The following is a 57671-nucleotide window of genomic DNA, read 5'->3' on the forward strand; positions in this document are numbered from 1 at the left end:
CCTCTCCATTGCAGCTAGTTTCATAAGGAACGAACCGCGTTTATTTTTTAATATCCGCTTGTGTCATGACATCGTACTCACTGCCTAAATACTGCTGCAGAGCCTTTAACGCCGCGGTGCCGACCGCTGTATCCTGCTCCCCGTTACCTCCGCTGACCCCTACGCCTCCAATGACTTCGCCATTCACGACAATCGGGAATCCGCCGACGAAGATCGCAAATTTACCGGGCATCATCACATGTATGCCGAATGCCTCTCCGGTTGTTGTCGCAGGTCCTCCCGGTTGGTTAAACAGATGCGTCGAGCGTTTATGGCCGCTTGCCGTAAAAGCTTTGGACGTTGCAATCTCAGGGCCGGTAATCCGTCCGCCGTTCATACGTTCCAGAGCAACGATATATCCGCCATCATCCACGATACAGATAGATTCCAAAGCGTTCACTTCTGCTGCCGCCTTCTTCGCAGCTTCTATCATCACTTTAGCTTCTTCCAGCTCAAGCTTTAATACCGATTTCATATGAGATCCTCCATTATGAATCTATCGTTTATACGCCGTGGTATACCGTTTTGATTTGCGTGTAGAATTCAAGTGCCGCACGACCGGATTCGCGGTAAGTCGCTGTACTCGACATTTTCACTCCGCCGAATGGTGCATTATAAGCATTGCCGGTAGTCGGACGGTTAATTTTCACCATGCCTGTCTCGATATTCTGGATAAAATGTTGAATCTTGCTTGCATCTAGCGTGCAGATTGCTGCGGATAGGCCGAATTCCACGTCATTCGCGATATCCATCGCTTCTTGGAAGCTGGCAACACGGATCACCGAGATGACCGGTCCGAAAATCTCTTCCTGCGCGATGCGCATGTCAGGTGCAACCCCTACGAACACGGCAGGCGTTACGTAGTAACCATTCGCGTACTCGCCCTCTGTGATTTGCTCGCCGCCTACGACCAGCTCAGCGCCCTCTGCTCTGCCTATGGCGACGTAATCCAACACATTGCGAAGTTGGCTTTCATTCGCCAGCGGACCGACTTCAACGCCTTTGCTAAGACCGTTACCCACCGTAAGCTGCTTGGTCTTCTCTACAAGCTTCCGAACAAACTCATCATGAACCGCGTCCATGATAATTACTCGGCTCGTACCGGTGCAAGCTTGACCCGTTAGCTCAAATCCACCCTTCACTGCGAGTTCTACCGCATGATCCAAGTTCGCATCGTCCATGACGATCAGCGGGTTCTTACCGCCTAGTTCCAACTGCACGCGTGTAGACAATCGCACCTGACGATTAATCTTCTCTCCTGCACCCGTTGATCCCGTGAAAGTAACCGCTTTGACGGCCGGATGAGTGACCAGCGGTACGCCTGTCTTCGAAGCGGAGCCTGTCACGAAGTTGATCACACCTGCCGGAAGTCCGGCTTTATGAAGCGCCTCCACTAAACGGTAAGCAATTAGCGGTGTGTTGGATGCCGGCTTGAATACGACCGTATTGCCTGTAACTAAGGCTGGTGCAATTTTGCGGACCGGAATCGAAATCGGGAAGTTCCATGGTGTAATAATCGAAATGACGCCTAATGGTTCTTTGCGTGTGTATACGAAAGTCGTTGCATCATCCGACGGGAGTGTTTCGCCGGAAACGTTCAGTCCTTCCGAAGCGTAGTATCTTAACGTTTGTGCGGAGCGTTTCACTTCCATCCGGCTGCTCGCAATTGTCTTTCCTTCTTCGCGTGTCAGCTCTTCGGCGTATTGCTCCAGACCTGCCTCTAGCAAATCCGCTGCTTTATACATAATTTCCGCTCTCTTCGTGGGAGAAACGTGGCGCCAAGTTTTGAATGCCTGTTCGGCAGCCTCCATGGCCTGGATAACATCCTCTTCCGTCGAAGCTTGAAATCTTCCTACGATATCTTTCACATTAGCAGGGTTGGTTGTGGTGAAGGTTTCGCCGCCTACTGCCTCTACCCATTCCCCGTTAATTAAGTTTTTGAACGTTTGCACTGCCGTCTCCGTTGCTGCCATGTCAATCCCCTTTCTCTTTAAATACCAATGTCGGCTCAAAAGCAGGGTCTAGTATGCTAGTTAGACCAATTCCCGAGAAATGCTGCTTCCCGGGAACCGTTTAACCTTCTATTTTCTATGAACGTTTATATGAGATAAGCAATGATAAGGACTACTCTAGGCAAAATTCGCGAGAGATCGCTGCGATGTACATTCTGCGCATTTTCGTAGCTTCTTCTACAATTTTGATGCAGCGTTGTTGATCTTCAGGCGTCCTAGCATACTCGAGTACGATTTGGTAGCCACGCTCACCGTGGATCTCATCGGATACGATATGTAAATCGAAGAATTCCACTTCTTCATCTGTGAAGCCGTAGTGATTGCGAAGTGTTGGTGTTTGTCTGCGGTAAATGGCAGGCACTTGAGATTCAAGTCCAACAACCAGCGCTGCTGTAGCGAATAAGAAATTTTCTTTGAAGGCCATCCGGTAGCACCAGGATTGTAAACCGATGGTTTCAGGAAGCAGATGCTGCATTGATTCAACGCGTTCGCGAGTCGTCCCGCAAGCTTCACCGAAACGGATGAGTAAATCCGTGTGGCGGTCGCCGCCGAGTTCCTCTTCCCACATGTTCTGCAGGATGAAGTCTCTTGCATCCTCATGCGGACAGTTGGCATAAATGTAAGCCAGGTATTCTGCAAATGGACCTACATAAGCGTAATGCTGTTCTACCCATCTAGCGAAATGTTCTTTTTTCAATTCACCATTTGCCCACATTGTTGTAAAAGGAGCTTTAGCAACGGCGTTACCTTCAATGGCTTGCTCGAGTGCATAGCGGAATTCCTCTTTGTTCATCAAATGGGATTCAGTTGCTGCTGTTGTCATATTAAACTCTCCTCTCAAAATGTAAAGTGTAGTAGATAAGCTCGTCGATTATTTGGTATATGGTATTTGGTATACCAAATTTATTTCATGGACTTATTATTGCTTAGATTGGGTTAACCTGTCAACCCACTTTTTTTAAGACGATTAGAAGCAACATCGCCATGAATAAATAAGCAATTGTAAACGGCGCATTCCAGTTAGATACCTTGTACGAGCTCTTGCCTATCAAGTTTGACATCATCCCTGCTGTAGCATTGTAAGGCCCCATCAAAAATGCCGTGGCTGCCCCTGTAAGCATGGCAATCGCCATGAGCTGAGCGGATATCCCCAACGCTTGCGGATTTAAAGATTCTGCGGCCAGAGCCAATCCTACTGCCGGATGCAGCCCGATAAAAGCCAGAGCCAAAGGAATTAGCGGTATCATGAGCAAGAACAGATCAGACCCGATAACATGCTGAATCGCCATAATTCCCTCATTGATCGCATGGTTGCTTCCTGTCGTCTTGATGGCTGAGATCATAAACCCGGCGCTCAAGAAGACAAAGAATTGATCCTTCATTTTCAGCACATGGGAAGGCAGCAAAATTCGGCTTTTCGCTATAAAAGCCTTGCCTTTCCCCAGCATCAGGGACCATATATAAGCAAATGGAATAACAATAATGGAAACTAACAGTAAAAAGCCCATATGTGTAAACCGTTCCAAAATAAAGACCAGAACGTTAAGCACAACGATAGCGATAAGAATTTGCCCAGGGTGACTCCCCTTGCCCTCAGCGGAACCATTAGCCTGTTGCCCGACGGCATTTTCCCTGGCAGCCGAAATTTCTTCAAGCGCGTTCAAACTGATCTTCTTAAGCCTGCGGTTAGCGACCCATGTCCCCATCAACCAGTCCAAAGCTAGACCAAACAAGCTGAACGGAATGACAATGGGTAGAATAGAGCTCCAGCTTACGCCCGTCATCTCCACAATAATCCCTACGATCGGAGCTACCGGCGTCCATAGAATTGGCATGCTGTAGCCATGAGTAATCGCCCGGCTAATAAATCTGTCTTTTTGCTTAATAGGATAATATTGTAAAGATGGATGAATGCTATGATACATCATGGGAAGTGTGGCTAAATTCATAAACGAGCTCAATATATAGGACAATAATGAAGTAATACAATAAAGCATGCCGGAGTGCTTAACTTTGCTGTACAGTATCGCTTGTACTCTCACCGCGTATTGTCCCAGCTCAATAGGCAGAGCGATCATCGGGATTAAAACAAATAGGCTTAGAATGTTCAGCATGCTGCCGAAACCAAGCACGTAAACCGTCAATGACGCTCCGTTTGCCGCTAGAAGAAGGGCACCCGTAATTAAGAAGGAAGTACCTAATAGTCGGACGAACGGCTTGATTGAGCGAAAGGCAACAGCAATAATGACCAGACTAAGTACAGACTGGACCCAAGTAAGCCACTCACTTGGGTAGATCTCCGAGACAAGGTAGGCCGCGATAGCTGCAATAAACAGTGCATGCTTCATAAGTTTATAACATGTCTCTGACGGCTTGAGTCAACCGCTCAAGGGCCGTCTCAACAATCTCCTCTCCGATGTCCCGGCTGGCTTTCGTGGCATCACCGATACAGCCGTTGCGTGTCATTTCTTCATAGTAATAGAAACCTTGAATAGGACTGCCGGGGCGAAGCTTTTTCCAGCGTCCCTCTTGAATGTCGCCTTTCTCCAGTTGATCCGGACGAACCAAATGAGGCGCCAAATACATCGCTTCGGAAACTTCGCGATCGCAACTGTGACCATATAGCTTAGATTCAATACGCTTGTCCATCACATCTTTGGCTGAAGCCGTCGTTTTAGCGTAGAAGAAAGACACTCCCAGTTCAGCTGTTAACGTATCTGCTGCCACACCGAGCGTCGCTTGATTACCGCCATGAGAGTTGATGACCAAGAACTTCTCAATCCCCTGACTTTTTAATGATTTAATTATATCGCGCAATATCGCAATTACGGTGGAAGGCTCTAATGAAATCGTACCTGGGAAATGAAGATGATGCGGTGACACCCCCATATTAATCGTAGGTGTTAATAACGCCTCAGGATATAACCTGGCCGTTAGCCTTTTCCCCATTTCTTCTGCAAGAACAGCATCGCAGCTTTCTACCATATGCGGGCCATGCTGCTCATGCGCGCCCAAGGGGATGATCGCAATTTTGACCGTTTTGAGCGCAGCTTCTACCTCTGGCCATGTCATTTGTGTTAAAATATAAGCATTCGACATCATTCCACTCTCCTTTTTATCTTGTGTATATTGTATACCAAAGATTATATTAGGATATAGTACTTTTTATGATTTCTGCACCTTGAAGAAGTCTAATAATATTTCACATGTACACGGAGTATATTACTTACAGAAAGGGAGGTGATTTAACCCTATGATGCGTCACATTCATTACCTTGATAAGAAATCTGTCGCCTATTTGTCCGAAGCTTTAACGAATCATTATTTATCGAAACCGGAATTCGCCGAAATTGTCATTATTTGCGTCGGTACCAATCGTTACACGTGGGATTCTCTAGGCCCGATGGTCGGGAGTCGATTATCCGAGCGGTTCGAAGGCAACCGTAATGTTCATCTTTATGGAACGTTGGAAAGACCCGTACATGCACTTAATTTACAGAAGACTATTGCCCATATTACCAAAACACACAGTCAAGCCTATACGATCGCTGTCGATGCTGCTCTTGGCCAGTTCTATAAGATCGGGACACTCCAGTTGGTGGAGGAACCGCTTCAGCCCGGTGTCAGCTTAAATAAAGAGCTTCCCCCTATTGGACATATTCATATCAAAGGGATTATTAACAACCACAGCCTGCTCAACCATAAAGTTATGGAGCACACAAGTCTTACGTTTATTGATGAAATGTCCGCGGTGATCTCCCGTCTTTTAGTGAAATCATGCCAAGATATCATTCCGCAGCTAATGGCTGCCCCTCAATTAGGGAATGAAGCGCCTAACCATCTATCGTCTGCGACGTAAATGGCTTGGCGCTCTTTTTTTACAGTTTACTCGTTATAAGGCTACCAAATTAAAACAGCTAGTATCGTAGCAACACTTAAGCCGATAATGACAGGCAGGAAGTTTTTACGAGCTAGGTCAATGGCAGAGACACCGGCGAATCCGGCAACCGCCACAAGAGATGACCACGCGATAAGCGTTCCTCCGCCTGACCAAACCGATCCCATTTGACCGATCGCTGCGAGTGTGGACGGATCCATGCCTACTGCTGGCGCTAATGCACCGGACAACGAGCCGGTTAGCGGAAGACCGGAGAAGCCTGATCCTTCTAAACCTGCAATAATCCCCATAATCAACAACCCAAACGAAGTTAAAATGCCGCTTGTCGGGATCAAATGCTGCACAGACATAACCAAATCAAAGAGAATAGCTGGCGCTTTATCGCCTTCACCTAAGGATAAAATGCTTTTAGAGAAATCTGCATTTCCCAGGAAGAAGAATCCTGCAATCGGAATAACCGGCCCCATTGCCTTAAAGGCAAATACGAAGCCTTCTGTTAGATGCTCGCTGATCTTGTCTAATGCCTGTACTTTGGAGAACAACGTACAGGATAGAATGAGTAGAATAACAGCCACACCGCCGATAAACGCTGCACCGTCTCCTCCTTCAAATCCACTCATGCCCTTGTGCCCTAGCTTGCTCGCAATCATAACCGCCATAACTGCAAGCATCGAAAGCGGAACAAGCACAGCGAACACTTTGGACCACCGGATGATAGATGGGCTCAGCGTTTCAACGGTTGCGGCCGCTTCAGGAAACTCGGAAGCTGCTTGTACCACGCGGATAGCTTGTACTTGATTCGAAGTTTCCGCCGTTGTGCTTTCAGGCTTGCGAATCGCCTTCCGGTTCATCAAGTAAGCCCCGGTAAGCGCTACGCCCCCTGTGATCAAAGATAGGATCATCGCTTTATCGGCGACTGCAGCCGTATCAATGCCTGCGCCCTTCGCGCTAAGCATCGGTGCTACCTGCATGACAAAGTCAGAGGACAGCGCCATACCTTGTCCAGCAATGGCAATCGCCATTCCCGCTCCCATCGCCGGTAAACCTGCGCGAATCGCAGCCGGAATCAGAAGCGCTCCGATTAACGGAACGGCTGGTGTCGGCCAGAAGAAAAGGGAAATAACATAAGTAACAACAGCTAGAACAATATAGGCGATGTGACCATTGACCATTAGCTTCTGAATAGGTTTAATCATGCGCTTGTCTGCGCCGATATCCCTCAAGGAAGCTAGCAAAGCGACCATAAACGTAATAATTAAGAAAATCGTAAATAATTCTTTGGCAGCAGTCAGATTGGCATTGTAGACCGCTTTAAACCCGCTGATCACATCCCCCTTATAGATCCATCCGATTAAGAAGGTACCAATTAAGGTGGGAATGATGACTCCTCGTTTTAACAACATGACGACGATAACGCTTAGTGTCACTAAAGCATACACAACATGTGATGAAGTAATCATCCGCATCCCCCGTTTTCATCATTTTTGACCTTCGAAGAAAATTATACCTTATTTTCTTTCGCGTGAATAGACATTTGGTGCATTGTATACAAAAATATACTGCAAAAGGTCTAAAAATAATGAAATCTCACGGGTATTATGTAACAAAACATGACGCGTGCTGTTTTCGGATGATGCAGCCAAGCGAAAAATTGCAATTTTCAGATATAAAGCTATCGTTGCTCCCGTATAGATCTTCGTCTTATGCCGTTATCACCTCAATTGTATAAGTATTACAATCATTCCAGACAACACTGTAAGCGATTTCAGTGTAATTTTAACAGATTTTTTGGGTGAGGGGAAGAATAAAATGTATTTGGTATACAATTCCAAATTCAACCTTTAATCGAATGGTTAGTTAGTAACTTTACCTATAGAAGCTTAAGTATAACTCATCAACTCTAAAATATTTCACTACTTTCACAGACATAGAATCTTCTATAGAATAGAAGCTATCATCACGTACAAGTCTTCATAATAATTAGTATTTACTAGTATCTAGAGGAATGTGGGAGGATGAATCATGAAGTATTCGTATTTAGGGAAATCCGGACTAAAAGTCAGTCAGCTATGTTTAGGAACAATGAACTTTGGGCCGGAAACCGAGGAAAAAGAAGCTTTTAGAATCATGGATGCTGCATTAGACGCGGGAATCAATTTTTTTGATACAGCGAATGTCTACGGTGGCGTAGAAAAAAGAGGCTGGACAGAAGAAATTATTGGGCGCTGGTTTAAACAAGGCGGAGGCCGCAGAGAGAAAGTCATTCTTGCGACAAAAGCCTATGGAGATATGAACGATCCCCATGATGGTCCGAATGCTGAACGAGGTTTATCAGCTTACAAAATCAGGCGTCATCTGGAAGCATCCCTCAAAAGACTGCAGACAGACCATATAGAACTTTATCAAATGCACCATATCGACCGCAACGTGAGTTGGGATGAGTTATGGGGGGTATTTGAATCCGCGGTAAATCAAGGTACCGTCGATTATATCGGCTCCAGCAACTTCGCAGGCTGGCATATTGCATGTGCCCAAGCTGAGGCTAAAGCCCGCCACTTCCTAGGCTTAGTCTCCGAGCAGCACATGTATAATCTACTCGCCAGATTGCCAGAGCTGGAAGTGCTTCCCGCTTCAGAAAAGCTCGGTCTTGGCGTCATACCATGGAGTCCTCTCGCCGGAGGATTGTTAGGCCGTAACGCCTTGGCAGGTACAGGCGCCCGTAGTGCGCGCTCCGCTGAACGAATCGAGAAACACCGGAGCCAGTTGGAGCAATTTTCAGCACTTTGCAAAGAAATCGGTGAAAAAGAAGACGTCGTCGCCTTGGCCTGGGTATTATCCCATTCGGCAGTTACCTCGCCAATTATCGGGCCGAGAACGATAGAGCAGCTTCAAGATTCCTTACGCGTACCTGAAGTCACGCTAAGCGAGGATACTTTAAAAAAGCTGGATGAAATCTTCCCAGGACCCGGCAAACCGGCACCGGAAGCTTACGCCTGGTAAAAGTGAACACCTAAAACGGCGGCTAATCCCTTAGAGGGTTGGCCGCTTTTCGATTTTACCTTGACATGAAACCAAAAGGTTTCGTATAATCCGATATGTAACCATTTGGTTTCACATCATCATGAATGAATGTGCTTTTGGACAACCTAAATGAAAAGCCAAGCATGGAAAGGAAGGCTTCCGCGATGCAAGAAGAATTACTAAAAAAGCTGCGCTATAAGCAAGGACGAGCTCTCGTACTTCAAGCGCCCGAAGGTTATAAGCTCGGTATTGAAGAGCCTGAGGAGCCAAACGGGACCTACGAATTCGTTCAGCTTTTTGTTAACCGTGCAGCCGAAGTTGAAGAATGGGTACCTAAAGTGATCCCTTATCTCAATGACGACGCCCTATTCTGGATCACCTATCCAAAGCAAAGCTCGAAGGTCAAAACAGATATTAACCGCGACAGCTTGTTTACCTTGGTTTCAAGCATCTCGGAGTACCGTGCGGTTAGCAACGTCGCTGTAGACGATAAATGGTCAGCACTCCGCTTCCGCCATCAAGATAAAGTAAAAACCAAATCATAACCAATTCCCTGGAGGTATTTATAATGAGCAATCCAACTAACACACTACCAGACATTAAACAAACGCTAGTCTTAAATGCGCCGATCCAAAAAGTATGGAATGCCGTTGCGACTTCTGATGGCATCGCAGCTTGGTTCATGCCGAATAATTTCAAGCCGGAAGCCGGCTATGAATTCCACTTGGAAGCCGGACCTTTCGGCAACTCCCCTTGCAAAGTGACGGACATTACGCCGCCTAACCGTCTTTCCATTTCATGGGGCAAGGATTGGTCGCTCACTTTCGAATTAACGGACTTGGATGGCAAAACTGAATTCACCCTCATCCATTCCGGCTGGGATGTTGATAAGGTTACGGAGTTCGGCCAACCTCATACAGCGGTTCGCGAGATCATGGCGAATGGCTGGGCTGGCATTGTGAAGAAGCTCACTGCGTACATCGAGGCGTAAGATGTCAGTTCCCTCGCAGAAACATGACGTGTTTCAAGCGATTGCCGATCCGACACGCCGTCAGGTGCTGAAGCTGCTGCGTGAGCAGGAGCTGCCTGTCACCGTGATCTCCGGACACTTCCCGATGAGCCGCACCGCGGTATCCAAGCATCTGCGCATTCTCGCAGATGCCGGCCTGGTGAAAGAGCGGAAAGTCGGCCGCGAGACCCGCTATAGGCTGGAAGCGGAGCCCTTGATGGAGCTCAAGCGTTGGCTTTCTTATTATGAGCGTTATTGGGAAAACAAATTAAACGCACTCAAAAGATTCGTGGAGTCGGACGATGAGGACGGCGGGAACCCGTTTTCCGGGCTGGAATTGGTCGATCCTGCGAAGCAAGATTAAAGAGTTAATGAAAGACCTGGCTGCCATGGCCAGGTTTTTCTTTTGACTTAGGCAGTAAGGCTCTCTCTATGTTGTACTTTGTACAACATTTTGGCTGAAATTTGCCCTGATCACTCCTCTATATTGTACTTTGTGCAACATTTCAGCTGGAATCCGCGGTTTCCGGGCCATTTGGGAGGAAATGATTGCACTTTGTACAATGAAAGTATGAGAAGCAGGCGGAAAAGCTCTTCTATGTTGTACTTAGTACAACATAGAAGCACACTGAAATGTCCTGAGGTTAGAAGGTCATCCCCTTGTTGCTTACAGCAGGCTGGATGGTCTTTTTTAATCCAGCTTTCCGGGAATACTATCCCCTGTAAGTTAATTCACATCTATTTTACTTACAAAAAGTAAATAACTTACTTGACCAATACAGCATTATGGCGTAGTATTAGTTACATAAAGTAACTAGGTTATTAAATGTAATTAAAGGGAGTGACTAATCATGATTTCACCTATATTTGTAGGACACGGATCCCCCATGATGGCTATTCAAGATACAGCGTGTACCGAATTTCTTTTGGATTACGGCAAAAAGGTTTCACCCAAAGCCATCGTCATTTTCACAGCTCATTGGGAAACAGAAGTCTTAACCATCTCTTCCACCGATGATGTGTACGACACGATCTATGATTTTGGCGGCTTTCCGAAGGAGCTTTTTCAAATCAAATATGAAGCCCGAGGAAATAAGGCGTTAGCCGCAAAGTTGGCCGAACGCTTTCAAGCCAAAGGCATCCAAGTGAACTTGGATGCCCAGCGCGGACTCGATCACGGCTCGTGGGTGCCGCTGCTGCGCATGTTCCCTACACCTGTGTGCCCGGTGATTCAAGTTTCCGTGAATCCCTACCTGCCTCCTGCCGAGCAGTATCGTATCGGGGAAGCGCTGCGCGGCCTCGATCAGGAAGATATCCTGATTATCGGCAGCGGCGCAACCGTGCATAACCTGCGTGCGCTGAATTGGGAAGCCACAGAGCCGGACGCTTGGGCCGTCGCTTTTGATGATTGGCTCGTGCAGAACATGCAGATTCAGAACCTGAACGCCTTGTTCAACTACGCTGCTGAAGCCCCGAATGCGCGCATGGCTGTGCCGCGGCCGGAGCACTTCATTCCGCTCTATATCGCGATGGGCAGCGGAGACCCGGCACGTACGCCTCAAATCATTCACCGCAGCTATGAAGTCGGCTCACTGAGCTATCTGTCCGTATCCTTTTAACATTGGCATAAAAAAAAGAGACCCACAGCAACGGGCTGCGGGTCTTAAAGTATTTATATATTAAAAGGGGGTCGAATTTCATTATAGGTCCTGAACCTTAAGCCCAGATGAAAACAAGATTGCATTTCGATTACAAATGATGGTTATTTGTTTACAAGCTGTTATTTTTCTTTGACCGGAATGTAGATGTCCATTTGAATCAGATCGTGCTTGAAGGAGTTGCTGCGATCGTCATACAGTTCAAATTCCACGCCGCCTGCATGCTCAAGGCCCGAATGAGGGAACCATTCTTCAAAAATAGACTTCCACGTGCTCTGAATGGATGCCACAAACTGATCTTGCGTAACTTTAGGTGTCGTAAACACAGCATACCTGGCCTCCGGAAATTCACGGCACACGAGGTCGGCGGGCACATCCTCGAAGCTTGTAGCTTCCATCCCGATCAGATACGTTAAATCCCCGGTTTCCATATTAAAGTCCGTACAAAGCCCGAGCTCAACCTGCGAATCGGTATGAACGCGGTTGCCTATGCGGCTGCCTTTATTCTCTTGCAGATACGAAGTCCAAAAAGCTGGAATGTCGCGGTGGTTTTGCCCCTCCTTGCAGGACGTTTTCAGTTCGTACCCAATTAGCTTAAAAGCCGGCTTCGTTTTCAATTGATATTCCATGCGGATGCCTCCTAAATAGGGATTGAATTTCCTTTGCAGCACATTCGCTTTGGCATATAACGGCGTCACAATGCCTTGTTTCCGGTACGCAAGCGGCGTACGCTCAAACACCTTTTTAAATGCCCGCGTGAAATTCTCGTGGGACTGGAACCCATGGTCGAGGGCGATATCGATCAGCTTTTGATCCGTATGCGCGATTTGGTAGGCTGCTCTCGCTAATCTTCTTTTCCGAACGTACTCCATCACAGCATCTCCCACCATGCTTTGAAAGACTCTATGAAAATGGAATTCAGAAAAACAAGCTACACGCGAGAGCCCCTCCACGGACAAAGGTTCCGCAAGATGGTCCTCAATATAATCCAACGTCGCCTGAATCTGCGTATCGTAATCGGTGCCCATCTTTTTTGCCCCCTCCAGCTGCTAACCCTAGTGTACGTGATTTAACTTATCTTTTCTTGACGTTTCTTGCTAAAAGGGTCTCCGAAAGCGAGTCCGATCATTCACCGCGATCCTGAGCAGAGAGCGTATACAAAGATCTTGAACAGAGATACCTGTACAGCGATTACTTCCAGCTGCCTTTCGAAGCGACCGAGTGGGTCGTGTACTGATTATTTCCCTTAATCTCCAGGCAGTTGATTTGGAAGCCGTACGCGCAACCGCCGTCAATGCCGATTTTATCACGATCAAACCATACATCCGCTTTGCCGTGAATATCCTTGGCTGGAGTGTGGCCGAAAACGACCGTCTTTTTCACAACCGTCCGCTGCTGGACAAAAGGTGCCCGAATCCACAAAAAGTCCCGTTCCGGCTGCGTTTTCCAGTCGATGTATGTGGGATTTAGCCCGGCATGCACATAAATGTGACCCTCGTCCTCATGAAAGAGCGGGAGACTGCTCAGAAAGTCTATGTGATCGCGGCAAGTTCCCAAAATCCGCTCTTTGGATTGCTTCAAATCGAGATTGTTGGATCCACAGAAGCTTTGGAATGTTTGGATACCGCCGTGTTCAAAAAACTTCATTTCCGTCAGTGGGTCCACCTCGCCAAGCACGTCTACGAACCGCTGGTCATGATTGCCTTTGAGCGCAATCGCTCCCTTTTCCCGTACTAAGCTCATGACATATTCTACCGCCCCCCGACTGTCTGGACCGCGGTCTACATAATCCCCCAGCAGGACAAGTTGGTCTTCCTCAGCATTGAAATTGACTTTTACAAGTAATTGCTTGAATTCATCCACACAACCATGTATATCGCTTACGACTAACGTTCTTTTCATCTACTGTACCCCCTGATGTCATGCTACAATACTCTACTATTCTATCTATTATTCTATTTTAGCATAGGGATTCCCTGTCTGAGGCGGTGAAGATGCAAAAATGGCGGGTCACACTTTCAACGGTACGGTTTGGATGCCCCGCCATAATAAGGGAACTACATTCCCTTATTTATGCAAGTAGTGGAATTTCTTGAGTTGGTGGGGAACTACAGGCTCTTATTCAACCTCCAACGTCCAAATATGTGTCAAAATGGCGAAATAGCGGCCCCTCGTTCCCGCTCCCTCACGCGAAGGGCTGTTTTTGGCAAAATAGCGCCCAGTGGTTCCCCTACAAATTCTGGCGTAAAAACAAAAGACGCCCTCAAGGGCGTCCTAAGCTTTAATTGATAAATTGCAATTTCTGCAGCAATCTTTTCAGCATAACCGCTGCTTCCCCGCGAGTCGCAGAAGCTCCAGGAACAAACGTCGTATCGGTCACGCCGTTCACAATTCCAGCGCTAGCCGCACTGGACACAGCTCCTTTCGCCCACTCATGAATGGCGGAGCTGTCGCTAAACTTGGCTAGCTGCGCAAGATCAATGGCGGCGGATTGCCCGGCAAACTTCATCGCCCGTGTAATCATAACGGCCATCTGCTCCCTCGTGATTTGTTCGCCGGGTTTGAATGAACCATCTTCAAAGCCCTCGATCAATCCTGCCTTGGCCGAAGTACCAACAGCCCCTGCGAACCAGCTGTTCACCGGTACATCCGAGAAAGTGCTGGTGCCCGCTTCATTCAATCCGAGTGCGCGAACGAGCAGCGCGGCAAATTCAGCTCGCGTAATCGATGCATCTGGCGCAAAAGTATGAGCAGCTACGCCTTTGACAACGAGTTTGGAAGCCAGCAGCTCCACATCGGCTTTTGCCCAATGTCCCGCCATATCCTCAAAAGTCTGATCCGATGCAACGATGGCATACAAACTGTTCCCCGTACGTTTCATCGTAACTTCAGTTTGACCGTTAACGACCTTAAAGATCGCCGGAACAAAAGCCAATTCCCCTGTCACCGGATTCAGCCAAACCGCTGATACGTGATTTGCATCAACAGATGACGACACGGTAAGAACTCGGGAGACATATGTGCTGCCAAAATCGGAGACAGCCGTCTTCTTACCGTTCCCCTCAGCAAAGATGCTGATCTCTACCGGCGCGGCTAGCGAAGTGACGCCCGCTTCTTTCATTTTGGCAGTAAGTTGATCAACAGCAGTTCCAGTTCCGGTTGCCTGCTCAATGGAAATGCTAATCTTTACATTAGCAGCATCGGTCCCTAAGCTTGCAGCTAAGCCATCTACATCCAGCGCTTTTAGCGGTAAATTGTAGGTGACGCCATTCGCTCTAACCGATAGCACAGCATCCGGCGATGCTTGCAGCCCTGCACTCACAGCGCTTGCTGGAACTTGCACAGCAGCCACAGTCTCCGCACCTTTTACTTCAACAATAATGGTTTGGTCTTTAGGTTCCTTATTCTTGATGAGATCAATCGCCTTCGCCAGTGTGCCAGCTTCAATTGAAACTTTAGCCACTTTCTTTCCATCTACCGTTTCTTGGTTTGGTGAATTTGTAATTTCTACACCACCCGTTACCTCTTTCACCGTGCTGCTAGGAGCTGAATTATTGGGAACTGAACCGCCCCCTGAATCCGACCGGGATGGACGGCTCGGGCTAACCAGCTTCAGGAAATTACCCCAGATGATATTGCCCTCCGCATCTCTTTGGTAAGGAAGTGCCGGAACTAAACTCGCAAAGTTGGCATCGGTCAGTTGTACACCGGATTTATTGATACTTTGGGAGCCATTAAACATATAGTTGGTGTCGGAATTCAGGGCTGCCGGATAATTATCTTTGGCGGTGTAATCCTTTTGATAGGAAGTAAAGCCATTGATATAAAAATCGGTCTGAATGCCTGTGTACGTCGTAAAGTTCAGATTGCCTTTGGTATTGTTAAAAGCAATATTCCCGCTTTCCGCTCGTACCCCCGGATTACTGTTGCTAGCAAAGCCGTAAGCGCCATTGCCAAAAGCGATGCTGTTTCGGATAACATGCGGCACATGGATGCCTTCGCCACCGAGCTTGAAGCCGTTTTTGTCCCCCGCACCTACAGTGCCGTTCGTTAAAGTTCCATTGTGATACGCGATGCTATTCTCGATGACAACAGGACCAATCGCCCCTGTCCCTGATTTGGTGTATAAATCCCATCCATCATCGATATTGTTATGGGAAATATCTCCCCGGAAGACGTTGCCCACACCCGAAGTCAACTTCGCAGCAAAACCGTCGGCATTGTTATTCGAAGGGTCCACATTATCAAAAGATTCACAGTTCAGAATGAGATTGTAGGACGGCCAAAGCGCTTTATCCGAATCGGACTCATCGATACGGCTAATTTGCAAACCTGTATCGCCATTATCGTAAAATCTGCTAAGCTCTACAATGTTATGGTTTCCACCAACGGTAAAACCCTTCGTATTGCCCGCCGACCTTGTGAAATCAATGCCTTTCACATGCCAGTAATTCCCGCTAAGTACGACACCTTCCGTCTTCTTGTCGAAATCGATAACCGGCTTTGCACCCGGTGCCGCGATCAAATACTTCATGGCATTAACAATACCGTCATTGCCTTTTTTGATCTCCAGTTTAGCGCTGCGTACATATCTGCCGTCCAGCATCATGATTTTCTGGCCAGCTTTCACATAATCAACCGCCGTATCGAGATCTAGCGGATTGTTAATCGTGCCGTCTCCGCCTGCACTCCCCGCTGGTGATACATAAATGTCACCGTTATCCACATAGGTCTTCATATCGACGGTGAAGTTTTTCACGATTTTGCCATAGCTCGTCAAATACTGTGTATCGTTGGGCACGAAAGCCGCGCTAAAGTTGGTATACGTGTTAGCCGTAACCGTTGTGTTAAGCACAAGGGGCTGTCCCGCTTGAACTTGGGCATTTTGCGCAAGGAGGCTTGATCCTTGCTTGATCGTCACCACACCGCTGACATTGGATTTCAGCCCAAAAGAATACGCGGTCGTTGAAGTTCTCGTCAGCCCGATTAGGTTCATATCCGGATCGATGGCTACCGGTGCAGGTTCCTTCTTAGGCGCATCCGTTTGCGCAGCCGTCACTTTCAAGTCTATGCCGCTCACTTCGATCGTTGCCAGACGAGCGGTGAAGAAGCCGACATACATCTTGTCGCCATCCTGCACAGTCATAATATCCGGCGCAAAAATCTCTTCGGCCTTATCGGTATTTAATCGACCCGTGAAGCCGCTATTCGTTTTCGTAAGCGTTAGCTTATAATTGGCCGCTGGATATGTATTCGCGAGGGCTGGTTTCACCGCACTCAGCATCTTGCTCTGGACGCCTTGGCTGCCTGTGCCATTCGGAGCCGTAACGCCATTTCTGACGAACAACTGCGTACCGTTCTGCTTTGTTGTGCCGCCGCTGTATCCGCCCACGGCAGCTATGTTTGAAGCAAATACGGCAGAGTCTCCGGCCGTTCCGATTGCATCTCGGGCCATGATGCCGAACGATTCTTGACCGTCATGCGGATCTTTGGCATACGCAACAACTTTGATATCTGCGGATAATTCAAAGTTGTCTTTGACCGCATCCAGCTCCGTATAGTAAAAACTAATACCGTCGTGGTCGCCTGTCACTTTACCGCCGCCTTCTAAGGCGACAAGTGTAGCTGATTTACCTGGCTCACCGACAGTAACCGTATTATTCGTGTTTGAGGTGGATTGTCCAAAGCGGATTACTTTCCACTCGTGCTCTCTAGGTTCAACGACGGATACTTGCAATACAGTTGGTGGAATCGCTGTATTTACAGGTTGGATCGTAATCGGATATATCCCTGCTTTTGTGCTATTGAATGCTGAGGTATCTAACGTGAACTGGGCATCCGCCAACTGCACCTGGTCCCCGCTATCATAAACCGCCTTCACTTCCAAACCCGCTGGGTCAAAAGACTCGCCAATCTCATAGGTTGTTTTCGGGTATTCGGTTACTCGGCTTTCGATAATCGCGTGCTGTTTTACTGTGATAGGGAATTTGACTGTCTTATCTGGATCAGGCACATTTTTATAAGTAACCGTAATCTCTTTTGTGCCCGCCGTCGACATATCCGGCGCTGAAAGCGTGTAGTCGCTTCGCAATAGTCTAACGGTTGAAGCATCGCTGTACTTCGCCTCTACAACCAAGCCGGCTGGATCGAAGTTTTTGCCAACGAAAAATTGTGTTTTCTGCGGCAGCTGTTTGATGTCTAAGCCCGTCAGATGGGCATTTTTCACAATGACATCAAATGTTGCATAGGTATTTGACGTCACTGTGGATACTTTTACCTTATGCGTCCCCGGTGTCGTGAATGTATAAGTCGCATTCGTTACGGTTGCAGCTGAAGGCGGAATTGAGAGCGTATATTGCGTACTAGACAATTCGGACCAAGTGCTTCCCCCGTTGAACTGGGCAAGTACCGTCAAGCCTTGGGGATCGAAATTCTCCTCCGGGTAGTAGTCGGTTTTGGCGGGCTTGTACCGGATGTCCATGGCGGTAACATTCATCTCTCTGAAAGTCAACGGAATTGACCCTGTAAGTCCATTAAAATGAATGGTCAAGTTATTCATAGCCGCAGTGCTGTTATCGAACCCTGTTACAATATAATCACTTTCAGAAAGGGTTTCTTCATGGGTATCCGGATACACAGCTGTCACTTTTAAGCCGGTTAAATCGAGCGCATCGCCAACAAAATAATTGGTTTTCATAGAGTTTGCATCTAGTTTCAGTTGGCTGGGAACTCTTTCGTCCACCACGATATCGAAATCGCTAAATGTGACTTCCGCATCCCTGGCGACATACAAACCTCCATAAATTTGATTATTATTGCTAAATAAGTTGTTAAGCGTCAACTTTTGCGTTACACCATCGGCTGTTAGCTCGAAAGCATTGCCAGACTTTTTAATTTTTAAATCAAAGGTTTGGTTGGCCATTGAAGTACCTAAAACACTAAGATTGACTTTAGTATTACTCCCGCCTTTCGTTGTTCCGACAATTCCTTGCTTATACATCACCTGCAGAGCAGTTGGAGAAGTATTCGAGTTATCCCTCACACCCCCGCCGACAGTGACATAATTGGATGTTTGGTCTGCATTACTTGCCACAATATCACCACGTAACATTAAGCCGAATGATTTTTGGTTGGGGTTACTGCCGGTGTTATCAAATCTTTTTACTGAAGCCTTGGCATGGATTTCGAAGTTAGCTGCCTTAGGCAATTGTTTGTAATAAAAAGATAACCCCTCATCTGTACCTGCAATTTTCCCGCCAGTTGCGTTCATCGTTATGGAACCGTCTGGGTGATCCGTTGGTGCGGCATTCTTGGCAGCGCTCGTTCCGTTTCCAAAAGCTTGAAACTGCCATCCCGCGGGCGGATCCGCAGCAAGCGCCACAGGAAGCATCGAAAACATCAAAACAACTGACATGAATACTGAAATCATACGCCGTTTGTTCAAGTCACATTTCCCCTTTGATCTATTTATGTATGCGTTTACATTATGGGGTGAGATTGCCGCCACAACGTAATTAATACTCAACCGACGCGCAGAGAAAAAGAAACAGACGGATAACAGGTGATGCTTCTGTTCGTTCGTCTGTTTCTCTACGCTGAATGCTGCTAGTTGTGGGAGCTTACCGTCTCATTCTCAATCTGCAAATAACCGCTTTCCGCCGATTGCCGGCCACTAACGAATAAGTCCGCTGCGCGAGTCGCTGCAATAACAGGAGTTCCCGGATGCGGCTGCTTCATTTTCAAGTCGTTCACTTCAATATCCCTGACATCCTCCAGACGAAGGGCGGGGCCTTGCCGCGTTTCGATTCGAACATGATGCAGCTCCATGCCTTCCACATGTTTGCACAACATGCCGTCTCCCGCCATGATGAGCTTCTCACGCACCATATCCGGCTCATCCCCCTGCTCGCCGGGGTCTGTCGTCATCTCGATGTGTACGTGACTTAGCTGCAAATCCCGAATCGGCATCTCCGGCAAGCCGTAGATGAAGCCCGCCGAAGCACGGCTGCGTTTTGCCGTAACTTGATGGATGCGGACGTGCTCGACAACAGGCGTACTTTCCGTTATGGCAACCGCATCGGGGCTAGCGATCAGCGGATTGCTTTCATCCACGCCATGTCGGTAGAACGAATTGATGGTTATAGGACAGAACACTTCCTCCATATAAATGTTGCTGACCATAATATTTTTAATGTAGCCGCCCCTAGCGCGATTCGTCTTCATGCGGATACCGCGGTCCGTGCCAAGGAAAATACAATTCGAAATGACGACATTACGGATGCCTCCAGCCATTTCGCTGCCCAAAACAACGCCGCCGTGCCCCCGAAGCATGGTACAGTTCGTGATGACGATGTTCTCCGACGGCTTGCCCACTCGGCGGCCATCCTCGTCGATGCCTGATTTGATGCAGAGACAATCATCCCCTACGTCAAAGAAGCAATCGGAGATCCGCACATTCGTACAGGAGTCGATGTCCATCCCGTCGCCGTTTGGCGTGTCGCTTGGATTTTTGATTTTGACCCCATGAATGTGAACGTCCTTGCCATACACCAAATGGGTATTCCAAAAGGGAGAGTTTTGCAGGGTCACACCTTCCAGACTGACCTGCTCGCAATCGATGAGCTGTAGAAGGGGCGGCCGCAGAAATTGCGACTCCCACTCTACAATGTTGCTTTTTACCGACTGCCTTAAAGCGGCGTTCTTTATCGAAATCTCACGCGTAAGCGCATTTTCCACCGTTCCGCCTCTGCGCAGCTCACGGTACGCCTGCCACCAAGCGCTGCCTTGGCCGTCAATGATGCCTTGACCTTTGATCGCGACCTGCTTCAGCCCTCGGCCGTAAATTAACGGCGAAATGCCATAGCATTCATATCCCGACCATCTGGTTGGAACGACCGGATATTTCTCGAAGTCAGTGTGGAATAAGAGGAGCGCGCCTGCCTCCAATTCCAACGTCATATAGCTGCGGAGCTCTATTCTTCCCGTCACATATGTCCCGGCCGGAATCACTACCGTTCCTCCGCCGTTTGCTCCACACGCCTCAATCGCTGCGGCAATGGCTGCGCTATTATCCGTCACACCATCACCAACAGCTCCAAACGCTGTTATGTTGTAATTAGCCATAGGATGCTCCTTATACCGTCATCTTCACGAGAGACTCTACTTCCACACAAGCCATAACGAATGCCCCAACACCATGCAGGTCATTTTCGCTAGTTGGACGAGTCACATAGTTCTCATAATCACCGGCTGATGTCCCAATGCAGATTAGTGGCAAGATTATCCGCTCTTGCTCGTCAAATTTCAATGTGCGAATCAAACCTTCATATCCCTTCACAGCTGCTGCCGCACATTCCCCGCCAACTACGCCGTGTTTAATCGCTTTGGCGATCGTATACACGAACAGACTTGTACAGGAAGTTTCCAACCAGTTGTCCGGCTGGTCACCTTTATCAACAACTTGATACCACAGTCCGCTCTCCGCATCCTGGTAGCGAATCAACGCTTGAACGAACTCACGCAGGGAGTCCACCAGGACCTCACGCCCCGGCTCACCCGCAGGCAGCTCATCAAGGAACTGCGCAACCGCCAGACCGTACCAGCCAAGCGAACGGCCCCAGAACTCCGGTGAACAGCCGGTTTCGGCGTTCGCCCACGGCATTTTGCGACTTTCATCCCAAGCATGGTACAGCAGTCCTGTCGCATCGTCTTTCATGTATTTGCGCATCAGTCCTTCCTGATGCAGTACTGTATCGCGCAAGGAAAGATCTCCATAAGCATTCGCATATTTGAGCGAGAAGACTCCCGCCATATATAAACCGTCGAGCCACATATTATAGGCATACTTGTCTTTATGCCAGTATCCGCCCTCGGACGTCAGGTTCAGCGTATTCAGCAGATTTCTCAGCTTGTCGGCTGCGATCCGGTATTTGCTGCGCCCTGTTTTGGCCTCCAAGCGGAACAACAAAAGACCTGCTTGTACGGCATCCAGCTCATCGCGAGCGAAGTATAGATTGCCGCTTTCGTCGATCAGACCGTCGACATAAGCCTGAATGTAGGCGTCATATCGGTCGTCCTTCTCAGCTTCCCAAAGCATTTCCATTCCGCATAAAAATACGCCTTGATGATAATGCCAACGCCCGGCAGGCGGCAGCTCCATCGGCGTGTACGTGCTCATGATGGAATCGCAGGCAGCCCGCGCCCATTCCATTGGTGATTTTACATAAGAATCGGTCATAATAAGTTTCCCTTTCTATACCTCTATAGATTTGTGAATTAACGGGCGTATACTAACTTGCATGAGCATGACAAAGACAAGGATCCAAGGAATCCAGACATGATCGGCTCCGCCAGCCATTAGCATGAACAGGAGCACACCCGCCGCACGCCCGATATTGATGACAGACTCTCGAATCACGATGGACTCGATCCGGAAGTTCTCTTTGAGCGGCAATTCCCCGATCAGTTGATAGTAGTGTGCGGTGTACGAATTAGCCTGCAGCGGTTTAAACAAGGACGACACACACATAAACATAATCACGGTCCACAGCGAGATGTCCCACAGCAAGAAGATCGAGGAAACCACGAATCCCCAAGCGGAAATGGATAAATAGGACCGGGTCGATGCTTCGCTTCCCTTCTTCGACAGCACATAGCTTGAAAGAATCGATAAGCTTAGAAAAAATGCGTTTAAATACCCCACCCAAGACTCATGTGGCAGCACTTGAAAAAGCAAAATGGCCGGTACGTACATCATGATGCCTTGAGGCAGCCCGATAATGAACCAGCCTAGCAGTGATTTGGTGAAATCAGGGCGTTTCTTCAACATCAACCCTGTATACTTGAGATAATAGGCGGTATGATGAGTCGGCTTTTTCTTAATATGCAAGCTGAGCAAAGACGCCAGAACAAACATGAATGAGGCAAGCCCGAAGACGATTGTATACCCATTCAATGCTGAAAAGCTTGCAATGATCAGGCCTGCCAACGCTGGCCCTGACAAATTCGACACTTGCGTAACCATCGCGTTCCAGCCTAAATAGTTGTGGCGGTTTTGATTATCCGTGACATCGGAAATCATAGTGAAATTGCCCAGCCAGTAGAAGGCGGTAGAAACACCTTTTAAAACGGCGAACCAGATATAGTAATCCACCATGCGTTCCTGAGCGACCAGAATGAGCACATATAATAACGCGGTTAAATAAATCCCTGCCCGGTAGGCATATAGCCGGTCTTTGATTTTGGCGATTTTGCCAATGTATATCGTCGCAATTGGTGCAGATAACAGCATAATCAGCTGAAAGGCCCCGTTGATCCAGAGGTCATTCGTCAGCTTCCATAAATATAGGGAGATGAAGACACTGGCCAACGCATTGCCGAATTGATAAATGCCATGGTTTAGCAAGGTGCTTTTTGCCTGCATGGATAATTTCTTTTCGCTTTGAACCATATGCCGCCGGCCTACGATTTCAGGCTCATGAAGCCGTCAGCTGGTAGTCGAGGCGCTTCAATACCGGCAAGCCGGTAGCACACGGAACGGATCAGCAGCGCCTGCGTCCCCGCATTCATGTCGCCTTCGACCTTGCCGCCGCCAATGTTAACGGCCTTGGGCATACCGGGATAATACTCACCCGGCTTGACCTGAGCGACATTCGGCGCTGCCGGCGAATGGGCTAGCTCGCGGGAGAATCCCCCGTCTGCGCGCAGCAGCTTCTTCATGTTCGCCAGCGTAATCTGAATGATTTCGCGCAGCTCTTCTATCGGTATATCCAGCTTCATATAAGAAAGCAGATGAATCGGATTGCGGATATAGCACATATCCGCCGCTTCCTCCTGCCTCAGTGCCTTTAGGATGCTTTCGTAAATGCGTTCCTCTCTCGGCAGCGGCACCTTGAAGCGATCATAAAAAATGTGCAGCTTGAACGTCCCGGATATGCGCACATAGTAAGAGCCTTCGCCCCATAACCCGCTCTGCGCATCCTGCTTCTCCGCGAAGAAATCGAACGCGGTCTGGGCAAAAGCCGCCCTGCGCTCCGCTGGCTCCACTTGCTGCACGTACACGCTGGAGGTGGACAGCCGGTCGCAGCCCCTCCAGCTGTTCACGAGCGGCACCGACTGCAGCCACGCCAGGTAGCTTTGCGGCGATTCCATGTAAGCCGGCGCTTGCTGCGCCTCGTAGGGCAGCGAATACAGCGGCTTTCCGCCGAGCTTCCTCAGCGCACCGCCGCTGTAGGAGATGGCCCGCGATACCATGACTTCATCCTCGCGCATGAGCGGATTCGCATCATAGAAGTAACCCGACGAAGCATCCTGCTTGTTCTGAAAAAAGCGGATCAACCCCCGCTTCATCTCTTCCGGCAGGTTGTTTACTAAATCAAAGCGCTCAAGGATATTGAGCGCTTGTGCTGTTGATTCAATGTCCGGCCCATCGCCGGACAGCTCTTTCGAGCTGTTTGCGTAATAGAAACCGCCGCTTTTCGCGTCATACTGTTTTTTCAACCAGTCATGAAAGCCCGTAAACAATTCGTCCATGTCAGCAAGAAGCTGGCGGATCCTCTCGATGTGCTGCGTATGCGTCTGCATGTTTGGCGTCCTTTCTTTCTAGCCTTTAATAGAACCGATCATTGCTCCTTTAGCAAAGTGCTTTTGCAAGAACGGATACACCGCTAAGATTGGTACTGTCGCTACGACGATAACCGCCATCTTGATGGATTGAGCAGGAGGCGGAGTCACACTGTCCAAGTCAATGCTGTGGTCCATACCGCTCGCGAGAACGACAATTTGTCTAAGGAGAACTTGAATCGGCCATTTGGCGCTCTCATTCAAGTAGAGGATCGCGCTCAGGTAGGTGTTCCAATAGGTCACCGCGTAAAAAAGGGAAATCGTTGCGATCGCCGGCATCGACAAAGGCAATACAATGCGGAACAAAATGCCGAAGTCGCTGCAGCCATCGATTTTCGCCGACTCTTCCAGCCCCTCCGGGATGTTTTGGAAGAAGTTTTTCAAAATAATCAAGTTAAATGCTGAAACTGCCGACGGCAAAATTAGTGCCATATAAGAGTCGATCATCCCTAATTCTTTGACAACCAGGAAAGTTGGCACTAAACCGCCGTGGAACAGCATCGTGAAAACAACCATAAACATAATCACTTTGCGACCATCCACATCTCTTCGGGACAATCCGTATGCCATGAGAGCCGTGATGAACATGGAGATTAGCGTTCCGAGCAATGTCGTCCAAATGGAAACGCCCATCGCTTTAAAAATCGTATTCGTCGAAAAAATAAACCGATACGCCTCAATACTCCAGTCGGTCGGAATAATGACGAACTTCTTCGCCGCCATCTCCGCGCTGGTCGTAAAGGACCCTGCCACGACATGCACAAAAGGAATCAATGTAATCAAGCCAATAATCGTTAAGAGCAAATAGTTAATAATGCTAAACATTCGCCCGGCTAATGTTCTGTCTTCTACCATGGTGCAGCCCTCCTGCCTTTCTTAGTACACGCCTTCTTCGCCCATTTTCTTAGCAATACGGTTTACAATCATTACCAGGACGAGTCCGATAAATGATTTGAACAATCCGATCGCCGCGCTGTAGCTGAATTGGCCTTGTTTTAAACCAGCTGTATATACATAAGTATCAATGATCTCCGCAACATTTCGGTTCATAGAGTTAAGCAGCAAGTACACATGTTCAAAACCGAGTTCGAGAACCGCACCAATTTTCAAAATTAACAAAACAATAATGACACTGCGTAAAGCCGGCAGCGTAATATGCCACATTTGGCGCAAACGTCCTGCACCGTCCATACGTGCTGCCTCATATAATCCCGGATCAATGGAAGCAATCGCCGCCAGATAAATGATCGTCCCCCAGCCGGCTTCCCGCCAGATGACTTGAAGAATGTACATGGGTCTGAACCATTCCGGAGCTAACAGGAAATTAATCTTTTCAAATCCGAAATACTCAATAATGTCGTTAATAATCCCGCCGTCCATCGTTAACATTACGAAAGAGATCGAAACGATGATAACCCAGGACATAAAGTGCGGCAAATAGACGATCGTTTGGAACGTTTTCTTGAAAAATTCCCCTTTCACTTCATTCAGCATCAGCGCCAAGATGATAGGAATCGGGAAATAAAACAGGATATTCATCACAAATAAAATTAACGTATTGCTCAAAATATTAAAGAAATCAGGCTCCGTAAACAAACGCTGAAAATGCTCAAAGCCAACCCATTCGCTTCCGCTTACCCCTTTGAACGGCTTATAGTTCTGGAACGAAATGATCAATCCGTACATCGGGATATATTTAAAAACGATAAAATATAAAATGCCCGGCAGCAGCATCACATAAATCCATTTGTTCCTCCATAGACGCCTGCCGAGTTCACTGCTCTGTTTCCTTTCCACCACGCTTTGCACAGCATGTACTTCCTGCATAATTCTCTTCCTTTCCCGATGTTTCATGAAAACGAGAAGACTGCTCCTGATGATAAGCAGCCTCCCCGCTTAGAAACCAGTAAGATTCCTTATTTCTTTATTTCCTGTCCACGTCTTATTTTTTGTATTGTGCGTTGTATTCTTCGATAATTTTGTTACCGCCGCGGTTTTTCCAATCCTCGATGGCTTTATCAAATCCGGCTTTATCAATGCTGCCGTAGATGTATTTGTTCGTTGCGTCTTTGATCACGTCTTGCAGTTGAACGCCTTTTTCCAGGTTTGTTTTGGAATCGAGCGCCGCTACAGGGTCCTGCACAGCGAACTTCAGGTTCGCGATTTTCAGCTCATCCGCTTTGCCTTGAGCAGGGATGGACGGAATGCCGAGCAGTCTTCCTGACGTATCTTCATCACCGATTGCTGCGTCTGTGAACGGCTTCACTTCGCGTGTCCATTTCTCTTCGTCCAGCTTTTTCGCTTTGCCGTCAACGATGCTGTAGTTCGCATCTTTGATACCCCAGTTCGCAAGGTTCGCTACTTCAGGCGTCATCATTTTGTCGAAGAAGGCGAGGACTTTTCTCAGCTCAGCTTCGTTCTTGATCGCGGATTTCGGGAATAGCACCACGTTCGCATAGCCTGGTAACGCCCATGCAGCGAACTTGCCGTCTGGTCCTGCAACCATGCTGTGTACGTCTACAACTGCCGTTGGCACGTTTTTGATCAGATCTTTATTGAGGGACGCTACGTCTGTCATCGCTCCGATGTACATGCCTGCCGTTCCGTTTGTGAATAGCTTTTGCTGATCCGTTTTACTTGTTGCGGCGAAGTCTTTGTTGATCAGACCTTCATCACGCATCTTTTTGAGGTAATCCATCGTTTTCACATACTCAGGGAACATGAACTCCGGCTGCAGCTTGCCGTCTTTGACGCCCCAGTTGTTTGGAGTGCCCAGCCAAGCCGCTAAAGTTTTGAAGGAGCCGTACACGAGATCGTTACGGTCCGTAAGACCGATGGTGTCCTTTTTGCCGTTGCCGTCTGGATCTTGCTCGGTGAATGCCTTCGCCATCGCGTACAGGTCATCCGTTGTTGCCGGTGGCTTCAAGCCCAACTTATCAGCCCAGTCTTTGCGGTAGATAAGACCTTGACGGGCGATATCTACGCCGCGGTACAGCGTATACAACTTGCCGTCGACTTTGGTGTTGTCATTCGTCGTGGATTTCAGCTTGCTCAGGTTCGGGAAGTCTTTGAGCAGCGGCCCGATTTCCCAGAACTGACCGTCGCGGATCGCGGATTTCATTTGAATGAAAGTCGCTTGGTTTTTCAGGTACGTGACTTGCGGCAGTGCACCTGTTGCGAAAGTTGTATTCAATTTCTCCTCGTAAGTATCGGCTGGGAAAAATTGATACGTCAGCTTCGTATTCGTTAATTTTTCGAGTTCTTTAATGATCGTATCCGGCGGCGTTTGTGCCGTGTTTAGCGGAGCCATAATTGTGATCGGCGTCGGTGTGTTGTCAGCCGTTGCTTTCGGTGCCGTTGTGCCCGTTGCTGCATTTGTAGCTGCTGGAGTTGCCTTGCCTCCGTCTGAGCAAGCTGCCAGTGCAAAGCTGGATACGAGCAGAATGCCGAGCGGTATCGAGACTAAATTTCTCTTCATATTTGTTAGACCTCCGTGAATTGTTTGTTTGCTACAAGCTCTACACTACAGTGTCGTATGCAGGTACCGAAATAATCATTTACTCATTTAGACATAGTTCTACTAGGGATCTGAGATGATGATTATTGGCGGAGGAGATGATTATTGGGGTGAATAGCGTTGAAAAACAGCATTACAGCAATAGAGGCGTGAGACGGCCTTTTCGACCGGGCTTAGGGGCTTTTACGAATACGAGAGGACCTTATCGGCCCTCTCGTGGGAGTTTTGGCGGGATTACGCCCAATTTCCGGCACGAGACAGCCTTTTCGGCTCTCTCGACCGGAATCGGGAGGCTTGCGATGGTGAGACAGCCTTTTCGGCCTTCTCGGCCGGGCTTGGGGGCTTTTACGAATACGAGAGGACCTTATCGGCCCTCTCGTGGTTGGTTCGGCGCTCGCTCGCCAATATCAGCGGTTCCAATTACTTATTTCCTCGAATATGCATCATTATATTCTTGGATAATCTGACTGCCGCCTCCCCGCTTCCAGCGTTCAATTTCTTGCAGGAAAGCGGCTCTGTCGAGTTTCCCCAGCATGTAATTGTACGTAGCGTCGGAGACGATTTTGTACAGCTCCACTCCGCGCTCGTCATAGGTCTTCGATTCCAGGCCCAGCGTCGGGTCTTTGACAATATATTTCTCGTTGTCCAAGCTGAGTTTATCCGCCAGCTGTGACAGGGATTCACTCTCGGCCACCTGTTTCACCTGCGGATTGTTCAAATCCGCGATCATGAGCGCATACAACGCGTTTACTTCGTTCACGCGAAGCTTGGACGTCTCCTCCAGCAGTTGGACTTTGTCCCCAATGGTCGTGTAGTGACGCCCCTCCAACCCATATTTCATCAGGTTGGCGACATCTTTATCCATCGACCGGTCAAAAAATTGCAGCACCTGCTTGAGTTCCGCTTCGGTGTGAATCGCTTTTTTGGAAAACAGGTACAACGCGCTGTAGTTCGGAATTGACCAAATCCGGAACCCCTTCGGCCCTTCGATATGATTCACGAGGGTGAATTTGGCGGAAGGGTTCACAAGCTGCACCTCATCCGAAAGCCGCTGCACATCCTGCATGCTGCCAATATAGACGCCTGCGATACCGCGGATCAGCTTATCGCGCTGAACCTCTTTGCTGGTGACCGCGAAATCCGAGTTAATGAGCTTCTCGTCGTACAGCTTTTTCATATAATCCATCGTGTCTATATAGGCCTGGGTTTCGAACTCAGGAACAAGCTTCCCATCCGCAACGCCCCAGTTATTCGGTGTACCGAAATAGGAGCTGAGCGTCTTGAACGCGCCGAACACCAAATCATTCCGGTCGGTCATTCCGATCGTATCATCCTTGCCGTTGCGATCGGGATCGCCGTACGTGAATGCTTTTAACACTTGATAGAGCTCGTCCACATTCGTCGGCTTGGCCAGCTTCATATTGTTCAGCCAGTCCTCGCGAATAATAATGCCCTGTCGGGAGGAGGGGCGCTCGGTGTACAAGCCATAGATTTTGCCATCGACAGCTGCCTGTCCCAAAATCTCCTTGTTCAGCTTTTTCAGATTCGGATACGCTTCCAAATAAGGTCCGATATCCCAAAAAGCGCCGGAGCGAATCGAATTTTTCATCAGCATGTAATCGGTATACTTCACGTATGTCGCTTTTTTAAGCGAGTTTGTGGTGAGGGCTGTGTTCATTTTATCGGTATATATACCATCCGGAACCCAGTTCAGATCCAGCTTCGTATTTGTAAGCTTTTCGATCTCCTGAACGATCTCAGGAATTGGCGGATGCGGAAAATGAAGCGGTGCCATAATCGAAATGACGGGGCGATCACTGGTCGCTTCAGCCTCTTGTTTGGAGCCGCCTCTCGTGCAACCGCTGATCAAAGCAACCATCAGCAGCCCGATGATGAATAGACGATAGTGCCTAAAACCTTTCCCGTGTACATGTTTGCTCATGACCCTTCCCCCTTGCTGCAGCAGCGTTTTACAGGCATAATCAGAGATAATGATTATTTGCCAGCCAGATGATTATTGCTCTTAACGAAAGACTTGACTACAATATACAGATAGTGAGAATGATTATTTTAAGATAAGGTGTTGGATGCAATGCCCAATTTAAGTTTTCTCAGCAAAATGACCATCTTCGGGTTCTTGCTCAGCACGCTCCCGGTTATTTTCATCGGCGCCTTTGCCTTCATGACCTCTTCGAACGAGATCCAAAAAAATGTCAACGAAGGTAAAATGCAGCTGATCACCCAAATCAACTCCAATGTAGAGCAGAAATTAACGACTGTCAACCATACACTTAATCAGGTCATCAATTCCACCGTGCTAAAAAAAGCGATGGATATGCCGCTAACTGTAAACGATTTCATGATGTACGACGATCTGCGCAGTGAGATTCGGTACATGCAGTCTTTTGACACGAAGCTGGAAGATGTCATCCTGATCAATGCCCGCGAGAACTGGATGATTAAGAATTCGGGACTGTACCGTTTTGACGGCTATCCTTTTTACGATCAGTTGCTGAACCTGATGAACACGCAGGAAAACAGCTCGTGGATGATAAATCCGTCGAAGTGGTTTTTTACCGAGGAAAATGCGCGGAGCGTAACCTGTGAATACAGTATTTCATTGGTCAAAAAGCTGCCAACCACCGGCCTGGAGAAATACGGCTTGGCGCTCGCAAATATTCCCGCCTGTTCCCTGCAGGATCTGATCCAAAGCGATACCAAGCATCTGGATGACATCCTGATTATGGACGAGCACAACCGGATTCTCATGCATCCGGATGCCAACCTGATCGGCAAATCCATTACGGAAGCCGGTCTGACAGATCTGAGCCAGCTTGCGGCGGCTCCTACGGGGCAATTCACAGCAGATATCAACGAGATGCGCTATTCCGTGAGCTATTTGCACTCGAACTTGAACAATTGGACCTATTTGTCATTGACCTCCATCGACAGCTTGACCAAGGAATCGCGTAAAATCGGACTCTACACCCTTTATGTTTGTATTCTGATGCTGCTCCTGTCCATGCTGCTCGCGTGGCTTATTTCGCGCAAAATGTACTCGCCGATCCAGCTGCTGCTCAACCAAATCGGAGGCCTTGTCACCGTGAATCAGAAGCGGAAGGCTAACGAATTCCAAATGATCGGCGAGCACGTCCATACACTTTTCCAATCCAAGTCCCAGCTCGAACGCGAGGTTCACCAGCATATCGGGCAGGTTCGGACATTCTTCTTGATTAAAGCTTTCCAGGGTCATATCAAAACGAGCGAGCTGCCTGAGAAATTAGCGCAGTTTGGTTATACCAAGCATGTGGAAGAATGGAAAACGATGTCCGTCATTACGCTGCAGATCGACTCGATCGACAATACGCGTTATGAAAAAAGGGACATGGAGCTGCTGCTGTTCGCCGCGCACAACATGATCGAGGAGCTCATCCCTTCGGAACAGCGGCTCGCTCCCGTCATTATCGATCAGACGGTGGTAACGTTGATTGGCAGTCCAGATAGTGAAGCTGCCGCTTTCCGCAACACCGTTTATGCTTTGACAGAGCAGATGCAGCAGCATATTTTCAACTTTTTGAATCTGCATGTCAGCATCGGGATGAGTCTTCCCATCCATGCTTTTTCGCAGATGTCGATTGCCTACAAGGAAGGTCTGGAAGCCTTGAAACATCGCATCAAACTCGGGGAAGGCATCATCATTCAGTATGAGAACATTAACTCAGGCAAACATTTCTTGAATTTAAACTATCCTAAGCCGCTCGAAAATGAATTGATGGACGCTATTAAGCTCGCTGAAAAGGATAAGTCCAAAGAGCTGCTGCGGCAGCTCTTGCAAGCCGTATTCGCCGCGCCGCTCACGCCGCAGGAATATCAGATTCCATTGGCCCGGTTGCTGAACAACCTGCTGATGGTGATGCAAGAGTCCGGCATCTCGCTTAATCAGATTCACCCGAATAAGGGCTCGCTCTTTGAGGAGCTTCTGGATCTGCATATGACGGCGGAAATCGAAGACTGGTTCTGGACAGAGGTCATTCACCCGCTGATCCGCATTTACCGCGACCGGCAGGATGCCCAGTACCACAATATTTCAGAGAAAATCATCGATCTCGTGCAAAAATATTACGATACCGACCTAACGCTGGAGGAATGTGCCTCCAGATTGCATTACAATGCGAATTATTTAAGCAGCATTTTCCGCAAGGAAACGAATTGCTCCTTCAGCGATTACTTATCGGCTTACCGGTTCAACATGGCTAAAAAATGGCTCTCGGAAACCGATATGCCGATCAAGGATATCTCCTCCAGGCTGCGCTATAACAATTCGCAAAATTTCATCCGGTCCTTCCGCAAGCAGGAGGGGATTACCCCGGGGCAATACCGTGATAAGCAGAAAGAAGGCGCTGCTCCAAATCTTTGACTGTTAGCGCCTTGCTCTCGCAGGAACGAATGCCAAAAGCCTCCGGAGCCACCAAGCAGTCGTTGGTGGTTCCGGAGGCTTTTGCCTCTTCGTTAAACAGGTGATCAGGCTGCTTGTCCAGCCTACTCGCTTGGATCTACTGCTGCCTTCAGAGCAGCTCGGTTGTTCCATAAGAACGAAACAACGCTGTTGCGCTCTTCAAAAAATGCTTCACTTTCATCCAAATAGTCTTTGCCGCGTCCATGTACGCTGAATCGGTCATCGTTGTAGTTCATCAGCGTCCACTGCCCACCACGCTTGTTATCAGCGAACACAAGGTATAGTTTCTGGCCCGAAGGATCCCACTTCGCATACGACGAAAAGTTGTCCAAAATCAAGCCAATATCATCCTTCTTCTTAATTTGCATGATCTTATCTCCTTTTCATTTTCATTTGGACATATTTAGTAGAACAGGAACATAGTAAACGAGAATGAATGAAAATGTTGTCGGACTGTGTGGATGGATCATAGGAACCTTTGTCGAATGCCGAGCTTCCTGGCATTTCGTGATACAGTCGCCCTCTAAAAGCGAAAATGAGCCGGGGACCGATGTCCCCAGGCTCATTTTACATTTGCTAGCAAAAAAAGCAAGATCATGCTGATAGTCTGTGTTGAGTGGCAGGCAGCCGTCTCTGTCTATCGCCTACAAACCCGCCGCTGCGTAAACCTTATCAAAGCCTGCTTTGGAACGCTGTACCAAGCTCTCAGGGGAATCCGCCGGAGGCGTGGCTGTCAAAATCTCCTGCGAAACAGCACCCTTATAACCGATCCGCGCCAAACCTTGCAGGAAGCCCGCCAGGTCGATAACGCCTTCGCCCGGATACACGCGTCCGTTATCCAGCACATCCTCCACCGGCACGTCCGGTGCGTCATTGATATGGACGTGAACGATCTGCTCAGGACGAAGCTTTTCAATATCGGCCACCGTCAACCCGTTCGTGTACCAGTGGTATGCGTCGAACAGCAGCCCTACATTGCTCTCGCCGATCGCATCGATCCAATCTAGCGTTTCTTCCAGCGTCCAAATGAACGGATGCTTCCAACGTGTGCGCAAATGATGCGGCCCCACGAACTCTAATCCGAGTCGAATGCCATAAGCGCCAAGAATTTGCGCGCATGTGCGCAATCTGCGCGTTGCCAGCGCCATGAAATGCGCAGCATTCAGATCCGTCGATGGCAGAATGTACGTGCAGCAGCTCGTACAACCAAGCGCCTCGGCCGCAGCGGCTGCTTGTGTCAGCTTTGACAAGCCGGCGCGGAACGTCTCTTCGCTCCCCCGCCATTCGACCGGCAGGCCGATGGATCCGATGACGAGACCGTGCTTGCCCAGCAGCTCGCGCGCTCCGTCAACGCTGTGGCTTTCGACTAAAGCAAGCGCGTCGATATCTACCGCTGCAAAGCCGTATTTTGCTGCTAATTCGATGAACTGCTCATTGCTTTCCAACTTGCCAAGCCCTGCTCCCGTTAACCCTCTTAGCATCGTATTTCCTCCTAGATATAGATGAATTAGATGTCCCAGTTCAGTTTAACTTCATTGCCCGTGCGGGATGATTCATAAATCGCATCCAGAATCAGGTTGTTCGTGTAGCCCGACAAAGCGGACGTAATCGGCTGTTTACCTTCGCGAATGCATGTTAAGAAATGACGGCTGAGGCGGAGACGCTCGCCTTCGTCGTTCTCAGGCTTTTTCAAATCCGTTTCAATCGCTCGGTTGAACTTCTCGGTCAGCAGCTTGCCGGATGCTCCTTTATAGCTTGCGCCGCCATCGGAGCCCATCAAATGAATGAACGGCGTATTGTCCGTATCCATATGAACAGCCCAGCTCACTTCCAGCGTTAACGTACTGCCGTCTTCCATACGAATGAGCGCCGTCGCCAAATCTTCCACATCGTAAGTGCCGTTCCAATTCGGCGTCCCCCACGTGCCAATCCCCTTCTTGCGAGGACCGAATTCCGCATACGTAGCACCAAAGACAGAAACCGGCTTCGGATTGCCCATCAAGTAAAGCGCGAGATCCAGCATGTGAACCCCAATATCAATCAACGGGCCTCCGCCCGATTCGTTCATTTTCGTAAACCAAGTGCCCCAGCCTGGAATTCCTTTGCGGCGGAACCAGCCTGTTTTGGCTGTGTAGATTTTGCCGAGCTCACCGGCTTCCACCTGCTCTTTGATCAACTGCGGCACAGCCTCCCAGCGCATCTGGTGCCCGATCATGACCACTTTGTCAGATGCTTCGCTGGCTTTCAGGATTTGTTTGGCTGCTGCAGCATTAATGCCCATTGGCTTCTCGATCAGCACATGCTTGCCTGCTTCAATTGCTTGTACAGCAAGGGAGGCATGGTATTGGTTAGGCACGCCAATGATAACAGCGTCTACATTTGGACTATGTATAAGATCTTCAGGCGTCGCTGCTACGTGAGCAATTCCGTACTCCTGTGCTTTGGCTTCCGCCAGAGGCAAGTAGGCATCTGTAATCGCCGTAATTTCACAGGAATCCGCCAATTTCGAAAACTCGCGTATATGCACGCCGCCAATATTACCAGCACCAATAATACCTAATCTAATTTTGTTTTCGCTTCCCACCGTGTGTTCCTCCTCATAAGTACATCCTGTACGACCTGCTTTTATGATAAAATAAATACAGTAGAAAAACGCACCTATATTTCGGAAAACGTCCCATTTCTTCGAAGGAGATTAGCCTTATCATGACGTACTTTCCCGACTATTTGAAAACGTATCCAAATATGCATTCGTCCTTCCCTTTCCATATCAGCAAAAATACGCTGGAGCACGGCTTTCGGGCGCATCGCCACGATTTCCTGGAATTCTCTTATGTCATTGAAGGCACCGGCTCGGAAAGCATCAATGATGTGACCCACAAGATGCGAAGCGGTACGTTCACATTCGTGCTGCCTTATCAAGTGCATGAGATTTTTACGGATCCGGGACAAAAGCTTGTCCTGTACAACTGCATGTTCAGCATGGACCTGTTGATGGAATCCGGGAACGATCCCGGTCTGTCAGGGCTATTAGGCGAGATGACCGCCTTGCCTGCCTATGTCCAGCTGCATGGACACGATCAACAGTTGATGCTTGCTCTCCTTGAGGAGATTTATCAAGAATACAACGGCACAGAAAGATATAGGCAGACGCTTTTAAAAGGCAAGCTCAAAGAAATACTCATTCGATTCGACCGCTATCGTTGGAAGCAAACACTGCCCCTCGAAGAGGTGGAAATACCTCCGCTTCCCGGAACAAAGTCAAATCACGCGGTTTGGCCCATCATTCATTACATTCACCGCAACTATCAGGAGGAGCTCGCCTTATCGGACCTCGCATCGCAGTTTTCGATGAGCGCATCCCGGATCAGCGAAGTGATTAAGCAAACGACTGGACAGACTTTCGTCCACTTTCTTCATGACCTGCGTCTGCGCCATGCCTGCAGCCTGCTGGTGTCCACCGACATGAGCGTGACGGAAATTGCGCATGAGGTCGGTTACGGCTCGTACAAAACATTTTCCCGCATTTTCCGGGAAAGCAAAGGCATCGTGCCGAAGGATTACCGCAAATCAGAGCATCATCGCCGTATGACGTGATATAGGAGTCGTCCTAGTTAGGCCAATCATGGTCTATCTCTTCTTACAAGAGATTATACATAACATAGTATAATTCACTGCGGGGAGAGTGCTGATCTTGTCCAATGAGTTTGTTGCACGTTCTTTGGAAGAAGTCCGATTTTGGTCCCGGATCATGAAGGAACATTCCCTTTTTCTAAAGCTAGGTTTTCGCTGCGAGGACACGCAATTAATTCAAGAGGCGAATCAATTTTACAGCATTTTTGAGCAAATTGAGGGAAAGGCCCATTCGTTTACAGAGGCGGCTGATCCTGCGCAAATCCAGCGGTTTAACTTGGAAGTGCACGCAGCCGCGACGCATATATGGGCTTTTAAGAGAAAGGTTCTTGGGCTCATCATTCAATGCAAGCTGCCAGGCGGAAACAATTTCCCTCTACTAGTCGACCATACAAGCAGGGAAGCCAACTACTTCAGAAATCGGTTAGAGGAATTAAATGGAGGAAGGCTGGACCCGCTGCCCGACGCGATCATTCATGAAAATGTTTTCTTCCTACGGATTATGGCGGATCATGCCAAGTTCATCGGACATCTGCTGGACCCGTCCGAGCGGCAATTAGTGGAGCAAGCCCGCAACTTCAGCCATGACTTTGATCAGCTGCTATTCCAAGCCATCGATTTGAGCGGCATGCGGCCGCAGTCGCAAACTGAACCGCTTTTGGGGCAATTCTTAGATCAGAACCGCGTTTCCGTCGCTTCCCTCCGTGACTTCAAAAAGACGGCCAGAGATCTGATCGAGGCTTGCCGGATCAAAAGCATCATCCATCCGCTGCTCGCTGACCACGTGTTCCGGGAGGCTGAGAGATTTTTGTTCATCATTGATGCTTTCGAAGGTGCGCTCACCGGCAAACAGGCCGGAGCCTAGGCTGAAAGCATACCGACCTTGTAAAAAAGGCTGCCCTCGAGGTGTTTACACCTCCTTGGGTGGCCTTTTGTTATTGAAGCTGGATAATAGTGGGAACTATGGTCCTCTATTCTCTGCGGAATGCGCCATTTCGCGGTCCAATGGGAACTATGGTCCTCTATTTTGCTGTTTTTAAGCGTTATAGCCGCTTTTCAGGCAAATAAGACCCTGTAGATTCCGCTAGACCCTGCAATCGACCCATATCGCCGAAATAGCGGCCTGTAGTTCCCTTTCCGCACACGATACGAAATGCTACTCACTTGTAGACGCCCTTCCCTCCTAATGTTACTCTCCAGTGTACACGCACCTCCTCCGAATGTTTCTCTCCTACATCCATCACTCCTGCCCCTCAATGTACTCTCTTGCACACACCCTTCCCTCCTAATGTTACTCTCCAGCACACGCTCCTCACCCGAATACTTCTCTCCAGTATCCAGTGCTCCTGCCCCTCAATGCTACTCTCTTGCACACGCCCTTCCCACCTAATGTTACTCTCCAATACACACGCCCCTGCCCCAGAAATAACCCGTCCGCCATCCGGCAATACTATTCAAATCCCAGCGACTGCCTCACACTTCTCTGCATTTCTATATATTCCTTGACAGGAATATTCCGAATGAGGTATATTACAAATATGAATTCGACTATGAGCGCTCTCGCCGAGCCCAACCGATTGCACATTGTCGAACTCTTGCGTGACGGTCCCCTCACCGTGGGGGAAATCGCCGATCGACTTGGGCTCAACCAGCCCCAAGTTTCCAAACATCTCCGCGTCCTCAGCGAGGCCGGAATCGTGGAGGTTCAACCGATCGCCAATCGGCGGATTTACAAGCTGCGGCCCCAGCCGCTTCAAGAGCTAGACGCCTGGGTGAAGTCTTTCCGCCGTATTTGGGACGAGAGCTTCGACCGCTTAGATGCCTATTTACAGGAATTGCAACGCAAAGAAAATAATTCGGACGACAAGTCATAGCGCTGTCTCCGCGAGCCTGCCGCTGGTTGCCACTCATTGTGGAAGGAAGGCTCGATTTATTTCGATTCAACCGCACTCTACTATTCCAAATTATGGAGGTCATTACCCATGTCTGAAACTTCAAATGCCTTTCAGTTAGTCATTACACGCACGTTTAACGCTCCCCGCGAGCTTGTCTTCAAATGTTGGACGGAGCCTGAGCATCTGCTAAACTGGTGGGGACCGACAGGAATGAATTTGGAAGTAGCCTCCCTGGATCTTCGTCCTGGCGGCGTGTTCCATTACAGCATGAAGTCTCCTGAAGGGTTCCAAATGTGGGGGAAATTTGTTTATGGCGAAATTACGCCTCCGGAAAAACTTGTTTTCACAAACTCGTTCTCCGATGAGGAAGCCAATACGGTACGTGCCCCATTCAGCCCTGTTTTCCCGCTTGAAATTATGAATGTCCTAACGTTCGAAGAGCAGGATGGCAAAACGCTTCTTACGATGCGCGGAGGCCCTGTGAACCCTACCGAAGAAGAAGCTGCATTCTTCGCTTCCATGGCAGAGAACATGCAGCAAGGATTTGGCGGAACGTTCGGTCAACTCGAAGAATACTTGGCGAAACTTGCCTAAACCCTATGCACCGGCGCTATCTGCGCCGGTGTTTTTCTTTGGCCAGCCGCCGGACGTAACCAAAAAGGCCTGTTCATCCGAAACATATAGAGAGCCGGACAGGTTTCGGCAACATTCGACTGAACCTAAAAGGAGACAACCTGATGTTTCGCCATAAAATAATGAAACCCGGAGCCGCTCTCCTGTTGACAGCTGCTCTTTTCGCAGGGGGTACACCGGCATCCGCGCTCTATTCCCCTTCCGTTAACGCTGTGACTAAGCAGGTGACCGCCCAGGGTAAAGCCTTTAACGTAAGTGTCGTCACGATCGACCTGACCGACCCGACACTGGAGCTCGCCCCCGCCTTAGCCGACGGAGGGATTGGGCATGACTCTCCCTTACAGGCCATCGCAGAACGCGAAGGAGCGGTTGCCGCGATTAACGGCACGTTTTTCAATGCGTATGAGTCCGACTCTACCATCCGTTACCCGAATGGTACGCTGCTGCAAGCTGGCGAGGCTTTGCATTCCGGGGAAAACCAGACCTTTTTTCTAAATCGGGATAAAGTTCCTGGCATTCAGTTCGTGGACCTCGACATCGCCGTACGCGTGAGCGAAGGGTCTGGCACTTACACCATTAATCCCTGGGGGGTTAACAAATATTACGGAGAAGGCAGCACCGACCAGGTCGTCTGGTACACGCCGGATTTTGGCCGCTGGATCGGCTTCGCGGGCGGTACGAAAGTCGTCATCGAGGGTGGGATCATCACGCGCATCACGAACGATTCCGTGCAGGTTCCTCCAGGCGGCTACGTTCTGTTTGTCGGTAACAGTGCCAACAACCGGCAGTACGTACTGCCGAATCTGGACGTCGGAGACAGAGTCACGAAAGAGCTCCTGGCCAAAGGCGAAGGAGGCAGCTCTCTGAACGCCCAGTCGTGGCTGGCAGCGATCGGGGCCGGTCCGAAGCTGGTCACAGGCGGCTCCGTTGATCTCGACGTCAAAAGGGACGGCTTCTCCGACCCGAAAGTGACGCAATCCTCCGCGGCGCGAAGCTTCATCGGCATCGACGGGTCCGATCGTCTCGTGATGGGAACCGTGCCGAGTGCAACGCTGTCCCAGCTCGCCGCCATTGCCATCCAGCTTGGGCTGAAGGAAGCCATGAATATGGATGGCGGGTCCAGCTCAGGGCTGTACGCCAACGGCACAATGTTGACTTATCCCGGCCGCGAGCTGAGCAATGCGCTCCTCGTGCGCAAGCTGGACAAGCCGAAGGTGCAAATCGACATCAATGGGCAGCCTGTATACGACTATAGCGGCTTTATCGTCAAGGAGACGACCGTTGTTCCGATTCGCCCCTTCATCACTGCGATGAATGCCGGTTTTCAGTGGGATGCCGCAACGCGGACGGCGACCATCACGAATGCTGGCGTCACCTTGAAACTAAAAGACGGCAGCTCCACCGCTACGGTGAACGGCAAATCCGTCCCCGTACCCGTCCCGCTGCAAATCATGGAGGACAGCCGCATGTATGTTCCGCTCCGCCTCGTAGCGGAATCGTTAAACAGCAAAGTGGACTGGAACAGCCGCTTGTACCGCGCATCCGTCCGCCTGCCTTAAATAAAGACACAGAATACCACAAGACCTGAGGGAAATGGCCCTCGGGTCTTTTTCGTTATCCGCTACGAATAAATAATGGCATTTCCTATCGTGTATAAGCTTAAAAGGATATCGCTCCAATGCACCCGGAATATCGGATAAGACACTGCCATCTGAGTTCCGAAGGTCTCCAGAGAAGAGTATAAGGGAATCTAATAATTCATGAATGGCAGCTGGATCCGCCAGTCCGTCCGTGAATACAATCGCGGCCGGCAGCTCGCCCGATAGACCGATGCCCAGTTCTCTGATGACAATGTCACTGCTTTCTCCAAACTGATCGATAATCCGCGCTATATTTTCATGCAGATAGGGAGTTAGCGGTTGAACGCCAGTCGTTGTCATAGGATCACCCTGCTTTTGGTTTAGCTTTTCTTACCATCCCCTTATTCTGGAAGCATTATATACCTAATCAAGTCACATTTTTGCGTACTGATTCATTGAGTTTTTCCTCCCATAACGCTTATAATAAAACGAGAAAAAGTTTAAGAGAAAAGGTGTTATTTCATGAGTATATTAAACGTAGAAAGATTAAGTCACGGCTTTGGAGACCGCGCCATCTTCAACGACGTCTCGTTCCGCCTGCTCAAAGGGGAGCACATCGGACTCATCGGTGCAAACGGTGAAGGTAAATCGACCTTTATGAACATTATTACGGGCAAGCTTCAGCCGGATGACGGAAAGGTTGAATGGTCCAAGCGCATGCGCGTTGGCTACCTGGATCAACACGCTGTGCTAAGCAAAGGCATGACGATCCGCGACGTTCTGAAGGGAGCTTTTCAATACCTGTTCGACATGGAACAGGAAATGAACGACATGTACGGCCGAATGGGCGACGTGAGCCCGGAAGAGCTTGAACAGATGCTCGAGGATGTCGGCACGATTCAGGATACTTTGACGAATCAAGACTTTTACATGATCGACGCCAAAATCGAGGAAACCGCTCGCGGGCTGGGGCTTACCGATATCGGCTTAGAGAAGGATGTCAACGATTTAAGCGGTGGGCAGCGGACGAAAGTATTGCTGGCGAAATTGCTGCTCGAAAAGCCGGACATTTTGCTTCTCGATGAGCCGACCAACTACTTAGATGAGCAGCACATCGAATGGTTGAAACGTTATCTTCAGGAATACGAGAATGCTTTCATTCTGATTTCCCATGACATTCCGTTCCTGAACAGTGTCATCAATCTGATTTACCACATGGAAAATCAGGCATTAAACCGCTACGTTGGGGACTACAACCATTTCCAACAAGTCCACGAAATGAAAAAACAGCAGCTTGAATCTGCTTATAAGCGCCAACAACAGGAAATCTCCGAGCTCAAAGATTTCGTAGCCCGTAACAAAGCGAGCGTTGCGACACGGAACATGGCGATGTCCAGACAGAAGAAACTCGACAAAATGGATGTCATCGAGCTGGCAAAGGAGAAACCGAAACCGCAGTTCAATTTCAAAGAAGGCCGTACATCGGGCAAGCTCATTTTTGAAACGACCGAGCTCGTAATCGGCTACGACTCACCGTTGTCCAGACCTCTGAACCTGCGTATGGAACGCGGACAGAAGATTGCGCTTGTCGGTGCGAACGGTATCGGGAAAACGACGTTGCTGCGGAGTATTTTAGGGGAAATCACGCCTGTGTCCGGCTCTGTTCAAAAAGGAGATAACCTGCAAATCGGTTACTTCCAACAAGAAATCAAAGATTCCAACAACAACACTTGTATCGAGGAAGTGTGGAATGAGTTCCCTTCGTTCACACAATTCGAAGTGCGCGCGGCGTTAGCCAAATGCGGCCTCACCACGAAGCACATTGAGAGCAAAGTTGTTGTACTGAGCGGTGGCGAGAAGGCGAAAGTCCGTCTATGTAAGCTGATCAACCGTGAAACGAACCTGCTCGTGCTCGATGAGCCGACCAACCATTTGGATGTGGACGCCAAGGATGAGCTTAAGCGTGCGCTTCAGGCTTACAAAGGCAGCATTCTGCTCATTTCCCACGAACCGGACTTCTATCGCGACATCGTGACGGAAACCTGGAATTGTGAGTCTTGGACAACCAAGGTGTTCTAGCCAATAGGAAGAGGGCATCTTCAGTAGATGATTCTACTTGAGGATACCCTCTTTTTTTATTTACACGAAACGCGCCCCAAATCCACCTTCTCCAATCTCCTCTAACCATCTCGTCTTTCCCAACGTATGGAAACAACTCCTGTTCGGAAGCTGAACCGAAAAATCCGCTGCCGGTGCCGCCATGCCCCGCCTAGTATCCAGACTTGCCCATCGTTAAGGAGAATGAGAACGCCTCGAAGCAAACCGCCTCCACGTTGGATCAGCGCCATATGTATCGTGATATACCAACCCCATAAGAGCGGATACCCCCGCCTGGACAACCAATTGTGCAGTGTCCCCACCCTCTCTTCGTCACCGTTCAAAGCTATCCGTGTTTTATTGTAAAAGAGAATGGCTGCTTGAAAATCAGCCCTTAGGCGGAATTCCGCCTCCGCTCTCCGCGTGATTTTTGCTCCCTCCGTCCGGGCAACCAACAGCATGGCGCTAGTTGCTTTGACATGATACGAAGTGTATACGGGTGGCATGTGGCCGCGTATTACGGCCTTAAACTCATTCTTCCCCTGATGCTCATGGCGTTCTATTCTCATATCCGTAAACGCGCTTGGGTTAAGCCTTGCCTAACCCTGAAGCATTCACAGTAGGTGCTGACGACTATTTATGTAAGCCCTTTAGTATGCATGAGATGAAGGCCCGCATCCAAGCACTTTTGCGCCGGTTTAAACAGGTCCTTCCACCCGAAGAGCAGATTATCCAGCAGGCTGTTACGGTACCGCCGATGGATTTGAACATTAATTTGGAAAAAAGAACGCTCTATGTGCGAGGCGAATCCGTCGACATGACATTCTCCGAATTCGAGCTCATACGGCTGCTGTACGAACACCCCGAACGCGTCTATCGCCGGGAAGACCTGATTAACGCTTTGCGCGGCTTTGACTCCTATGTCAACGATCGCGCCATCGATGTACATATCACGAATTTACGAAGGAAAATTGAAGCCAACCCCAAAGAACCAAAATACATAAAAACCGTCTGGGGCGTAGGCTATAAATTTGTTTTATAAGACGAGACCTGATCCATTAGCGGATCAGGTCTTTTTGGATATGGAGAGCTCCTGTAACGCCTTTCTTTGTCGTAAAACCAAGCAATTTGTTGAAACAGTTGCTTAATCATATCTCGTCCTAAAATTTAACAAAAATTGGTTGACATAGAAATCAATAATCATTTATTATTGGACTTCTGAAGCCTTTATTTACAAGAAAAAGTCGGTTATACATCATATGGCAGCTAACTAAACATGGATTCACAAGTGCGATAACCATTACTTAAGGGACAAACAGGTGAACTCTTATGAATAGTGATAAACTAATTTTGGATTTGGGCAGTCACAGTGCCAAAGTGTTCAAGAAATCAGACATCGGCATCGAAGAAGTGGACGTTCTCATATGGGAGCTTTTGGAGAGCGAGATCTGCCTTCCGTCAATAGAAGATAAGATTAAGACCTTACTGTCTGCACAGGGGCCTTTACTCGATGGGTCCTCCCAAGGAACCGTGGAAGCCATCGGAACGGAAGCGATGCGAAGATCTCCCCTCCTCTCTGAGCATATGAAAGAAATATGCAATAATTTGCGGATTGCCTATCGGACCATCAGCCAGAAAGAGGAAGCCGAGCTTCTGCGGAAAGCCATTAGCCAATCAGATATCCCCAGCCATCTTGATGTCATCAATGCTGGAAACAGCAGCATTCAAATTATTACGAAGGAGTGTGAAGCTCCTTATCTCATTCCGTTTGGGATTGCCGATTTGAATCAGGAATTCCATTTGCTTAAGCCGCCGCATCAAAGGCAGATCACAACCTGCATCAAATGGCTTTCCTCCCGCTTACCCGCGTCATTGGGGCAGTTTGCTTTCACCGGCGGTGAGAAGACGTATCTGCGTCACTTCCAGATTGAGCTTGATCAGGATCTCTACTGCTCAAGAAGCGACTTCACACTGCTCGCCAGACAACTGGCTCTGCTAGATCTTCCTGCTCTAGAAGCTAACTCCCCCCTTGATCCCAAGTGGATGCGCAGTGCGATTGCCTCGAACTGTGTTGTCCTCGCCGGCCTGATTAAATCAGGCACCAACAAATTTATGCCCTCTGACCTGAATATCGCCCATGGCTTTATGAATCAATTATAACCTTAATCCTCGGAACAAAAGGGTGCCCCAGGCACCCTTTTGACCAAATCTTAGTGTAAATTTGATGTTATCAAAACCCACCTGTTCATACCGTATTATATAATACAGTGAATATTAGTTGTAATTACATCTATGATAGGTGGGTCCTTACATATGGCACAAACTATGAAAGCCGCGATGATCAAAACATACAGCGGGGTTTCCGGCATTGAAATCGGTGAGACGCCGATTCCCGACATATCCAGCGGCGAAGTGCTCATCAAGGTTCATGCGGCCTCCATTAATCCCGCGGACTTATTATTTCTTTCCGGCCATTACGGCGTTAAACGGGCATTGCCGTCGGTCGGCGGAATGGAAGGGTGCGGAACGGTTATTGCAACAGGCAATAGCCTTGTAGCCCGTATGCTAAAAGGAAAACGCGTAGCCTTCGTATCCGAGGTTTACGGTTCCTGGTCGGAGTATGCGAAAGCCAGCGCGATGACGTGCATGGTTCTGCCTGACCACGTTTCGGATGAGCAGGGTGCCGTCTTCTTCGTCAATCCGGCAAGTGCCATGGCTATGGTGAAGATTGCCAAGCAGCACAAATCCAAAGCGATCGTGCAGACGGCCGGAGCCAGCGCTTTGGGCAGAATCCTGGTGAAGCTAGCCAAAGAAGAGGGCATTCCAGTCATTAGCGTTGTCCGCAAAGAGGAGCATGCCCAGCTTCTTAGAGAAATAGGCGGACAGCATATCGTTAACAGCAGCTCCCCTGCCTTCGAAGATGAACTTAAGCATAAGGCTCACGACCTTGGCGCTGCCGTCTGCTTCGATGCCGTAGGCGGGGACTTGACAGGCACCGTGCTTTCGGCGCTGCCCGACGGCTCCACGCTGTTTCAATACGGCCTTCTGGGAGGAAACACGACAACGATCAACGCAGATGATCTTGTTTTCCGCCGGAAGCGGATCACAGGCTTCTGGGCGTCCGATTGGGTGAAGACACAATCCATCTTTGAGCTGCTGTCGCTGCAGGGCTCGATGAAAAAGTCGGTCGGATCACAGATCCAGACCGAGATCAGTCAAACATTCTCGCTTTCTCAAACCGCAGACGCGATCAAGCAGTACACGGCCAACATGAGCTCAGGCAAAGTGCTGCTGCTGCCTGTATAGCTGAAAAAGGAAAAGGACTGTCCCAAAGTAGAACAAACTACTTTAAGGACAGTCTCTTTTTATTGGAGATATGGGCCTGTACACTCATTCCCAAAGCTTATAGGAACTACTGTGCATTATTTGGAACAAATCGGCTAATTTCACAGGCCGAAGGGAACTACAGGGACTTATTTGTCACGAAATCTCATATTTTCAGGGAAAATGCGGGAAAAGCGGATCGCAGTTCCCTCAAATGGGAAACAGTGTCGATTGGCAGCCAAATAGAGGATCATGGTTCCCATGCAGGGGAGGAAAGCCTGTCCTTCCTGCTAGAACTCCGTGATAATGGTAAGAATCACCGGCCTACGTCCTGTTTTCTCATAAAAGAAACGACCCAGCACTTCTTTCACGTTAATTTTCAGCACATTCCATTGATTCAACTGCTCTTGTCCCGATTGCAGCCTGTTCACCGTATCCGCTGCGAGAATGCTTGCTTGGTCAATGAGATCTTCGGACTCTCGCACATAGACGAATCCTCTCGAGATGATATCAGGCCCTGCCAAAATCTTGCCGTCGGTTTTACTAAGCAGGAGAACCACAATAAGGATCCCGTCCTCCGATAGCTGCTTCCGGTCGCGCAGAACAATATTCCCCACATCGCCCAAACCATCGACCAGCGTATTGCCCGCAGTGACCTTGCGGCTTTGCGTCGCTGCTTCCTCTTTGATGTCTACAACGTCCCCGTTATTCAAGATGAATATGTTTGCAGGCTCGACGCCGACCGACTCCGCCAAAATGCGATGCTGGTGAAGCATGCGATACTCTCCGTGTATGGGAATGAAATACTTCGGTTTCATGAGCGTCAGCATCAGTTTAAGCTCTTCCTGGCTTCCGTGCCCGGAAACGTGCATGCCGGTCACCGAGCTTGAGCCATAGATGACCTCCGCCCCAAGGCTAAACAAATTGTCCACGGTCTTGGACACATTGCGTTCATTCCCTGGAATCGGCGATGAAGATAGGATGACCGTGTCCCCCCGGTGGATTTCTACATTCCTGTAGTTTGATCGGGATAGCCGGGACAAGGCAGCCATCGGCTCTCCCTGACTGCCCGTGCAGAGAATGGCAATTCGATGGGAATCCAGACGGTCAATCTCGCCCGCTTCCACCAGCATCCCATCAGGAACCGTTAAATAGCCTAGCTCGGAGGCGACTTTCACGACGTTCACCATACTTCGGCCCAGCAAAGCCAGTTTACGATTCGTCGCTTCCGCGGCATCAATCACTTGTTGAAGCCTATGTACATTTGAAGCGAAGGTGGCGATGAACACTTTTTGCTTCGCTTTATGAAAAGCCTCCTCAATGTGCTTCCCCACTTGGCTTTCTGATGGCGTGTAGCCCGGGCGCTCCGCATTCGTGCTCTCGGATAAGAGCAGCGTCACTCCCTTCGAGCCGATATCCGCCATTTTATGAATATCCGGATATTGATTATTGACCGGCGTTAGATCGAATTTGAAATCTCCCGTATGGACGACCGTTCCCTCGGGGGTATGGAAAACAACCCCTAAACAATCGGGGATGCTGTGGTTTGTTTTGAAAAAGGTGGATGTGATGCTGCCCAGCTCTACTGTCGAATCCGAGGTAATCTCGATAAGCTCTGTATTCGCCAGCAGGCGCGCTTCTCTCAGCTTGCCTTCAATAAGCCCAAGCGTTAAGCGGGTTGCATAGATTGGTACATTGATTTGTTTGCGAATATAGGGAATGCCTCCGATATGATCTTCATGCCCATGTGTAATTACCAGCGCACGGACTTTATCGCTATTTTCAAGTAAGTAGGTAATATCAGGAACGATGAGATCAACGCCAAGCAAAGTTTCATCCGGGAATTTGGAGCCGCAATCGATGACCACAATATCATTTGCATATTGGACGATGTACATATTTTTACCGATTTCGTTGATGCCGCCTAAGGAGAAGACCGATAATTGCTGATCCAGCTTGCTCATCTTAACTTACCCCCCATGTTGCTTTCATTTGTGTTAATTTTCCACAAGTGAGGGGTGCCTATACGGGAAGCTGAAAAATTACTCCTGCCAAGCAAATCTGTAACCGATTCCGGGCTCCGTGAGAATATAGTGAGGCCTTGTGGAATCTTCTTCGATCTTTTTTCGCAAGTGGCCGACATACACTCTTAAGTACTGGCTGTCAGATTCATACTGCGAGCCGCCCCAAACCTGCTTGAGCAGTTGGCGGTGCGTCATCACGCGTCCGGCATTAAGAGCCAGCACTTTCAGCAAATCGTATTCGGTAGGCGTCAGCTTAAGCTTCTCGCCACGCAGTTCCACGGCCCGCTGCGCCAAGTCAATGACAAGCTGGCCCAGCCTCAGCACCGGCTCATCCTGTGTTTTGGCGATATGCCGCAAGGCGACCCGCATACGGGCCATAAATTCGCCCATCCCAAACGGTTTCGTTACGTAATCATCCGCTCCCCGGTCCAAAGCTGCGACCTTATCCTGCTCCTGATCTTGAGCAGTAAGGATAATAATCGGCACCGTAGACCATTCCCGAATATGCCCTAATACCTCCATCCCCGTCATATCGGGTAAACCAAGGTCAAGAACAATCAGATCGGGGCGCACCATCGTGGCCTGCAGCAAGCCTTCTTGTCCTGTGGCGGCTTCGGACGCTTCATAGCCGTGCGCGGTTAACGTAACCCGCAGCAATTTGCGGATTTGCGCCTCGTCATCAATGATTAAAATTTTCGCCCCTGTAGGTGTCATATCTATCCCCATCTTTCTCAGCGAATTGTAAAGGCAAGCTTATGCGGAAAACCGTTCCCTGCGGCTCATTTTTGCTCGCCGTAATCTGCCCGCCATGCGCTTCTACGATACTTTTGCAGATGGCAAGGCCTAAGCCTGTTCCCGGAATATGCTTGGTCAGCTGGCCTCTGTAAAACTTCTCGAATACGCGTTCGAGATCTCCCGGAGCAATGCCGATCCCTTGATCTGCGATGGACAAATGGAGCATATCCCGGTCATAGTCCGCTTCAATAACGATCTCGCTCCCTTCCGGCGAATACTTAATGCTATTACTGATCACATTGATCAGCACTTGTTCAATCAGCACATCATCCACAGGAACCGATGGCAGTTCGGGAGCGAAGCGAATGCTGACCTTTCTGCTCTGCAAAGCATCCTTCAGCTGCGAAAGTGCAACACCCACAATATCCTCGATGCCGCACCACATTTTATTGAGCCGCAGCATGCCGCTCTCAATCCGAACCATGCCCAGCAGATTGCCTACCAGCCGATTCATCCGCGTCGAGCCTTCCCGGATCGTCAGCAGCAGCTCGCGCCTGTCTTCCGGGCTAAAGACGGCCTCCCCTTCTAATAAGCCGGTTACCGAGCCGATGATGGCCGCTAAAGGGGTTCGCAGCTCGTGCGAAAGCGAATCCAGCAACGCAGTCCTAAGCTTCTCCGACTCCGCCGTAAGCTGCGCCACCTTGGCTTCATTGGCCAGTTTAACGCGTGATATCGCGACAGCCGCCAAATCGGCCAGCGCTTCGATCGTCCGCAGCAGCTCCGGCATTTGAGTAAGGCTGTGACCGCGGGCATCGACAGCTAATACGGCATGCATTTGACGGGCCGTATGCAGAGGGACGTGAAGCTGCGACGACTCCCGCAAGGCAGCTGTCCCACGGCCTGCCGGCGCCTGATGCTCGTATACCCAAGCTGCAATGGACAAGTGCGATTCATCCTTCGCCCATTCGGCGCCATCCATGGAATAGGCTTCTACCTGCTGCTCCCCCAGCGCATTCGGCAAAATGATAGCAACCTTCGTGTTCAGCGTTTCGGAAACGTGCTGTACGATATGCTGAAGCAGCACATCAATATCCGAAATCGCCGTTATCTTCCGGCTGAGCTCATACAAAGCAGCCGTACTGGCTTCCCGCTGCTGCGCTTGATGAAATTGGCTCCGAAGCCTGGAGGCCAAGCTTGCTGTAAGGGCAGCAACGGATATAAATACTAGAAAAGAGATCAAATAGCGCAAATCTGCAACTGTAAGACTAAAGATGGGAGGGACAAATAAGAAATCAAGGGATAATATCCCCACGGCCGCAGCGAAAAAAGAGGGTCCTCTGCCCCATCGTACGGCACTGAAAAGTACGGGAACTAAATAAAGAAGTGCTATGTTCACAAGACCCAGAAAGGAGCCAAATGTTTTCAGAAATACGGTCACGAGGGCAACGAATAGAGCCGTGCTCCCATACGATTGCCAACTGACCCAGCTATCCATACGTTTATTTATCATGCCATCATTTTACCTTATTTCCGGATGTTTGCCACATCGCATAGTCTGCAACGATCAATACATCCATCTGGCGGGCCAAAGGAAGCAGCTTTCGTACCATCGCATCGTTCCATACGATGATTTGCGTCGCTCCCGCTCCGCTTGCCAGACTGGCAAATACTTGCGGAATTTGCTTATGACTGCCCACTTCCGTATACGAAAACTCGCCTCCTAATGTGGCGGTCAGTTTCTCCAGAGCCTCCAGCTTGTTCCCAACTTCCTCGGCAGCGCCTCTTGCGATAAAGCTTACATGCCATGCCGCTTTCAAACGATGCGCAATCCGAAATCCCCGGCGGATCAAGCGGTCGGCTTGGGCGATTTCCGTCACGCACACATAAATGACTTCTTTTCTTCGCCATGGCCCGCGAAGGGAATTCTTCCGCTCCATAGACTCCAAGCGTTCGTCGACGTCGTCGGCAATCTCGCGCAGCGCAAGCTCCCGCAGGGCGATCAGGTTGCCCGTTTTGAAAAAATGGTGAAGCGCCTGTTCAACCTTGGCCATTGCATAAATTTTGCCCTCTTTCATGCGCAGCTGCAGAGCCCCAGGGGCAACATCAATAAGCTGTACCTCATCCGCTGCGCGCAGCAGACTGTCAGGGACCGTTTCCCGCACGCGAATCCCTGTGATTTGTTCCACGGCGTCATTCAAGCTCTCCAGGTGCTGCACATTCACGGTTGCAATGACCGAAATGCCCGCCTCCAGAATGTCCAGTACATCCTCAAACCGCTTCTTGCGCTTGCTCCCGGGTACATTCGTATGCGCCAATTCGTCGACCAAGACCACTTCAGGCCTCAGACGGATAATCGCTTCCGTATCCATTTCCTCAAGTCGTACATTCTGATACATAATCTCCGCGCGCGGGACGGTCTCAAGCTCGCCAATTTGCTGTATGGTCTCTTTGCGCCCATGCGTCTCGAGCAGGCCGATCTTCACATCGATTCCCTTTTTGATCAAATCGTTGCCTTCCCGCAGCATGGTGTAGGTCTTGCCTACGCCGGGGGCGGCTCCGATGTAAACCTTGAACCGGCCCCGCTTGATTTTTTCGATCTTAGCCTGCACTTCCTGCCTGCTCAGACGCTTATATTTGTAGGGCTCCTTAACCACTTGAATATGTGCCGGAAGAATGCGCTCCCCCTCTTGGGACGCTCGATCCGCCACTACGAACAGGTCGATATTTTTCGTTCTCTTGAGCAAGCCATTGATGATGGAGCCTTGCAACAAAGTTTGCCACCTCGTTTGTCTGGAATGCCCCATGACAATGCGCGTTACTTTATGGCTTGTCGCATAATCAACCAGTATTTGCGGGATGCAGCGGCGGTTCCGCAGCGGAAGCTCCTCAAATTTTGCGCCGATTTTCTCCACAAGCTTCATGATCGATCTGCGGAAAGTCGCCCCTTCCTTCGAAAGCGGCTTATTTACTTTGCGCAGCGTGATCACATGCAGGTCGCCATTCAATCGTTTGGCGATTTGTTGTCCCCGGCGCACATAAATCGAGCCGTTCCAATGATATTGGGTTGTGACCAATATCCGCTCCATTGCCCCGGAAGGTCCGGAGAAGCCCATTTGTTCGCGATGCTCCTCCAAGGATTCATTCACATCCTCAGCTACGAGACGAAGCGCCAGCTCCCGCAGCACCCCCAAGTTGCCGCGCTTGAAGACGGCAGCATCTTGATTCCCTTTGAGATGCCCTTCCTCCAGCCGGTTTAGTATCGTCTCTGGCGTCGCGTCGATTAATCTAACCTCATCCGCCAACTCCAACGTGTCCGAAGGCACGCAGTGCCCCACTTCGATGCCTGTCAGCTTATGAGCAACCTCCATTGCTTCTTCCAGCTCATACACATTCACCGTGGTAATGACACTAATATCTTTCGAAAGTAGAAACTTGATATCATCCAACCGGGATGGAAAGCGAGCGCCTGCTCGATTACAATGCGCTAACCCGTCTACGAGGACGACCTCCGGGTTTCTTTCGAGCAAGGCGTCTATATTCAGATCCTTTTGTTCCACGCCATCTTTCATCCAATGAATGCTCGGCACCCGCTCCAAGTCCCCCAGTTGTTCCACGGTTTCCGGCCTTTGCAGTGTCGAGACCGCGCAAATGACCACATCGATCCCCTGCTGCTTCAGATTATGCCCTTCCCGCAGCATATGGTACGTCTTCCCTGAGCCACTTACCGCTCCGATATATATTTTCAGGCTCCCGCGGTGCAGCTTGGAGATGGATAACAGAATTTCCTCCGGTGTTTTGCGTTTGAAACCATCCACATAGCATCATTCTCCTACTCCCTAAAATGACGCAGAAACCACTCTCCAAATAGAGAGTGGCTGCCTGCTCTTACAATTTCACTTGCTTTAGCAGTTCTATATTCAGCTCGGTTACATTGACTCTAGGCTCTCCAAAGATTCCAAGCTGCCGCGCTTTCGTAAGCCGGTCAACGAGCTCATTCAACTGCTGCTCCGCAATCCTGGTTTCCTTACTGATTCTAGGCACTTGGGCCTTGGCCCCTTCCGGCGATAAGTCCGGATCGAAGCCCGAGCCTGATACGGTTACTAAATCAGCGGGAATGTCCTTTAGATTTGGATTTTCTATTTTCAATGCATCAATCTTTTCAAGCATTGCCGCTGCATAATCGTCTGAGGCTACCACTGTATTGGAGCCGGATGAAGCAGTCGGATCATATTTGGCTGCAGAGCCCCTTGGATGAAACAGCTTCGGTGACTCAAAATTTTGAGCGAGCAATTCCGAGCCAATCACGGCACCGCCCGACTCTATGAGACTTCCTTGCGCTTGTTTAGGAAATAAGACCTGAGCTACACCTGTCGTTGCGAGTGGATAGATGAGCCCACAGACGATCATGAACAATAAAGACACCCGTATTGCTATAAAAACCGATTTCATATCGCTATCTCCTCATTTCTCTATCTCTTTACACGATGTTTAAACCGTGAAGCACCATATCAATGACTTTAATTCCGACGAATGGCACAACGACACCGCCGATACCGTATAACAGAACATTGCGCGACAACAATTTATCAGCTGACATCGCCCGGTATTTAACCCCCTTCATCGCAATTGGGATTAGCAGAGGAATGATGATCGCATTGAAAATGAGCGCTGATAAAATGGCTGACTCCGGCGAAGCCAGATTCATGATATTCAAAGCTTGCAGCTGCGGCATGGCTAGAATAAACATCGCAGGAATAATTGCGAAGTACTTGGCAATGTCGTTGGCGATGGAAAACGTCGTTAATGCTCCGCGGGTGATCAGCAGCTGTTTCCCGATAGAAATGACAGAAAGCAGCTTAGTCGGATCAGAATCAAGATCGATCATGTTTGCCGCTTCTTTGGCAGCCATCGTTCCTGAATTCATCGCAAGTCCTACATCCGCCTGTGCCAGCGCAGGAGCGTCATTCGTTCCGTCGCCAGTCATGGCTACCAATTTACCCTCTTGCTGCTCTTTTTTAATCGCGGCAATTTTATCTTCCGGCTTCGCCTCAGCAATAAATTCGTCTACACCGGCTTCAAGCGCAATCGTCGCAGCTGTCAGCGGGTTATCCCCGGTACACATGACGGTTTTGATCCCCATGGCGCGCAGCTCGGCAAATCGTTCCTTCAAGCCTGGTTTCACTGTATCCTTGAGGTAAATAACACCGCAAATTCGCTCATTAACCGCTACCGCAAGCGGAGTGCCTCCGGCCTTAGCGATTCGATTCGTAATCGTCTCTAAATCAATAGGAATTTTGCCTCCCAGAGAGGCTGCATATTTTTTAATCGCGTCAACCGCGCCTTTACGGACTTTTGTGCCTCCTACGAGATTAAGGCCTGACATACGCGTATCAGCCGAGAATTCCACCACTTCCGCACCTTCATACGCACCTGCTTGCCAAGATTCACCGAGCTTATTGGCAAGTTCAACAATAGAGCGTCCTTCCGGTGTTTCGTCTTTCACAGACGCTTGCAGGGCAGCAAACGTAATGTCTCTGGCAGTCAAGCCGTTCACAGGAATAAACTCGGAAGCCATCCGATTCCCGAAGGTAATCGTCCCTGTTTTATCCAGAATCATCGTATCGATATCCCCGGCTGCTTCAACCGCCTTACCTGACATCGCAAGTACATTAAATTGCGTGACACGGTCCATACCGGCAATACCGATCGCGGACAAAAGACCGCCGATTGTCGTTGGAATGAGACAGACCAGCAGCGCAATCAAGGTGGAAATCTCCAACTTCACGTTCAAATACTGCGCCATTGGCACCATGGTCATAATGACGATTAAGAAGATGAGCGTTAAAACAGCAAGCAATGTCGTTAATGCAATCTCATTCGGCGTTTTTTGCCGTTTGGCTCCTTCTACGAGCGCTATCATGCGATCTAGGAACGATTCGCCGGGATCAGTCGTCACTTTGACAACGATATAGTCCGAAGCGACACGAGTTCCTCCTGTAACGGATGAGAAGTCGCCTCCCGCTTCCTTAATAACAGGAGCTGATTCGCCTGTAATGGCAGATTCATCAATAGAAGCTAAACCTTCAATGATTTCACCGTCGGAGGGGATGATCTCACCGATTTCAATGCGGACCACATCTCCCTTACGGAGAGAAGTTGAGGAAACCTCCTTATAAGAACCATCCCTTTGAACCAGACGAGCCTTTGTATCGGATTTGGTCTTCCGTAGCGAATCCGCCTGTGCTTTGCCCCGGCCTTCGGCCAGAGCTTCAGCGAAGTTAGCGAAAAGCAAGGTGAAGAGCAAAATCAAAAACACCGCGATGTTATAACCCCGTCCGACTTCTGTCGAGCCAAACAAATCCGGCGCGAGTGAAAGCAGCAGCGTAATGACTGTCCCTACCTCGACCACAAACATAACCGGGTTTTTCATCATCACCCAGGGATTTAATTTTTTGAACGAATCCACGATAGCTTGATTCATGATTTCTTTTGTCATAGTTTTTTTACGTTCCACGGCCATGCAATCCTCCTAATATAGGGTCTTTGAGTCTAGCTCAAAGTCTCTCCGCTCACAGTCTATCCTTAATGCGCCGCCAAATGTTCAGCAATCGGCCCCAATGCCAGCGCCGGGAAGAACGTTAGAGCTCCGATAACTAGAATTATCATAATTAAAATCCCCATAAATAAAGGTGTATTCGTACGAAGTGTGCCTGTCGTAACAGGAACGACGCGCTTCACTGCTAGAGAGCCTGCAATGGCCAGCATCGCAATAATTGAAATGTAACGCCCAAACAGCATGACCATACCGATCCCCAAATTGTAAAAGTTCGTATTCGCGCTCAAGCCGCCAAAGGCAGAACCGTTATTGGCCGCTCCCGATGTGAAAGCATACAACACTTCCGAAAGACCATGAAGACCTTGATTGGAGATAGAAGTGATTGATTCGGGACGTATAAGCGCCCAAGCCGTCGGTGCCAGAATGATGAGCGGGTGAGTTAGAATAGCGATGGCCGCCAGTTTGATCTCTTTTCCTTCAATCTTTTTACCTAAAAACTCTGGCGTACGGCCAACCATGAGCCCACAGATGAACACAGACAAAATCAAGTAGAGCAGGCCATTTAACAATCCGACCCCTTTACCCCCGAACACGTTGTTCAGCATCATTTCTGCAAAGGGAACGATACTGCCTAGCGGTGTAAGCGATTCATGCATATTGTTCACACTGCCGGTAGTTGCAGCCGTGGTTACGGCTGTAAATAAGGCAGATTCGGATGGTCCGAATCGGACTTCTTTCCCTTCCATGTTACTGTGTACGCCTAACGCATCTACCGCAGGCACGCCTTTGTACTCGGCATAGAACACAGTAGCGACCATAACCAGGAAGATGATGCCCATGGCAGCGAAGATCGTCCAGCCTTGCTTCTTGTTCTTGATCATTAAGCCGAATGCATACACAAGGGATGTAGGCAGCAGCATCATACAAATAATGTGGATTAAGTTGGCCACTGGCGTAGGATTTTCGAAAGGATGTGCGGCATTCGTACCGAACCACCCTCCGCCGTTGGTTCCGATATGCTTAATGGATTCAAAAGAAGCAACTAAACCACGGGTAATGGTTTGCTGAGCGCCTTCAATTGTTGTGGCCTGCACGGCTCCCGACAAGGTTTGTGGAATTCCTTGAAAAACTAAGACTAAAGCAACAATGAAGCTAAGCGGTATAAATACACGTGTTATCGCTCTAGTCAAATCTACGTAAAAGTTACCGAGATTATCTTGTCGGCCAACCAGACCGCGTGTGAATGCGACGGCTACAGCGAATCCAGTTGCTGCCGATGTAAACATCGGGAACGTAAGCCCCACCATTTGCGAGAAATAGGAAAGTGCATTTTCACCACTGTAGGCCTGCCAGTTCGTATTTGTAATAAAAGAGACAGCCGTGTTAAAGGCTAAAGCCGGCGGCATATTCCCGATTCCATCCGGATTAAGAGGCAAATATTTCTGAAGCCGAAATACAGCATACATGAGGAGCAGCATGACAAAGTTAACTAAAAGTACAGCTCCTAAATACTTTTTCCACCCCATCGCTTCGTCTTCTTTAACTCCCATAATTCGATAAGATACACGCTCGAAAGGAGCAAAAACACGATCAAGACCACTCTTTTCATAGCTAAAAACTTTGACCAAGTAACTACCCACAGGCTTCACCAAAAGCATGATAATTCCCAGTGTGATAACTACTTGTAACAATCCCATACCCATAGTAGGTTCTCCCCCTGCTTACATAAGCTCATATTCTACAATTAAAATTTCTCTGGCTTCACTAGAACAAAACCGAGATACACCATGATGGCAAATGCAATGAATCCAATAACAATCATTTGAGTACCTCCTACTCGTTTTTTCCCAAAAAAACTCTCGTCGAAAGCATGAGCTTACGCCTTTTCACAATATTTAAAAAATCCCCAAAACCCTAAAAATGTTAATGCCATTAATAAGACCATCGTTACATCGTTGTACATAGCACACCTCCTCCAGAAGTCAGAATGAATCTATGGTTTTATTTGCTTTTAGGGATGAAAGTAGAAACTTAACATCACCATTTTTAGAATAAATAACGTAGTCCGCACCAAGCCCTTTGTAAATCAATCTAGGATTTACGCTCTGGGTGACGACGTAAATAGGTCTTGATGTCCAACTGCGGCATATCTGGATGTACCGGCAGCATAAAGGCAAGCTCTCCTCGAACAGGATGACGTTACCGATCGGGTAATCCGGAATGTTGGAAGCTCTCTGCTCCAACGTATCTACTTGGATGATTTGTTTCACTCCCTGCGCTTCTAACCTGATTCTTTCCATCTTGTTGTTGGTTAATGCAATAAAAGGAAGACCAACCAACTTAGTTTGCTTCATAAATTCCTCGCCTGCCTTGGTCGGCGCAGCTATCAGCAAAACATCACTTTGCATGATAATCACCGCCCCCTTTCCTGACCCATTGTAACGCCGAAATGTATAAAAAGGGGGTAAAGAATCCCATACATCCGTATAAAAAAAGCATAAAAATGCTCTTCGATTGACAGTGAACCCAGAGTCAAATCTAGCCGAGTTTGGCAAATTCAACGAAAGATCAGCCATGCTCTGAGTCACTTGATAAGAAAAACCGTCAGGGAAGTGGAAATTCCTGACGGTTCTTAGGTTTGGCGTACATCGTTAATCTTGTATTCATGCATTCTTCCTACATAAGGATAGATAAATAGTCATGCTGCATACACTTATCCCAAACATGGATGCCCCGCCATAAATAAGGGAACTCCATTCCCCTATTTAAGTAAATAGCGGAATTTGTGGGTTGGAGGGGAACTACAGGCTCTTATTCCACCTCCATCGTTCAAATAGGTGTCAAAATGGCGAAATAGCGGCCCCTAGTTCCCTCTCCCTCACGCAAAGTGATCTTTTGCGCAATATAGCGCCCTGTAGTTCCCCTACAAACATAGAAATTCTTATATGTTAAAAAAGGACCGT

At 49.0% G+C, this 57671-nt stretch carries 46 protein-coding genes and 1 pseudogene; 16 read left to right on the forward strand and 31 right to left on the reverse strand.

Features of this window, described 5'->3' with window-relative positions; genetic code table 11:
* Window positions 1-40 precede the first annotated feature (40 nt).
* The 5 genes from J2Z65_RS25110 to J2Z65_RS25130 all read right to left on the reverse strand — a co-directional run bounded on the left by J2Z65_RS25110 (window position 41) and on the right by J2Z65_RS25130 (window position 5153).
* A complete protein-coding gene (locus J2Z65_RS25110; protein WP_167055761.1) occupies window positions 41-514 on the reverse strand; it encodes a GlcG/HbpS family heme-binding protein in 474 nt (157 codons plus the stop codon).
* 28 nt (window positions 515-542) lie between these two features.
* Window positions 543-2012 (reverse strand): aldehyde dehydrogenase family protein, encoded by a 1470-nt coding sequence (locus J2Z65_RS25115; RefSeq protein WP_167055758.1) that lies wholly within the window; start codon window positions 2010-2012, stop codon window positions 543-545.
* Between the two features lie 151 nt (window positions 2013-2163).
* Window positions 2164-2874 (reverse strand): iron-containing redox enzyme family protein, encoded by a 711-nt coding sequence (locus J2Z65_RS25120; RefSeq protein WP_167055755.1) that lies wholly within the window; start codon window positions 2872-2874, stop codon window positions 2164-2166.
* 121 nt (window positions 2875-2995) lie between these two features.
* Window positions 2996-4399, reverse strand: coding sequence for a hypothetical protein (locus tag J2Z65_RS25125; protein ID WP_167055752.1), 1404 nt, complete (start codon window positions 4397-4399; stop codon window positions 2996-2998).
* 4 nt (window positions 4400-4403) lie between these two features.
* Window positions 4404-5153 carry a creatininase family protein gene (locus J2Z65_RS25130; protein WP_342357358.1) on the reverse strand — a complete coding sequence of 250 codons (750 nt, stop codon included), beginning with the start codon at window positions 5151-5153 and terminating at the stop codon, window positions 4404-4406.
* A gap of 151 nt (window positions 5154-5304) precedes the next feature.
* On the opposite strand from J2Z65_RS25130, the gene yyaC reads away from it, so the two are divergent.
* Window positions 5305-5910, forward strand: coding sequence for a spore protease YyaC (gene yyaC / locus J2Z65_RS25135; RefSeq protein ID WP_167055749.1), 606 nt, complete (start codon window positions 5305-5307; stop codon window positions 5908-5910).
* A gap of 41 nt (window positions 5911-5951) precedes the next feature.
* Here the strand turns inward: yyaC and J2Z65_RS25140 are convergent, their stop codons facing one another.
* Complete coding sequence (locus tag J2Z65_RS25140) at window positions 5952-7415, reverse strand: hypothetical protein (RefSeq protein ID WP_167055746.1); 1464 nt, start codon at window positions 7413-7415, stop codon at window positions 5952-5954.
* Between the two features lie 556 nt (window positions 7416-7971).
* Here J2Z65_RS25140 and J2Z65_RS25145 point away from each other — a divergent pair.
* From J2Z65_RS25145 to J2Z65_RS25165, 5 genes are all read left to right on the forward strand, one after another.
* Window positions 7972-8949 carry an aldo/keto reductase gene (locus tag J2Z65_RS25145; protein ID WP_167055743.1) on the forward strand — a complete coding sequence of 326 codons (978 nt, stop codon included), beginning with the start codon at window positions 7972-7974 and terminating at the stop codon, window positions 8947-8949.
* Between the two features lie 185 nt (window positions 8950-9134).
* Window positions 9135-9515 (forward strand): hypothetical protein, encoded by a 381-nt coding sequence (locus tag J2Z65_RS25150; RefSeq protein WP_167055740.1) that lies wholly within the window; start codon window positions 9135-9137, stop codon window positions 9513-9515.
* Between the two features lie 23 nt (window positions 9516-9538).
* Window positions 9539-9961: an SRPBCC family protein gene (locus tag J2Z65_RS25155; RefSeq protein ID WP_167055737.1), complete on the forward strand. Its 423-nt coding sequence runs from the start codon at window positions 9539-9541 to the stop codon at window positions 9959-9961.
* A 1-nt stretch (window position 9962) separates the two neighbouring features.
* Window positions 9963-10343 (forward strand): ArsR/SmtB family transcription factor, encoded by a 381-nt coding sequence (locus J2Z65_RS25160; RefSeq protein WP_167055734.1) that lies wholly within the window; start codon window positions 9963-9965, stop codon window positions 10341-10343.
* Window positions 10344-10830: 487 nt separating this feature from the next.
* Complete coding sequence (locus J2Z65_RS25165) at window positions 10831-11598, forward strand: DODA-type extradiol aromatic ring-opening family dioxygenase (RefSeq protein WP_167055732.1); 768 nt, start codon at window positions 10831-10833, stop codon at window positions 11596-11598.
* A gap of 161 nt (window positions 11599-11759) precedes the next feature.
* Here the strand turns inward: J2Z65_RS25165 and J2Z65_RS25170 are convergent, their stop codons facing one another.
* From J2Z65_RS25170 to J2Z65_RS25220, 11 genes are all read right to left on the reverse strand, one after another.
* Complete coding sequence (locus tag J2Z65_RS25170; protein WP_167055729.1) at window positions 11760-12665, reverse strand: AraC family transcriptional regulator; 906 nt, start codon at window positions 12663-12665, stop codon at window positions 11760-11762.
* Between the two features lie 163 nt (window positions 12666-12828).
* The gene (locus tag J2Z65_RS25175; RefSeq protein ID WP_167055726.1) at window positions 12829-13539 is read right to left on the reverse strand and encodes a metallophosphoesterase family protein; all 711 of its coding nucleotides are present in this window, start codon (window positions 13537-13539) and stop codon (window positions 12829-12831) included.
* Between the two features lie 379 nt (window positions 13540-13918).
* Window positions 13919-19081: a bacterial Ig-like domain-containing protein gene (locus J2Z65_RS25180; RefSeq protein WP_167055723.1), complete on the reverse strand. Its 5163-nt coding sequence runs from the start codon at window positions 19079-19081 to the stop codon at window positions 13919-13921.
* A gap of 161 nt (window positions 19082-19242) precedes the next feature.
* Window positions 19243-20760: a glycoside hydrolase family 28 protein gene (locus J2Z65_RS25185; protein ID WP_167055720.1), complete on the reverse strand. Its 1518-nt coding sequence runs from the start codon at window positions 20758-20760 to the stop codon at window positions 19243-19245.
* 10 nt (window positions 20761-20770) lie between these two features.
* The gene (locus J2Z65_RS25190; RefSeq protein WP_167055717.1) at window positions 20771-21874 is read right to left on the reverse strand and encodes a glycoside hydrolase family 88/105 protein; all 1104 of its coding nucleotides are present in this window, start codon (window positions 21872-21874) and stop codon (window positions 20771-20773) included.
* Between the two features lie 15 nt (window positions 21875-21889).
* A complete protein-coding gene (locus J2Z65_RS25195) occupies window positions 21890-23086 on the reverse strand; it encodes an MFS transporter (RefSeq protein ID WP_167055713.1) in 1197 nt (398 codons plus the stop codon).
* 11 nt (window positions 23087-23097) lie between these two features.
* Complete coding sequence (locus J2Z65_RS25200) at window positions 23098-24219, reverse strand: hypothetical protein (RefSeq protein WP_167055711.1); 1122 nt, start codon at window positions 24217-24219, stop codon at window positions 23098-23100.
* 18 nt (window positions 24220-24237) lie between these two features.
* Entirely contained in the window at window positions 24238-25113 is an 876-nt protein-coding gene (locus J2Z65_RS25205; protein ID WP_167055708.1) for a carbohydrate ABC transporter permease, read from the reverse strand.
* A 21-nt stretch (window positions 25114-25134) separates the two neighbouring features.
* Window positions 25135-26085, reverse strand: coding sequence for an ABC transporter permease (locus J2Z65_RS25210; protein ID WP_167055704.1), 951 nt, complete (start codon window positions 26083-26085; stop codon window positions 25135-25137).
* Between the two features lie 115 nt (window positions 26086-26200).
* The gene (locus tag J2Z65_RS25215; RefSeq protein ID WP_167055700.1) at window positions 26201-27736 is read right to left on the reverse strand and encodes an extracellular solute-binding protein; all 1536 of its coding nucleotides are present in this window, start codon (window positions 27734-27736) and stop codon (window positions 26201-26203) included.
* 463 nt (window positions 27737-28199) lie between these two features.
* Entirely contained in the window at window positions 28200-29717 is a 1518-nt protein-coding gene (locus J2Z65_RS25220; protein WP_167055697.1) for an extracellular solute-binding protein, read from the reverse strand.
* A 150-nt stretch (window positions 29718-29867) separates the two neighbouring features.
* Between J2Z65_RS25220 and J2Z65_RS25225 the strand changes: the two genes are divergently transcribed.
* Window positions 29868-32192 carry a helix-turn-helix domain-containing protein gene (locus J2Z65_RS25225; RefSeq protein WP_167055694.1) on the forward strand — a complete coding sequence of 775 codons (2325 nt, stop codon included), beginning with the start codon at window positions 29868-29870 and terminating at the stop codon, window positions 32190-32192.
* A gap of 122 nt (window positions 32193-32314) precedes the next feature.
* On the opposite strand, the gene J2Z65_RS25230 is transcribed toward J2Z65_RS25225, so the two are convergent.
* The 3 genes from J2Z65_RS25230 to J2Z65_RS25240 form a co-directional block, all read right to left on the reverse strand.
* Window positions 32315-32599, reverse strand: a complete 285-nt coding sequence (locus tag J2Z65_RS25230) for a hypothetical protein (protein WP_167055691.1) — start codon at window positions 32597-32599, stop codon at window positions 32315-32317.
* 276 nt (window positions 32600-32875) lie between these two features.
* Window positions 32876-33712, reverse strand: a complete 837-nt coding sequence (locus tag J2Z65_RS25235; protein ID WP_167055688.1) for a sugar phosphate isomerase/epimerase family protein — start codon at window positions 33710-33712, stop codon at window positions 32876-32878.
* A 26-nt stretch (window positions 33713-33738) separates the two neighbouring features.
* Window positions 33739-34815: a Gfo/Idh/MocA family oxidoreductase gene (locus J2Z65_RS25240; protein WP_167055685.1), complete on the reverse strand. Its 1077-nt coding sequence runs from the start codon at window positions 34813-34815 to the stop codon at window positions 33739-33741.
* Window positions 34816-34937: 122 nt separating this feature from the next.
* On the opposite strand from J2Z65_RS25240, the gene J2Z65_RS25245 reads away from it, so the two are divergent.
* The 5 genes from J2Z65_RS25245 to J2Z65_RS25265 all read left to right on the forward strand — a co-directional run bounded on the left by J2Z65_RS25245 (window position 34938) and on the right by J2Z65_RS25265 (window position 39951).
* Window positions 34938-35828, forward strand: coding sequence for an AraC family transcriptional regulator (locus J2Z65_RS25245; protein WP_167055682.1), 891 nt, complete (start codon window positions 34938-34940; stop codon window positions 35826-35828).
* Window positions 35829-35925: 97 nt separating this feature from the next.
* Window positions 35926-36729: a DUF2935 domain-containing protein gene (locus tag J2Z65_RS25250; RefSeq protein WP_193580854.1), complete on the forward strand. Its 804-nt coding sequence runs from the start codon at window positions 35926-35928 to the stop codon at window positions 36727-36729.
* A 673-nt stretch (window positions 36730-37402) separates the two neighbouring features.
* Window positions 37403-37738 carry an ArsR/SmtB family transcription factor gene (locus tag J2Z65_RS25255; RefSeq protein WP_167055678.1) on the forward strand — a complete coding sequence of 112 codons (336 nt, stop codon included), beginning with the start codon at window positions 37403-37405 and terminating at the stop codon, window positions 37736-37738.
* A gap of 108 nt (window positions 37739-37846) precedes the next feature.
* Window positions 37847-38353 carry an SRPBCC family protein gene (locus J2Z65_RS25260; protein ID WP_167055675.1) on the forward strand — a complete coding sequence of 169 codons (507 nt, stop codon included), beginning with the start codon at window positions 37847-37849 and terminating at the stop codon, window positions 38351-38353.
* Window positions 38354-38496: 143 nt separating this feature from the next.
* A complete protein-coding gene (locus tag J2Z65_RS25265; protein ID WP_167055672.1) occupies window positions 38497-39951 on the forward strand; it encodes a stalk domain-containing protein in 1455 nt (484 codons plus the stop codon).
* On the opposite strand, the gene J2Z65_RS25270 is transcribed toward J2Z65_RS25265, so the two are convergent.
* Window positions 39892-40332, reverse strand: a complete 441-nt coding sequence (locus tag J2Z65_RS25270; RefSeq protein ID WP_167055669.1) for a spore germination protein — start codon at window positions 40330-40332, stop codon at window positions 39892-39894. The genes J2Z65_RS25265 and J2Z65_RS25270 overlap by 60 nt on opposite strands.
* 162 nt (window positions 40333-40494) lie before the next feature.
* Here J2Z65_RS25270 and J2Z65_RS25275 point away from each other — a divergent pair, with 162 nt between their 5' ends.
* Window positions 40495-42051 (forward strand): ABC-F family ATP-binding cassette domain-containing protein, encoded by a 1557-nt coding sequence (locus J2Z65_RS25275; RefSeq protein WP_167055666.1) that lies wholly within the window; start codon window positions 40495-40497, stop codon window positions 42049-42051.
* Window positions 42052-42152: 101 nt separating this feature from the next.
* Here J2Z65_RS25275 and J2Z65_RS25280 read toward each other — a convergent pair whose 3' ends face one another.
* Window positions 42153-42638, reverse strand: coding sequence for a hypothetical protein (locus J2Z65_RS25280; RefSeq protein ID WP_167055663.1), 486 nt, complete (start codon window positions 42636-42638; stop codon window positions 42153-42155).
* 38 nt (window positions 42639-42676) lie between these two features.
* Here J2Z65_RS25280 and J2Z65_RS25285 point away from each other — a divergent pair.
* The 3 genes and pseudogenes from J2Z65_RS25285 to J2Z65_RS25295 all read left to right on the forward strand — a co-directional run.
* Window positions 42677-43111 (forward strand): annotated as a pseudogene (locus tag J2Z65_RS25285) (winged helix-turn-helix domain-containing protein); the annotation flags it as partial.
* A 287-nt stretch (window positions 43112-43398) separates the two neighbouring features.
* Window positions 43399-44229 (forward strand): exopolyphosphatase, encoded by an 831-nt coding sequence (locus tag J2Z65_RS25290; protein ID WP_167055660.1) that lies wholly within the window; start codon window positions 43399-43401, stop codon window positions 44227-44229.
* Between the two features lie 153 nt (window positions 44230-44382).
* Window positions 44383-45375, forward strand: a complete 993-nt coding sequence (locus J2Z65_RS25295; RefSeq protein WP_167055657.1) for a zinc-binding dehydrogenase — start codon at window positions 44383-44385, stop codon at window positions 45373-45375.
* A gap of 308 nt (window positions 45376-45683) precedes the next feature.
* On the opposite strand, the gene J2Z65_RS25300 is transcribed toward J2Z65_RS25295, so the two are convergent.
* The 9 genes from J2Z65_RS25300 to J2Z65_RS25340 form a co-directional block, all read right to left on the reverse strand.
* Window positions 45684-47357, reverse strand: a complete 1674-nt coding sequence (locus J2Z65_RS25300; protein ID WP_167055654.1) for a ribonuclease J — start codon at window positions 47355-47357, stop codon at window positions 45684-45686.
* Window positions 47358-47435: 78 nt separating this feature from the next.
* Window positions 47436-48131: a response regulator gene (locus J2Z65_RS25305; protein ID WP_167055651.1), complete on the reverse strand. Its 696-nt coding sequence runs from the start codon at window positions 48129-48131 to the stop codon at window positions 47436-47438.
* Complete coding sequence (locus J2Z65_RS25310) at window positions 48097-49662, reverse strand: ATP-binding protein (RefSeq protein ID WP_167055648.1); 1566 nt, start codon at window positions 49660-49662, stop codon at window positions 48097-48099. Before J2Z65_RS25310 ends, J2Z65_RS25305 begins: the two co-directional genes overlap by 35 nt.
* A gap of 4 nt (window positions 49663-49666) precedes the next feature.
* Window positions 49667-51967, reverse strand: coding sequence for a histidine kinase (locus tag J2Z65_RS25315; RefSeq protein WP_167055645.1), 2301 nt, complete (start codon window positions 51965-51967; stop codon window positions 49667-49669).
* Window positions 51968-52037: 70 nt separating this feature from the next.
* Window positions 52038-52601, reverse strand: coding sequence for a potassium-transporting ATPase subunit KdpC (gene kdpC, locus J2Z65_RS25320; RefSeq protein WP_167055641.1), 564 nt, complete (start codon window positions 52599-52601; stop codon window positions 52038-52040).
* Window positions 52602-52629: 28 nt separating this feature from the next.
* Window positions 52630-54672, reverse strand: coding sequence for a potassium-transporting ATPase subunit KdpB (kdpB, locus tag J2Z65_RS25325; RefSeq protein WP_167055638.1), 2043 nt, complete (start codon window positions 54670-54672; stop codon window positions 52630-52632).
* A 62-nt stretch (window positions 54673-54734) separates the two neighbouring features.
* Window positions 54735-56405 carry a potassium-transporting ATPase subunit KdpA gene (kdpA, locus tag J2Z65_RS25330; protein WP_167055915.1) on the reverse strand — a complete coding sequence of 557 codons (1671 nt, stop codon included), beginning with the start codon at window positions 56403-56405 and terminating at the stop codon, window positions 54735-54737.
* A gap of 47 nt (window positions 56406-56452) precedes the next feature.
* Entirely contained in the window at window positions 56453-56530 is a 78-nt protein-coding gene (locus J2Z65_RS36185) for a potassium-transporting ATPase subunit F (protein ID WP_167055911.1), read from the reverse strand.
* 160 nt (window positions 56531-56690) lie between these two features.
* Window positions 56691-57116, reverse strand: a complete 426-nt coding sequence (locus tag J2Z65_RS25340; RefSeq protein ID WP_193580853.1) for a hypothetical protein — start codon at window positions 57114-57116, stop codon at window positions 56691-56693.
* Between the last annotated feature and the right edge of the window lie 555 nt (window positions 57117-57671).

This window comes from Paenibacillus aceris, from assembly GCF_017874035.1.
Taxonomy (GTDB): Bacteria; Bacillota; Bacilli; order Paenibacillales; family NBRC-103111; genus Paenibacillus_E; species Paenibacillus_E aceris.

Bases quoted from the DNA above. Each gene is read 5' to 3' on its own strand.
- J2Z65_RS25110 (WP_167055761.1), bottom strand. From the start codon at position 514: ATGAAATCGGTATTAAAGCTTGAGCTGGAAGAAGCTAAAGTGATGATA.
- J2Z65_RS25115 (WP_167055758.1), bottom strand. From the start codon at position 2,012: ATGGCAGCAACGGAGACGGCAGTGCAAACGTTCAAAAACTTAATTAAC.
- J2Z65_RS25120 (WP_167055755.1), bottom strand. From the start codon at position 2,874: ATGACAACAGCAGCAACTGAATCCCATTTGATGAACAAAGAGGAATTC.
- J2Z65_RS25125 (WP_167055752.1), bottom strand. From the start codon at position 4,399: ATGAAGCATGCACTGTTTATTGCAGCTATCGCGGCCTACCTTGTCTCG.
- J2Z65_RS25130 (WP_342357358.1), bottom strand. From the start codon at position 5,153: ATGATGTCGAATGCTTATATTTTAACACAAATGACATGGCCAGAGGTA.
- yyaC (WP_167055749.1), top strand. From the start codon at position 5,305: ATGATGCGTCACATTCATTACCTTGATAAGAAATCTGTCGCCTATTTG.
- J2Z65_RS25140 (WP_167055746.1), bottom strand. From the start codon at position 7,415: ATGCGGATGATTACTTCATCACATGTTGTGTATGCTTTAGTGACACTA.
- J2Z65_RS25145 (WP_167055743.1), top strand. From the start codon at position 7,972: ATGAAGTATTCGTATTTAGGGAAATCCGGACTAAAAGTCAGTCAGCTA.
- J2Z65_RS25150 (WP_167055740.1), top strand. From the start codon at position 9,135: ATGCAAGAAGAATTACTAAAAAAGCTGCGCTATAAGCAAGGACGAGCT.
- J2Z65_RS25155 (WP_167055737.1), top strand. From the start codon at position 9,539: ATGAGCAATCCAACTAACACACTACCAGACATTAAACAAACGCTAGTC.
- J2Z65_RS25160 (WP_167055734.1), top strand. From the start codon at position 9,963: ATGTCAGTTCCCTCGCAGAAACATGACGTGTTTCAAGCGATTGCCGAT.
- J2Z65_RS25165 (WP_167055732.1), top strand. From the start codon at position 10,831: ATGATTTCACCTATATTTGTAGGACACGGATCCCCCATGATGGCTATT.
- J2Z65_RS25170 (WP_167055729.1), bottom strand. From the start codon at position 12,665: ATGGGCACCGATTACGATACGCAGATTCAGGCGACGTTGGATTATATT.
- J2Z65_RS25175 (WP_167055726.1), bottom strand. From the start codon at position 13,539: ATGAAAAGAACGTTAGTCGTAAGCGATATACATGGTTGTGTGGATGAA.
- J2Z65_RS25185 (WP_167055720.1), bottom strand. From the start codon at position 20,760: ATGGCTAATTACAACATAACAGCGTTTGGAGCTGTTGGTGATGGTGTG.
- J2Z65_RS25190 (WP_167055717.1), bottom strand. From the start codon at position 21,874: ATGACCGATTCTTATGTAAAATCACCAATGGAATGGGCGCGGGCTGCC.
- J2Z65_RS25195 (WP_167055713.1), bottom strand. From the start codon at position 23,086: ATGGTTCAAAGCGAAAAGAAATTATCCATGCAGGCAAAAAGCACCTTG.
- J2Z65_RS25200 (WP_167055711.1), bottom strand. From the start codon at position 24,219: ATGCAGACGCATACGCAGCACATCGAGAGGATCCGCCAGCTTCTTGCT.
- J2Z65_RS25205 (WP_167055708.1), bottom strand. From the start codon at position 25,113: ATGGTAGAAGACAGAACATTAGCCGGGCGAATGTTTAGCATTATTAAC.
- J2Z65_RS25210 (WP_167055704.1), bottom strand. From the start codon at position 26,085: ATGCAGGAAGTACATGCTGTGCAAAGCGTGGTGGAAAGGAAACAGAGC.
- J2Z65_RS25215 (WP_167055700.1), bottom strand. From the start codon at position 27,736: ATGAAGAGAAATTTAGTCTCGATACCGCTCGGCATTCTGCTCGTATCC.
- J2Z65_RS25220 (WP_167055697.1), bottom strand. From the start codon at position 29,717: ATGAGCAAACATGTACACGGGAAAGGTTTTAGGCACTATCGTCTATTC.
- J2Z65_RS25225 (WP_167055694.1), top strand. From the start codon at position 29,868: ATGCCCAATTTAAGTTTTCTCAGCAAAATGACCATCTTCGGGTTCTTG.
- J2Z65_RS25230 (WP_167055691.1), bottom strand. From the start codon at position 32,599: ATGCAAATTAAGAAGAAGGATGATATTGGCTTGATTTTGGACAACTTT.
- J2Z65_RS25235 (WP_167055688.1), bottom strand. From the start codon at position 33,712: ATGCTAAGAGGGTTAACGGGAGCAGGGCTTGGCAAGTTGGAAAGCAAT.
- J2Z65_RS25245 (WP_167055682.1), top strand. From the start codon at position 34,938: ATGACGTACTTTCCCGACTATTTGAAAACGTATCCAAATATGCATTCG.
- J2Z65_RS25255 (WP_167055678.1), top strand. From the start codon at position 37,403: ATGAATTCGACTATGAGCGCTCTCGCCGAGCCCAACCGATTGCACATT.
- J2Z65_RS25260 (WP_167055675.1), top strand. From the start codon at position 37,847: ATGTCTGAAACTTCAAATGCCTTTCAGTTAGTCATTACACGCACGTTT.
- J2Z65_RS25265 (WP_167055672.1), top strand. From the start codon at position 38,497: ATGTTTCGCCATAAAATAATGAAACCCGGAGCCGCTCTCCTGTTGACA.
- J2Z65_RS25270 (WP_167055669.1), bottom strand. From the start codon at position 40,332: ATGACAACGACTGGCGTTCAACCGCTAACTCCCTATCTGCATGAAAAT.
- J2Z65_RS25275 (WP_167055666.1), top strand. From the start codon at position 40,495: ATGAGTATATTAAACGTAGAAAGATTAAGTCACGGCTTTGGAGACCGC.
- J2Z65_RS25280 (WP_167055663.1), bottom strand. From the start codon at position 42,638: ATGAGAATAGAACGCCATGAGCATCAGGGGAAGAATGAGTTTAAGGCC.
- J2Z65_RS25290 (WP_167055660.1), top strand. From the start codon at position 43,399: ATGAATAGTGATAAACTAATTTTGGATTTGGGCAGTCACAGTGCCAAA.
- J2Z65_RS25295 (WP_167055657.1), top strand. From the start codon at position 44,383: ATGGCACAAACTATGAAAGCCGCGATGATCAAAACATACAGCGGGGTT.
- J2Z65_RS25300 (WP_167055654.1), bottom strand. From the start codon at position 47,357: ATGAGCAAGCTGGATCAGCAATTATCGGTCTTCTCCTTAGGCGGCATC.
- J2Z65_RS25305 (WP_167055651.1), bottom strand. From the start codon at position 48,131: ATGACACCTACAGGGGCGAAAATTTTAATCATTGATGACGAGGCGCAA.
- J2Z65_RS25310 (WP_167055648.1), bottom strand. From the start codon at position 49,662: ATGATAAATAAACGTATGGATAGCTGGGTCAGTTGGCAATCGTATGGG.
- kdpC (WP_167055641.1), bottom strand. From the start codon at position 52,601: ATGAAATCGGTTTTTATAGCAATACGGGTGTCTTTATTGTTCATGATC.
- kdpB (WP_167055638.1), bottom strand. From the start codon at position 54,672: ATGGCCGTGGAACGTAAAAAAACTATGACAAAAGAAATCATGAATCAA.
- kdpA (WP_167055915.1), bottom strand. From the start codon at position 56,405: ATGGGATTGTTACAAGTAGTTATCACACTGGGAATTATCATGCTTTTG.
- J2Z65_RS36185 (WP_167055911.1), bottom strand. From the start codon at position 56,530: ATGATTGTTATTGGATTCATTGCATTTGCCATCATGGTGTATCTCGGT.
- J2Z65_RS25340 (WP_193580853.1), bottom strand. From the start codon at position 57,116: ATGCAAAGTGATGTTTTGCTGATAGCTGCGCCGACCAAGGCAGGCGAG.